The following is a 45,361-nucleotide window of genomic DNA, read 5'->3' as shown; positions in this document are numbered from 1 at the left end:
CAGGTAGTTTTCGGCCATCACGCGGTCGCCGGAGCTCTGCGCGTCGCGGGCAAGCGCGCCGTATTTTTCGGCGATGTGCTGGGCCGTGCCACGGATCTTCACGTCGGGACCGGAGCTGTCATAGGTGCGGGTCAGCGGATTGACGCCCTTGCGGTTGAAGTTTCCACCGCCGCCGCCACCGCCGCCGCCGTTATTTCCACGCCCTCGACGCTTGTTCTGCTGTCCTGGCCTCATCTATCGCTCACCTGAATGTCTGTTTTGCTGATTTTGAACACGACGCGATAAAGCTCGGTCAGTTTGTACCGAGGGTCCGCGTGCTGCGGGCATACTGCGCCATTGCTTTTGCTGCCGCCGATGAAGTTAAATTAACTGATCACGCATCGGGTTTGCTTTCGCCCCGCGAAACCCTCCAAAGAGGGCCGAAATCGAAGTCGAGACAGTCTCGAACAATCCTAAAAGGTCATCCCCGCTGCCCGATGCGTGCCCGCAAACTATTACGCTTCCTTACGAAAACCAAGCCTTTTCTTTGCACTCACGAAATAACTTGTGCGGATGCAGCAATTTCGGCGATCCGCGCTGCGGCCTCTTGTCGTCAAACCCCTGGCGCCAGGATCAAAACCCTGTCCCTGCCGCCGAGGTCCTTCGCCGCCTCGATCAAGCCGAAGCCTTCGCGTGCAAACAGCGCCGTCACCGCCTCGTTCTGGTCATGCCCGATTTCAAGCCCGACAAACCCGTCTTCCGCAAGATGAGAAAGTGCGCCTGCCGCAATTGCGCGATAGGCGTCGAGTCCGTCGGCCCCGCCATCGAGCGCCGCCATCGGATCGTAATTCCGAACTTCCGGATCCAGCGTCCCGATCACCTCCCGCACGATATAGGGCGGGTTTGACACGATGATGTCGAAGGAACCGGAAACTGCCCCGAACCAGTCGCTCCTCACAAAGCCGGTGCGGTCGGCTATCCCGTTGATATGGGCATTCTCTTCCGCGGTTGAAAGGGCTTCGGCGGAAATATCCGTCAGAACCACCTCCGCCACCGGGCAGGCCTTGGCCAGCGAAAGCCCGATCGCGCCGGTCCCCGTGCCGAGGTCGAGGATGCGCACGCGCCCCCTTTGCTCCACCAGGGCCCGCATGTGATGCAGCACCCGGTCGACCAGAACCTCGGTATCCGGACGCGGATCGAGCGTTGCCGCCGAGATTTTGAGATCGAGCCCGTGGAAGGCGCGATGCCCGAGAATGCGATAGACCGGTTCGTGCGCGAGCCGTCGGGAAATCCCCTCGCGCACGCGCTCCGCGTCGTCCGGCGCCACCGCCCTGTCATCGGCCAGCACCATTTCCGTCGTTGAAAGCTCGAGCAGCCCGCTGACCAGGATCCGTGCTTCCAGCGCCGGATCGTCGAGATCGGCCTCTTGGAACTCCCGCCGCGCCAGCCGCAGCAGATCGCCGACGGTCTCCCCGCTCATGCCTGCTCGCCGAGCAGTGCCAGTTGCCCCGCCTGGTAGTCGGCGATCAGCGCGTCGACCAGTTCGTCGATCTCGCCCTCCATCACCTTGTCCAGCTTGTAGAGCGTCAGGTTGATGCGGTGGTCGGTCACCCGGCCCTGCGGAAAATTATAGGTGCGGATGCGCTCGGACCGGTCGCCGGACCCCACCTGGCTCTTGCGGTCGGCCGAGCGTTCGTTGTCGGCCTTCTGCCGCTCGAGGTCGTAGAGCCGCGAGCGCAAAACCTGCATCGCCTTGGCGCGATTCTGGTGTTGCGATTTCTCGGCGCTGACGACGATGATCCCGGTCGGCAGGTGGGTGATGCGCACAGCCGAGTCGGTGGTGTTGACGTGCTGCCCGCCGGCACCCGAGGCGCGCATGGTATCGATGCGGATGTCCTCGGGCTTGATGTCGATATCGATCTCCTCCGCCTCCGGCAGCACCGCCACCGTCGCCGCGGAGGTGTGGATGCGCCCCTGCGTCTCCGTGTCGGGCACGCGCTGCACCCGGTGCACGCCGGACTCGAACTTCAGCTTCGAGAACACCCCTCGCCCGCTGACAGTCGCGATGATTTCCTTGTAGCCGCCGGCCTCGCCCTCGCTGGCCGAGAGAACTTCGACCTTCCAGCCGCGGCCGCTCGCATAGCGGTCATACATGCGAAACAGGTCGCCAGCGAACAGTGCCGCCTCGTTGCCGCCGGTGCCGGCGCGGATTTCCAGGATCGCACTCTTTTCGTCGGCCGCATCCTTCGGCAGGAGCAGCACCTGCATGTCCTTTTCGAGCGCCTCGATCTTCGCCTCGACCTCGGGCAGTTCCATATCGGCAAGGTCGCGCATCTCGCGGTCCGTCGCCTTGTCGGCGAGCAGCGCCCTGAGATCCGCCTGCTCGGCCAGCGCCTTTTCGTAGTCGCGGATCGTCTTCACCACCGGCTGCAGCTCGGAATACTCCGAGGCCAGTTTGACATAGACGTCCGCCGCCGGACCGGCCGACATGCGAGCCTCGATCTCGCCGAAACGACGTTCGAGCTCGCGCATCTTTTCGACAGGAAGCTTCGCCACCCTATACTCCGCAATACTGTAATTAAACCGGGATCTCGTGATCGTTCGCGAACTGAACCAGCAGATCGCGCGGGCTCACGAGTCCCGCATCGTCGTCGAGCGCCGCGTTGAGACCGGCGGCGAGCCTGTCGACGTCGAGCGCCAGAAGCATCGCCTTGATCGGTCCGATCGCCGTCGGCGACATGGAAATCGACCGGAAGCCGATGCCCATCAACGCCATGGCCGAGAGCGGCCTGCCGGCAATCTCGCCGCAGAGCGTCACCGGGGTATTATTCCGCTCGCCCGCCCGCACGATATCGCGCAGGATGCGCAGGAACGGCTTGCCGAGCACGTCGAACCGGTCCGCCACCCGCGCATTGCCGCGATCGACCGCCATCGTGAACTGGAAAAGATCGTTGGAACCGACAGAGACGAAGTCCACCTCGTTCATCAGTGCGTCGAGCTGCCAGAGCAGCGCCGGCACTTCCAGCATCGCGCCGAACTGCAATTTCTTCGGCAACTGGTGGCCGAATTTCGAGAGGTGCTGCACTTCCTTCTGCATCAGCTCGCGCACCGCCCGGATCTCCGACACCTCGGTGACCATCGGCAGCATCATCTTCAGTTCCGCCCCGGCGGCCGCCTTGAGCAGCGCCCTCAACTGTGTCCGCAAAAGCCCGGGACGGTCGAGCGACAGGCGGATCGCCCGCCAGCCGAGTGCCGGGTTTTCTTCCTCGTGTCCGCGGAAATAGGGCAGCACCTTGTCGCCGCCTATGTCGAGCGTCCTGAAGGTCACGGGCCGGCCCTCGGCCTGCTTCAGCACGCTGCGGTAAAAGTTCTCCTGCTCGTCGGCCTTCGGCATGGTCGAGGAGATCATGAACTGGAGTTCCGTGCGGAACAGGCCGATTCCTTCAGCTCCAGATTCCGACAACTGCGGCAGATCGACCAGCAGGCCGGCATTCATCTGCAGCTTGATCCGCTTGCCGTCCTTCGTCACAGGCTCGACGTCGCGCAGCGCGCGGAACTGCTCCTGCCGGCGGGCGCGCAGGCGCACCTTTTCTTCGTAGGCCTTCACCAGATCGGCGACGGGGCGCACATGCACCTTGCCGTCATCGCCGTCGATGATCGCCGTGTCGCCGTTTTCCGCAAGCGCCACGGCACCTGCCGCCTGGCCGACGACGGCGATGCCCATGGCCTTGGCGACGATGACGATATGGCTCGTCACCGCCCCGTCCTCGAGCACCAGGCCACGCACATTGCCGCGCGGATAGTCGAGCAGTTCGGCCGCCCCCATGGCGCGCGCGAAGATGATCGCGTCTGTCGGCAGGCCTTCCGCCATGCTCTGCGATGAAAAGCCGGTCAGCTGCCGCAGCAGCCGGTTGGCCAGATCGTCGAAATCATGCATCCGCTCGCGCAGATAGGGGTCGGTCAGGCGCATCATCCGCGCCTTTGTGTCGCTCTGCACCTTCTCGACCGCCGCTTCCGCCGTCAGGCCGTTGCGGATCGCCTCTTCCATGCGCCGCACCCAGCCCTGGTCGTGGGCGAACATGCGGTAGGTCTCCAGCACTTCGCGGTGCTCGCCTTCCATGGAAATCTCGCGCCTGGACAGCATGTCGTCGATCGAGAGCCTGAGCGACCCGATTGCCTCCACCAGCTTGCGGATTTCCTTGTCGGCATCCTCGTTCAAGAGGTTGGTGACGACGATGCGCGGCTCGTGCAGCACCACATGGCCGAGCCCGATACCTTCCGAATAGCTGTCGCCCTCGATCGACACCGGCCGTGTCAGGTCGAGCTCCAGCCCCGGTCGGGTGAGTTTCTTCAGCTCGCCGGTGGCGATCATCTCGGCCAGCACCATGGCGGTCGTTTCAAGCGCCTCGACCTCGTCTTCGCGATAGTTGCGTTGCGCTTTGTTCTGGACGACGAGAACGCCCAAACTGCGGCCGGCCCGCAAGATGGGCACGCCGAGGAAGGAATGGTAGATCTCTTCTCCCGTTTCCGGCAGGTAGCGGAAGGCGGGGTGTGCCTGGGCATCGGAGAGGTTGAGCGGCTGGGCGGACGCCGCGATCGTGCCGACGAGACCCTGGCCCATTTTCAGCTGGGCAAGGTGGACGGCATCCTTGTTGAGGCCTTCGGTGGCGTAGAGTTCGAGCACCCCGTCAGAGCGCAGCACGTAGCAGGAGCAGACCTCCGCCACCATGTTGTTGGCGATCTGCCGCACGATGCGATCAAGACGCTCCTGCGGCTCCAGCGGCTCGGCCATGAGCTCGCGAAGCCGTTTCAAAAGGACGCGTGGACCCGCTGAAAGGTCTCTCATCGCCACCATGCTCCGGTATGCAAGAGTTGCGGGAGCGGGCTCGCCGCCCGCCCGGAGGCCGGTTGGCAAGCCCGCTTTATGGAATCAATTCTTATCGAGGCCGTAGCAGGAATGCAAAGTCCGAACCGCGAGCTCCGCGTACGGTCCGTCGATCAGGATCGAGATCTTGATTTCGGACGTCGTGATCGCCTTGATGTTGATACCCTTGTCGGCGAGTGCCTTGAAGGCGGTGGCGGCGACGCCCGCATGGCTGCGCATGCCGATACCGATGACCGAGACCTTCACCAGGCCCTTCTCGCTCTGCACCACGTCGAAGCCGATCTTGTCCTTGTTGTCGGACAGGACCTTGAGCGCCTTGTCGACATCACCGGAGGGAACCGTGAACGTCATGTCGGTCTTCGATCCGTCCTCGGAAATGTTCTGGACGATCATGTCGACATTGATGTGGGATTCGGCGAGCGGCCCGAAGATAGCCGCGGACACGCCCGGCCGGTCGGCCAGACGGCGCAGCGAAATCTGGGCTTCATCCTTGGCGTAGGCAATACCGGTGACGACTTCCTGTTCCACGATCTCTTCCTCGTCGCAAATCAATGTACCGGGCGGGTTCAGGAGATCGCCCATGCCCGGCGCATCGGGATCTTCGAAACTGGAGCGCACGAAGGTGCGCACCTTGTGCACCATCGCCAGCTCGACGGAGCGGACCTGCAGCACCTTGGCGCCGAGCGAGGCCATCTCGAGCATTTCCTCGAATGCGATCTTCTTCAGCCGCCGCGCCTTCGGCTCGATACGCGGATCGGTGGTGTAGACGCCGTCGACGTCGGTATAGATGTCGCAGCGATCGGCCTTGACAGCCGCCGCGATCGCCACCGCCGAGGTGTCCGAACCGCCCCGTCCGAGCGTTGCGATCCGGTTGTCCGGCCCGATGCCCTGGAAGCCGGCGACCACGGCCACTTGTCCCTCACCCATGCGGCGGATGATGTCGGAGCCGTCGATCTCCTGGATGCGTGCTGCGCCATGCGCGTTGTCGGTCTTGATCGGGATCTGCCAGCCCTGCCACGAGCGCGCGTTGATGCCGATCGACTGCAGCGCGATTGCCAGAAGACCCGACGTCACCTGCTCGCCCGACGCGACGATCGTGTCGTATTCGCGCGCATCGTAGAACGGCGAATTGGCCCCAGCCACCTTGGGCATGGTCTGGACCCAGTCCACGAGTTCGTTCGTCTTCCCCGACATGGCTGAGACGACCACGGCCACTTCATGCCCGGCATCGACTTCGCGTTTGACGTGACGGGCTACGTTGTGGATGCGTTCGAGATTGGCGACCGAGGTGCCGCCGAATTTCATCACGATGCGTGCCATGGGGCCTTACCGATAAACTGTCCGGCGCCCGTCGACGCCGCGAGGAAAACTGCAGGCCGGCGGATAGCCGGTTGGGATGAGAGCAGCGGTCTCATAGCCAAAACGACCGGCAAGTTCAATGGGTGTGGGGGAACAGCGACACAAGCGAAGGACAACAGGCCTTCCTGTCGCAATGCGGTACGCTGACGCCGACATAAAAAAGGCGCCTCACGAGGAGACGCCTTTCTTCAAGTGATTGAGATCCGTCGTTATCGGCGCTGTAGGCAGGCAAAGTCACCCGGCTCGCAAACAGGCACACGACGTTCATTTGCGTTGGAGCCGTTGCGACCGCCGTTGTTGCGCTCTGCGCCGAGCTCCCGAATGGGATTGCGATTCCGATCGCTGTTTTCACGCGTCTGCTGGCGGCGGTTCTCGCGGGTTTCCTGGCGGCGCTCCCGCTCGCGGGCGTTGTCGCGACGCTCCTCTCGGCGCTCTTCGCGCGCGTCCGGCCGGTTGTCTCGGCGCTCCTCGCGGGCGTCACGGCGATCGTCCCTGCGTTCCTCACGCCAGTCCCGACGGTCATCCCTACGGTCTTCCCGACGCTCCTCGCGCCAATCGCGGCGCTCTTCCCGGCGTTCCTGGCGCCATTCGCCGCGGTCGTCCCAGCGGTCGCGGTTGCGGTAAAAATCACGGCCGCGATAGTGGCGATCCCAATAGTTGCCGACCGAGAAGGTCACCGTGGGGATGCCGAGCGGGCGATAGTATTCCGGTGCGACATAAACTCGGCGCTGCTGGTAACCAGCCTGCAGGTAGCTGCCGGAGACCCAGCCGCGAATACCGCGAAAGCCGACATCGCACCAGTTGGCGGTGTTGAGGCAACCATAGATGTCGACGCCTGCGCCGGCTGGAATGACGGTCACGGCGGGATAGTTCGTGCTTGGCCCCGCGCGCAGATTCACATTGGCTGTCGCATAACCGTTGGCAGCCTGCGCAAGCGCCGGGAGGCTGACGGCGATCGCCAGTCCTGCTGCAAGAATTCCAAGCCTCTTCATGGCGTTATCTCCTGGTGTGTTTCCTCTGGTGCCGTTCTATCGGCCTCTGTCTGAATGCCGCTTGAACGCGCCGTTCATCGTCCTTGTTCCTTCGCCAAATTTTTTTTAACGGCGCCGCGTCCCCCAAAATCCCCGCCGTGAGACACTGCTTTCCGTCCCGCCGCGGATACACCGGAAAGCGTTGCCGGCGAGGTGGGGCCGATGCCATGGTTCGCCGCTGAAACGCGGGCGGAGGACCTTGGGCTGCCCGAACGCGATCCCCCTCCCTGAAAAGGGGCGTGCCTGCGTGGCACAGAGGACCTTCCCCGGAAGGTCGTAGAGGGAAAGGAAAAGGGCGGCAAAAATCGTCGAGACGGGGTGCCTGGCGTACCTTTGTTTTGTTTTCGTCCGGTGCGCCGGGCGCCCCGGCCGCTTCGGCGGCCACCGAGAATGCCGCAGAACACGGGTCCGTCAGGACCGCGTGGGTGCGGAGCCGTGCCCACACACAAGCGAAGAAATCCATCGGATGAGGAAGAGGAGACGGAAATGAATAATGACGCGACGCCCGAAAAGATCGTGGTAACCGAGGAAGAGCTGAGACGCATCGACGAATTTCTCTATCGAAGCGCGATGGACATGTTCTTCCTCTTCAAGCGCCAGCACGCCGACATCCCGCTCTGCCGTGTCCGCGAGTGCCGGCGACGGCGGCTGTGCTCGGGACCGATGCTGCGGTGCGACCGTCCGTTCCTCTCGGTACTGGCGCTGATGTCGGACGGCGGTTCCCGCCGCGCGGTGACCGAGCTCCCGCTGTGCCTCGCCCTCGGTTCGGATGAACTGGACGACCTTGTGCGCGACCTGGTCCCGGAATTGGTCGATGCATACAGAGATAACATCATCTTCATCGTCAGGTCCGACATCCGCCTGCGCCGCAACCGGCGCACCCGCCGCCGGCATGGGCTCGACCTCTTCGCCCGCAGGCGACCCGACGCCGCACCGCCTCACGATCCCGGCACCGATCCTTGACTTTGCGGCCCGATCGGCCGACTTGAAGGCATGTCATCTTGAGGGAGCTTTCCGATGAGCGAACAGGCTCGCACGACAATCGATCAGGCCGAGGTCGACCGTTTCTCCGCCATGGCGGCCGAGTGGTGGGATCCGACCGGCAAGTTCAAGCCGCTGCACAAGATCAATCCGGTGCGCCTCGAATACATCCGCGACATGGCGTCCGCCCATTTCGGCCGCGAGGCGCTGTCGCATCAGCCGCTATCCGGTCTGCGCGTCCTCGACATCGGCTGCGGCGGCGGCCTGCTGTCGGAGCCGATCGCCCGCATGGGCGCAGATGTGCTCGGCGCCGACGCCTCGGAGAAGAACATCGGCATCGCCTCCATCCATGCCGCCCAGACCGGCGTCAAGGTCGACTACCGCGCGATGACCGCCGAACAGCTCGCCGCCGCCGGCGAGACCTTCGACATCGTGCTCGCCATGGAGATCGTCGAACACGTGTCCGACGTCGATTTCTTCGTCACCACCTGCGCTTCCATGGTGCGCCCCGGTGGCCTTCTCCTGATGTCCACCATCAACCGCACGCTGAAGGCCGCGGCTCTGGCCATCGTCGGCGCCGAATATGTCCTGCGCTGGCTGCCACGCGGCACCCACCAGTACGAGAAGCTGGTGCGACCGGAAGAAATCGAGGCGCCGCTGGCGCGGGACGGCATGGGTATCGTCGAACGCAAGGGCGTGTTCTTCAACCCGCTGCAGAACCGCTGGAACCTCTCATCCGACATCGACGTCAACTACATGATCCTCGCCCGGAGGCCGAAAGACTGACGGACGCCAAAAGACTAACATACGAAGGATTAGACACCATGGGTACACCCGAAGCCGTTCTCGAATGCTGGATGCGTCACGGCCCGGATGCCTGGTTCTCCCGCGACGCGGCGCTTGATGCCGAAATCGCCGACAACTACGCCGACCTGCATCTCGCCGCCTCGTGCTGCGAGCTGTCTTCTTGGGAAGAAAAGCCCGAAAGCACGCTGGCGCTTCTCCTGCTGCTCGACCAGTTCCCGCGCAACCTCTTCCGCGGCAGCGGCCACTCCTACGCCACCGACGGCCTCGCCCGTGCGACAGCCCGCCGGGCGCTGGAAAAAGGCTTCGACCAGCGTGTCGAACCGATCCTGCGCCCGTTCTTCTACCTGCCCTTCGAACATTCGGAGGATATGGAAGACCAGAAGCTCAGCGTCTCCCTGTTCCAGAAGCACCGGGACGAGACCGGCGACGAGGAAACGCTCAAATGGGCCGTCATCCATCTTGAGATCATCGAACGCTTCGGCCGCTTCCCCCACCGCAACGCGGCGCTGGGCCGCGACACCACGCCGGAGGAACAGGCCTATTTGGACGAGGATGGCTTCAAGGGGTGAGGAACGAACCTCGGATGGTGTCGGGGTCAATGCCGTTTCACCACCCGTCAAACAGTGGTAGAATAGCATGAAACCAAAAGGGATAGACGATGGCCAAACAGAGAGAAGTTGTCGTCAGCCTCGAACCGGGACTTGAGGAATACGTCCGGGAACAGGCAAGGCAGGGAGACTTCGGCTCGCCCTCTGATTTCATAGCATCCGTTCTAAGAGAGCGCTTTGACGATCAGAAGGCCTACAAGGAGCTCGAGAAACAGCTTCAACGAGGTCTTGACGACCTCGACGCGGGAAGGGTGAGGTCAATCGACGACGCTTTCGATGCCGTCTATGTGGAACTCGCTCTCAAACATCGGGCCGGATGAAGGTTGATTTCACAGACGCGGCGACGGAAGACCTAGCGGAAATCGGCCGCTACATCGTTGAACATAATCCATCTCGCGCCCTGTCGTATCTCGAAGAGCTGAGGCAAGCCTGTCTTGAAATAGCCGAAATGCCGGAAGCGTTTGTAATGCTGTCTTCCGTGCGCAGTCGTCGTTTGAGAAAATGAGTATTCGGACGATATCTCATCTTCTACACAACGGAAAACCGTATCGTTACGATCGTACGGATCATGTCGGGATTACGAGACTACGAACGCATCCTTGAAAAAGGCTCAAGGACGTGAAGGATACGTCATGAGATTGCGGCGCCCGTGTCACGGCGCCATAAGCTTCGCCTGCGCCAGGAGGTCCGCCTGCCCCTCGGCATTGCCCGCCACCAGCGCCTTCAGCCTTCCCCTGTCGATAACGTAAGGCTGACCAGACGGATCGAACGGCTGCTTGAAGGTGAAGGCAAAAGGCGATGCCCCGTGATCGGCCAGATGCTCGAACCGCTCGACAGCCTCAGACCATTCCGGACGCCTGCCGGCCTCGACCCAGAAGAGCACCAGCGGCGGCCAGGCCTGTTCGACGTTCCATCGCCGCGCATGCTTCAGCGCCTCGGCGTGGATCCCGGCATAGGAAAACGCCATCAGGCTCTCGATATCCTGCCAGAGCGACAGCGATGACGGTCCTGCCTCGCGCCCGCTGCCCTCAAGAAAGCGCGGAAAGACCTGCTTGCCCCAGCTCTCCGGACCCGGCTCGCCGACATAGCCGGAACGGCCAATAAAGCCGGACGCCCGCGTCGCCGCCTCGAAGTTCAGCGGCTCGCGCTTGAAGAAACCCTCGATGGCAGGATCGCCGTAATCTGCGACATGAATGCCGAAATTGTGGATTGCGAGATGAAAGCCGGTCGACGCCATCAGTTGACGTCGTCGGGCAGCACCGGCAGCGGCGCGATCTCGATACCCTCGTCGATCAGCGACCGCACGTCGTCGGCTGACGCCTGACCGATGATGCCGCGCGCATCTGTCTCGCCGTAGTGGATCTTCCGCGCCTCCTCGGGAAAGCGCTCACCGACATCCTCGCTATTGGCGCGGATCGCGGCAACGGCTTCCTTGATCTTGGCAAAGGCATCGCGCTGCGCCGCATTGACCGTCAACGCATGCTGCGCGGCTTGCGCCTCCTTCTTCCGCGCTGTCGACACCGAAGGCGCCATCAGCGTCTTGGAGACGTGAAGCGAAGAGCAGACCGGACAGGTCAAAAAGCCCGATTCTTTCTGGCGGTCGAAATCGGCACTCTCCGAGAACCAGCCTTCGAATTCGTGACCGTTGTCGCAGATCAATCCATAGCGGATCAAACCGTTACCCCTCCCTTGGCCAGTTCGGGAACGATGTCGAGCGCGAAGTCGCGACCGTTCTTCAGGTTCGGGATCTTGGCGCGAATCGCCGCCGACATGCCAACGTCGATGTCTGCTACGACAACCGCCTCGCCGGTGCCGCCAGCAGCGGCCAACACCTTGCCCCAGGGATCGACGATCATCGAATGGCCATAGGTGACCCGACCGTCCTCATGTTGTCCCGCCTGGGCGGCGGCGATGAGGAAGGCGCCGTTCTCGATGGCACGGGCTCGCAGCAGCACCTCCCAGTGGGCCTCGCCGGTCTGCTTGGTGAAGGCCGCGGGCACAGTGAGGATCTGTGCCCCGGCCATGGCCTCGGTGCGGAAGAGATGCGGGAAGCGTACGTCGTAGCAGATCGCGAAACCGAGCTTGCCGAACGGAAGGTCGGCCACTCGCGCCTCTGCTCCAGGACGATAGGTCGCGCTCTCGCGCCAGCTCTCGCCATTGTCGAGGTCGACGTCGAACATGTGGATCTTGTCGTAGCGACAGATCATCTTGCCATCCGGTCCGAACAGGAAACCGCGGTTGGCGATCTTCCCGTCGCCGGCGGCGATCGCCGTCGAACCGATATGGACGAAGATCGAGAGGGACCTGGAGAGCTCGGCCGCCTTGCGCACGATGACGTCGTTCTCCTCGTCGCGCAGGTTGGCAAGCAGTGTCGCCCGGTCGCGCTGGAGCGCTCCGGTCATCTCGGGCGTCTGGATGTAGAGAGCGCCGCGCGCCGCCGCATCGCGCACGAGGCGCTCCATGGTCTCGGCATTGCGCCGCGGGTCGGTGCCCGAACACATCTGGATGGCGGCAACCCTGGTCGTCATCGCGTCAATCCTCAGTTCGCCAGCATCGGGTCGAGGCGCCCGGCATGCTCGAGCGCATAAAGATCGTCGCAGCCGCCGACATGTGTCTCGCCGATGAAGATCTGCGGAAAGGTCGAGCGGCCATTGGCCTTCTGGATCATCTCCTGCCGGAGCTCCGCGTTGCCCGTCGCGTCATGCTCGACATAGGCCACACCCTTCTGCTCCAGAAGAGACTTGGCCCGGGCGCAATAGCCGCAGAACTGCCGTGTGTAGATTGTCACCGGCTTCATCGTGATCTCCGTGATAACCGCTGGAAAGTCTAGGAACTTCAAGTCTATGGCTCATATAGGCCCGGAAAGCGCCCTTGCAAAGGTCAAAACCGTCACATCCGCGGCACCGGCCCGCTTCAAGACCCGCGCCGCCGCGCTGACGGTTGCGCCCGTGGTGTAGACATCATCGACCAGCACAAGCCGCCGTCCGAGCACCGTCTCGGCCATCCCGTCGGGCACGCGGAAAGCGCCGCGCACATTCGTCTCGCGCGCCGTGGCCGACAGGCCGACCTGCCGCTGGGTCCGCTTGCTCCGCACCAGCGTGGCGGCAAGGAACGGCCTGTCCGCCAGCCGCGCGACATGGCGGGCAAGTTCGGCCGACTGATTGAACCGGCGGCTGAGGAGCCGGGTCCGGTGCAACGGCACCGCGATCACGGCATCGCAGGCCGCCAGTTCGGTGGCAGCCGACCGGACCATCCACCTCGCCATCATCGGAGCGAGATCGGTGCGGTCGCGATATTTCAGCTGATGCACCAGTTGGCGCGCCGGTCCATCGTGCAGCGCTACCGAGCGCAGGCGGTTGAAAACGGGCGGTTCGGCCATTGCCTCCGGCGACACGGCACCCTCTCCTTCCTCATAGGCAAACGGCGTCCCGAGAACTTCGCAATAAGGCCGCTCGATGAACCGCATGCCGGTCCAGCAGGAAGCACAGAGGCCGCCATGCCCGGCGATCGACACACCACAATGGCAGCAGGCTGGAGGATAAAGCAGATCGCGCGCGGTACCGGCGATCAGTGCCATTCCCCCACCCCAAATGCGCCCTATGATGATCTCGCCGATGACCGTCATGGCTTGACTTTACGAGCCGCAGCGGTCCTTTGCCATCGTGGATTTGTCAGGATAGCCGCATGGAAAAGCTCTTCGATCTCGAACTCGCCGCCGCCAACCGGCGCCGCGCCTTCCGGGCGGGGGACGCAAACGCAGCCTTCCTGCTCGACATAGCTGCCCGCGAATTGGCCGAGAGGCTGTCGCTGGTCGAACGGCACTTCGACGTCGCCGTCGAGGTGAATGGCGTGACCGGCGTGGCGGCACGCGAGTGCATGGCGACCGGAAAGATCGGCCGGATGGTCAGGGTCGAGACGGATGAGTTCTACGCCGCGCCGGGAGACGACCTCATCGCCGCCCCGCTCGAAACGCTGCCGCTCGAACCACAATCGATAAACCTCGTGCTGGCGCCGATGAACCTGCATCTGACCAACGACACGCCCGGCATGCTGATCCAGATGAAGCGGGCGCTGGCAGCCGATGGCCTGCTGCTCGCAGCGATCCCGGCCGCGGGGACGCTGGCCGAACTGCGCGACGCGCTGATCTCTGCCGAGGTCGAGCTGACGGGCGGCGCAAGCCCACGCGTCATCCCCTTCGCCGACATCCGCGACATCGGCGCTCTGCTGCAGCGCGCCGGGCTGGCGCTGCCCGTCGTCGATGCACAGGACTACACAGTGCGCTATGATTCGATCTTCCCGCTGATGCGCGACCTCAAGGCCATGGGCATGGCGAACCCGCTCGTCGGCCGCTCGCGCAAACCGGCGAGCCGCGCCCTGTTTCTCCGGGCAGCGGAAATCTACGCCGAGCGCTATTCCGATCCGGACGGCCGGATCAGGGCGACGTTCTCCGTGGTCTATGTTTCAGGATGGGCCCCGCATGAAAGCCAGCAGAAACCGCTGAAGCCGGGGTCGGCAAAGATGCGGCTCGCCGACGCCCTCAATCCGGAGAAGGAGTTGCCCAAGGGCTGACGGGCGGGAGGAAGCTTACTTGGTGGTGGCGTCGCTGTAGGTCGTGCTGATCGTCGCCCAGGTGTTTTCCACGCCATCGGCCATGGAACTGTAGCCGCCGACAAGGGCGAGCGAGAGAAGAGCCGCAAGCACGCCGTATTCGACGGCGGTGGCACCCGAGGTTTCGTACAGCAGCCTAATCACGCGACGCATTGCAGTTCCCCTCGTTGATGCGTCGTCGCAAGCGCCTTCAACGGCAGCCCGCGCCGCCGTTATAGCTGTCGACGATGCAGACCGAGCCCGGCATCTCCTGCAGGATGCTCCTGCGGATCGTGTACCGCTTTGCGCCGTCGGAATTGCCGATCGATCCGGTGGTGATGTTGTCGAATTCGTCAGCGGTGTAGGCAAGGCTCTTGTTGCTGTCGCTGCCCGCAAGCATGGGCGTCAGGATGAGCGAGAGCGCGATGGCGGCTGTTCCGAACAGCAAAGCCATGTTGAGCACACCGGTCCTGTGGGATTTGGGTTCCTTCCGCTCGCCGGAGCGAACGGTGTCCCAGAAATCCTTGTCCATGTTCAAAGCCTCACGCGGGAATTACGCACCCGTGGAAAGACCTTGCCGAAAGATGATAAACTTTTTCTTAAGACTGCAGCCCGATTTTAGCCTGTCCTAAAGCAGATCCTGGAGGAACGGGATCAGCGGCTCGTCGGCCGGCGGCATCGGGTAATCGCGGAGCGCGTTGGCCCGCACCCACTTCACCGCCTGACCTTCGCGGCCGTGCGGGATGCCCTCGTAGCGTCGGCAGATATAGAGCGGCATCAGCAGGTGGAAATCGTCATAGGTATGGCTGGCGAAGGTCAGCGGCGCGAGACACGGGATCTTGGTCTGGATGCCGAGTTCTTCGTCGAGCTCGCGCACCAGCGTCTCCTCCGGCGTCTCGCCCGGCTCGACCTTGCCGCCGGGAAACTCCCAAAGACCGGCAAGCGCCTTGCCCTCCGGGCGCTGCGACAGCAGGATGCGGCCGTCGCTGTCAACGAGCGCGCAGGCCGCGACGAGCAGGATCTTGCGTTCGCTCATCCCGCTCTCCCCGGCCGCCAGTAGTGATAACGATAGGCTTCGGTGAAGCCGAACTTGGCATAGAGCGCCAGCGCAGCCGTGTTCTCCGCCTCGACCTGCAGCCAGGCGGTGCGGGCGCCGCGCAGCCGCGCCCAGCGCAGCGCCGTCGATAATATCTCGGTTCCCAGGCCCTGCCTGCGGGCGGACGAAGCGACGCAGAGCGCAAGAATACCGGCGAGGTCGTTGTCCTGCACGCAAAGCGCTGTCGCGACCGGCCCGGTCCCGGCGTCGCCGACCATGAACAGGCCACTTGGCGGCTTGATCGCGGTCAGCACCTCCGCGAGTCCAGGCTTGGCAGACGGGCTTTCGCCCGACAGCGAGAGATAGGCGTCAACGAAGCGGCCGATGTCATGACTTGGCAGATGGTCCATGGTATCGGGCAATTCGCTGGCGGCGAGATCGGCGGTCATGACGACGACGGTCTCGAACCGTTCCCAGCCCTCATGCACGATGTGATCGAGCACCGCCACCGGCGTCAGCGGCGTCTCACGCAGCAGGAGCGGACGGCCATGGGAGGCGAAGCGACGGGCGGCCTTGCCGAGACGCTGGGCGATATCGCGGCTGTCGGAGGGATCGAGCGGCACGACGCAATTAAGGCGCTTGGAGCCATAGCCGCCGTTGAGACGGATCTGCCAGCTGCCGTCATACTGGACGGCCGCCGCCGGCCAGGCCCGGAAGCCGACGGCTTCGAGCCGTCGCACCAGCGGCAGGTTCGCGCCGCGTCCGCTATCGGATGCCGGCACCATCAGCTGCGATAATCCCCGTTGATCGCCACGTATTCCTTGGTGAGGTCGCAGGTCCAGACCGTCGCCTTGCCATTGCCGAGACCGATCTCGACCTTGAGCGGAATGTCTTCCTGCTTCATCACGGCGGTTGCCGCAGCTTCCGAATAGTCCGGATCGCGCTCGCCATCGACGGCGACGCGGACGTCGCCGAACCAGATCGCCAGACGGTCGCGGTCGGCCATTTCGCCGGACTTGCCGACCGCCATGACGACGCGGCCCCAGTTGGCATCCTCGCCGGCAACGGCGGTCTTGACCAGCGGCGAATTGGCGATCGAAAGCCCGATCCGCTTGGCTGCGGCGTCGCTCTCGGCGCCCGTGACGGTGATCTCCAGCATCTTGCGGGCGCCTTCGCCATCGCGGACGACCTGCAGCGCTAAATCCTTGAGCAGGTCGGCAAGGGCAACCCGGAACGAGGCAAGCGCCGCGTCGTCGGCCGTCTCGATGCGAGACTGTCCGTCGGCCGAGGCAGCGCCGGTGGCAAACAGCATGAGCGTGTCGGAGGTGGATGTGTCGCTATCGACCGTGATCGAGTTGAATGTCGCCTCGACCGAACCGGACAGCAGCGCCTGCAGCGCGGCCGGCGCGATGTCGGCATCGGTGACCACAAAGGAGAGCATCGTGGCCATGTCGGGGGCGATCATGCCGGCACCCTTGGCGATGCCGTTGATCGTCACCTTGACGCCGCCGATCTCGGCCGAGCGCGTCGCGACCTTCGGATAGGTGTCCGTGGTCATGATCGCCTTGGCGGCTTCGAGCCAGAAATCGCCCGTGGCCGAATTTGCCATGTCCGCCAGCACGCCGGAAAACTTGGTGGCATCGAGCGGCTCGCCGATCACGCCGGTTGAGGCCAGATAGATCTCATTCTCGCCGCAGCCGAGCGCCTGCGCCGCCGACTTCGCCGTCAGCGCCGTCGACTCGCGGCCCTTCTTGCCAGTGAAGGCATTGGCATTGCCGGAATTGACGACGACGCCCCGCGCGACGCCATGCGGAAGATTGGCGCGGCAGAAGTCGACCGGTGCCGACGGGCACTTCGACTTCGTGAACACGCCGGCGACCGAGGCCGGGCGGTCGAACACCATCATCAGCACGTCGGTGCGGTTCTTGTACTTGATGCCGGCGGAGGCCGTTGACATCGATACGCCGCGAACGGCCGGCATGTCGGGATAGGACTTGGGAGCGAGGGGAGATACGGTCGCGGACATGGCTCTGGAACCTGAATGAGAAAGGACCCGCGAAACGCGGGTCCGGCAGAGTTTAGGAATGAAGCCGAAATCAGGGCTTCTTGTTGACGTCCTCGTAGCCCTTGCGCAGAGCCTCGTCGACGATCTCGATCTTGGCCTCGGCCTTGGCCTTCTCGATCAGCTCGAGATACTTGTCGCGCATCACAAGCTGACGCACCTGCTGGCCGACCTCTTCGAGGCTCGGCGGAGCGGCGGTGCGCTTGTCCTCGAGCTTGATGACGTGGAAGCCGAACTGCGACTGCACCGGCGTCTTGGTGTAGGCGCCCTTCTCGAGCGCGAAGGCTGCTTCCTCGAATTCAGGAACCATGCGGCCCCTGGTGAAATAGCCGAGGTCGCCGCCTTCCGACTTGTTCGGGTCGGTCGACTTCTCCTTGGCGATCTCGATGAAATCCTTGCCGGCGTCGAGATCGGCGATAATCGCCTTGGCCTCTTCCTCTGTCTTTACAAGGATGTGACGGGCGCGAACCTCTTCCTGCTGCGGCAGGGCGGCAACTTCCTTCTCGTAGCGCGCCTTCACGTCGGCGTCGGTGACGGCGTCGATGACGTGCTTCTTGAAGTAAGCGTTGTGCAGCTCGCGCTCGGCGATGAACTGCATGCGGCGCTGGAAATCGGCATCATCGCGCATGCCTTCCTTGTCGGCATTGCCGGCAAGCAGCTTGACATCGATGGCACCGGAAAGCGCAGCGACCTTCTTCTGTTCTTCAGGAAGCTGGGCAAGCTGCGGGTCGAGATTGGCAACGGCGAGGTCGAGCTCGGACTGGCGGATTTCCATGTCGCCCACCTTTGCGACGACCGCATCCGCGGCGTCTTCGGCAATGGCGATAACAGGAGCGCCGACGACGGCGAGGCAGGCGGTCAGGGCAAGGATATGTTGGCGCAACATTCAAACTACCTTTCGGATGAAACCATGATTTCGAACCGATCTCGTCCGGTTCAATAGTGTCAAAAGCACGACGGGACGCCACTTTCACGCCGAGTTGTGCCGTTGACATCATTCGACCCCCCTCTTATCTGTCACGCAACCTCGCGTCCAGAGAGTTTCAGGCCGCGGTATGCCCATTTGCCGGGGGCCGGACCCATCGGACCCGACCGGAACAGACTGTACGGAAGTCAGAAAGGACCACTTGATGGTCAGCCTTGGTGGTATCGCCCGCAAAATCTTCGGCTCGTCCAACGACCGCCGTATCCGGTCGTACGGCTCCCGCGTCGCGGCGATCAATGCGCTGGAACCCGAAATGAAGGCCCTCGACGACGCGGCGCTCGCCGCCAAGACCGTCGAGTTCCGCAAGCAGCTCGCCGACGGCGCCAAGCTCGACGACCTGCTTGTACCGGCTTTTGCTGTCGCCCGCGAGGGTGCCCGCCGCGCGCTCGGCCTCCGGCCTTTCGACGTGCAGCTGATGGGCGGCATGATACTGCACGAGAACTCGATCGCCGAAATGAAGACCGGCGAAGGCAAGACGCTTGTGGCGACGCTCGCCGTCTACCTCAACGCTCTCGCCGGCAAGGGCGTCCATGTGGTGACGGTCAATGACTACCTCGCCACCCGCGACTCCACCACCATGGGCAAGCTCTACGGCTTCCTCGGGCTGACCACGGGTGTCATCGTCCACGGCCTGACCGACGAGCAGCGCCGCGACGCCTATGCCTGCGACATCACCTACGCGACGAACAACGAACTCGGCTTCGACTATCTGCGCGACAACATGAAATACGAGCGCGGCCAGATGGTTCAGCGCGGCCACAACTATGCGATCGTCGACGAAGTCGACTCGATCCTGGTCGACGAGGCACGCACGCCGCTGATCATTTCCGGTCCGCTGGACGATCGCTCGGACCTCTATAACACGATCGATGCCTTCATCCCGATGCTGACGGAGGAAGATTACGAGATCGACGAAAAGCAGCGTTCGGCAAACTTCTCCGAAGTCGGCACCGAAAAGCTCGAAAACCTGCTGCGCCAGGCCGGGCTGCTGAAGGGCGAGAGCCTCTACGACGTCGAGAACGTCGCGATCGTGCACCACATCAACAACGCGCTGAAGGCCCACAAGCTGTTCTCGCGCGACAAGGACTACATCGTCCGCAACGGCGAGATCGTCATCATCGACGAATTCACCGGCCGCATGATGCCGGGCCGCCGCTATTCCGAAGGCCAGCACCAGGCTCTCGAAGCCAAGGAAAAGGTGCAGATCCAGCCGGAAAACCAGACGCTCGCCTCGATCACCTTCCAGAACTATTTCCGCATGTACGACAAGCTGGCGGGCATGACCGGCACGGCGGCGACGGAAGCGGAGGAATTTGCCAACATCTACGGCCTCGACGTGGTCGAAGTACCGACCAACCTGCCGATCAAGCGCGTCGACGAGGACGACGAGGTCTACCGGACCGCCGAGGAGAAGTTCAAGGCGATCATCGAGGAGATCAAGGACGCCCACAGCCGAGGCCAGCCGGTTCTGGTCGGCACGACCTCGATCGAGAAGTCCGAACTGCTCGCCGCCATGCTGAAGCAGACCGGTTTCGACAAGTTCCAGGTGCTGAACGCCCGCTATCACGAACAGGAAGCCTATATCGTGTCGCAGGCCGGCGTGCCGGGTGCCGTCACGATCGCCACCAATATGGCCGGCCGTGGTACCGACATCCAGCTCGGCGGCAATATCGACATGCGCCTTGAGCGCGAACTGGAAGGCATGGAGCCTGGACCAGAGCGCGATGCCAAGGTCGAGGCGATCCGCGAAGAGATCAAGAAGCTGAAGGAACAGGCGCTCGCCGCCGGCGGTCTCTACGTGATCGCCACCGAACGCCACGAAAGCCGGCGCATCGACAACCAGTTGCGTGGTCGTTCCGGCCGCCAGGGCGACCCGGGCCGCTCGAAGTTCTACCTGTCGCTCCAGGACGACCTGATGCGCATCTTCGGCTCCGACCGCATGGATGGCATGCTGCAGAAGCTTGGCCTGAAAGAAGGCGAGTCGATCATCCATCCGTGGATCAACAAGGCACTAGAGCGCGCCCAGAAGAAGGTCGAGGCCCGCAACTTCGACATCCGCAAGAACCTGCTCAAGTATGACGACGTCATCAACGACCAGCGCAAGGTGATCTTCGAGCAGCGCGTCGAACTGATGGACATGCAGGATGTCGATACCGTCGTCACCGACATGCGCCATGAGGTCATCGAGAAGATGGTGAGCCTCCACATCCCCGAGCGCGCCTATGCCGAGCAGTGGGATGTCGATGCGCTGAAGAACGCCGTCGCCACGACACTGAACCTCGACCTGCCGATCAAGGAATGGGCCGCGGAAGACGGAATCGACGAGGCGGAGCTGACGACCCGCATCCGCGATGCCGCCGACAAGTACGTGGCCGAAAAGGCAGAGCGCTTCGGCCCCGAGATCATGACCTATGTGGAGCGCTCGGTCGTTCTCCAGACCATCGACAATCTCTGGCGCGAGCACATCGTCAATCTCGATCACCTGCGCTCGGTCGTCGGTTTCCGGGGCTATGCCCAGCGCGATCCCCTGCAGGAATACAAGGCGGAGGCCTTCGAGCTCTTCCAGGCCCTGCTGGCCAACCTGCGCGAGGCCGTGACCACGCAGATGATGCGGGTGGAGATCGTTCGCGAACAGCCGGCTCCCACCCCGCCGCCGATGGAGGGCCACCACATTGATGCCACCACCGGCGAGGACGATTTCGGCGAGGGCGCACCGGAACAGCAGCCTGCCGTCGAGCGCGACGGCGCCAATCCCGAAAGCTGGGGCCGCGTCGGCCGCAACGAGCCCTGCCCCTGTGGCTCGGGCAAGAAATACAAGCATTGCCACGGCGCCTTCGAACAAGAATAGGCCGACGCACAAGATGCAAAGAAAGAAGCGGGCGTCGAAAGGCGCCCGCTTCTTTCGTTCATGCTGCTGACCTTCGAGGTGGCTTCGCCTTTCCCATTCTCCAACACAGCGCAAGCGTCGCGAAGGCTTATCGGGCTAGCTGCTGGGGTTGAGGTAAAATGTGGGTGGCCCCGGCGCTTTCGTCGGGCTGCGAGAGGCGTCGGAGCTGGAACATGGCGAAGCCGAATGTCGATCAGATCCTGTTCAAGGCGAACGCCCATGCGAGGAAGGGCGAGACGGGACCCGCACGGCAGCTCTACGAGGCCGTGCTCAGGATGGCACCAGCCAACAAACTCGCGAGACAGGGCCTCGAACGCCTGGGCGCAGCACCCGCACCCTCGATCGAGGTGACGCTGACGGCGGAACTGGCCAAGCTCTACAAGCTCGGTGAGTTCGGCGTCCTTCGGCCGAGATTGACCAAGGCGCTCCAGGCATTTCCAAACAACAGGATGCTATGGATATTGACTGCCAACGTCGAACGGGCCGAAGGCCGTTTCGACAGGGCGATTGACGCCTTCCGGCGGGTGACTGAAATCGATCCGGGTTATCCGGACGGTCACAATGATCTCGGCATCTATCTCAAGGCCGAAGGCCTTCTTGACGAGGCTGAGGTATCGATCCGGCGCGCCATCGCCCTGCGGCCGGATTACCCGGAAGCCCACAACAATCTTGGCAACGTGCTGAGGGCGCTCGGGCGGCTGGACGAGGCGCTCGAATGCTACAAACAGGCGCTTGGCCTGCGACCGGATTACATCGAAGCACACAACAACATGGGCAACCTGTTGCAGGATCAGGGCCGGGCCGGCGCCGAGGAAAGCTATCGTCGAGCCCTCGAACTCAACCCGGACTTCGGCGAAGCCCACTACAATTACGGCTCGGCGCTTGAAGACCAGGGCCGGCTCGACCAGGCGATGGAAAGCTATCGCCGGGCGCTGGAACTGAAGCCCGACTTCGACTTCGTGAAGGGCCAGCTTCTCCATCTGCGGCAGATGACCTGCGACTGGAGCGTCTGGCCGGAGATCGACGCCGCCCTGCCGACCCTCGGCATCGTCGGCGACCGCGTTCCGCCCTTCGTGACCCTGGCGATGGAGGACAACCCGGAGCGGCAGTTGCAACGCTCGATCCACTGGCGCGAGAAGAGCTATTCGGTAACGCCGACAGTGTCCGCCCTTCCCGCCGCGAAAAGCGGCAAGATCCGTATCGGCTATTTCAGCGCCGACTTTCACGACCACGCCACCCTCTACTTGATGGCGGGTCTGCTCAGGCTGCACGACCGCACCCGGTTCGAGATCTACACCTACGGCTATGGGCGAACCCAGCACGGCATCTGGCGCGACCAGATGATCGCCGAGGTCGATGCCTACACTGAGCTGCGCGGTGTGTCGGACGAGCAGGCGGCCGACCTCGTGCGCCATCATCGGCTCGACATCGCCATTGACCTCAAGGGCTATACCAAGCACACCCGCAGCGAACTCTTCGCAAGGCGCCTGGCGCCGCTGCAGATCAACTACCTCGGCTATCCCGGCAGCATGGGCGCCGATTTCATCGATTATCTCGTTGCCGACCATATCGTGGTTCCGCCGGAGGAACGCCGGCATTACTCGGAAAATGTGATCTTCCTGCCCGGCTCCTACCAGCCGAACGACGACCATCGCAGGATCGCCGACAGCCCGACAACCCGCTCGATGTTCGGTCTGCCGGACGATGCGTTCGTCTTCTGTAGCTTCAACAACAGCTACAAGATCGGCCCGCGCGAGTTCGACATCTGGATGCGCGTGCTGAAGGCCGTCGACGGCAGCGTACTTTGGCTCCTGCGCGCCAATCGCTGGGTCGAGGCGAACCTGCGGCGCGAGGCGGCCGCGCGAGGCGTCGATCCAGCTCGGCTCGTCTTTGCCGCCAACACGCCGCATGCCGAACACCTGTCTCGCCACAAGCACGCGGACCTGTTCCTCGACAGCTTTGCCGTCAACGCGCACACGACGGCGAGCGACGCGCTTTGGGCCGGACTGCCGGTGGTGACGCGCAAGGGGCGCCAGTTTGCCGCCCGGGTTGCTGCGAGCCTGCTGCACGCTCTCGATCTCGGCGATCTCGTGACCGACAGCGACGAAGCCTACGAGGCGCTGGTCCTTGATCTCGCCCACGATCCGGAACGTCTGGAAGATGTCGGGAGACGGCTTGGCAAAGGTCGCACCCGCGCGGGCTCGCTCTTCGATACCGCGACCTACACACGGCATTTCGAGTCGGCACTCGCTGAGGCCCATCGCCGTCGCCTCGAAGGGCTACCGCCCGCAGATTTTACCATCGGAGCCGACGCCTGACAGCGACACTCGCCCAATCCCGGCGAGGGAAAAGAACCGTTTCTTAACCCTGATCTGACAACACTCGCCTTTGTTTCCCAGGTTCGAGTGAGCAGTGCGTGTCGATCATGGCGGTTGTCCAGACAGCGGAAAAGATGCTGCCGGCAGGCTTGCGCCAGCTGCTCGCGCCGGTGATGCTGCGGTTGGCCGCAACCTTCCTCGCGACCGATGAAACCGCCCGCGCCCAGCGCATGGCCCTGATCGCCTTCGTCATCCGCGTCGTCAGCGCCGGCATCGCCTTCTTCTCGCAGATCATCCAGGCTCGCCTGATGGGCGAGTTCGAATACGGCATCTTCGTCTTCGTCTGGGTGCTGGTGGTCCTGTTCGGCAACCTCTCCTGCCTCGGCTTCCACACAGCCGTGATCCGCTTCCTGCCGCAATATGACGACGAGACCGAGCGCAGCGAGATCCGCGGTCTGACCGTCACGGCACGCCTGTTCGCGATGTTCTCCGCCACCATGCTGGCGCTTGTCGGCTTCGCAGCGATGCATCTTCTCGGCGACCGGATCGAAGCCTACTACATGGTGCCGCTGTTCCTCGGCCTCATCGCCCTGCCGATGATTGCGCTCGGCGACGTGCTGGACGGCACGGCGCGTGCCAACAGCTGGCCTGTCGCGGCGCTGAGCCCCACCTACATCATCCGACCGACGCTGATCCTCGCCTTCATGCTGATCGCCGTGCTGTTCGGCGCGCCGCGCACCGCAACGACGGCAATGCAGGCAGCTCTTGCCGCGACCTATGTGACGACGCTCGTGCAGTTCATCTCGATCAACCTGCGCCTGCGCCGCCGCTTCGAGCGCGGGCCGCTGAAGATCGACTTTCTCGCCTGGTTCCGGGTGGCTTTGCCGATCTTCCTGATCGAGGGCTTCGGCTTCCTGCTTACCAATTCCGACGTCGTCGTCGTCGGCCTCTACCTTGAGCCGGACCAGGTCGCCATCTACTTCGCCGCGGCGAAGACCATGGCGCTCGTCCAGTTCGTCTATTTCGCGGTGAAAGCGGCCGCCGCACCCCGCTTTTCGGCGATGATGGCCGACGGTGACATGATGGCGCTCGCCACATTCGCCGGCACCACCAGCCGCTGGAGCTTCTGGCCGTCGCTGGGGATGGGTCTTGTCGTCCTGGCACTCGGCACTTTTCTGCTGTCGCTGTTCGGCCCGGCCTTCGGCGCCGGCTACTATCTGATGGCGATCCTGTTCGCCGGCAGCCTCGCCAAGGCTCTCGTCGGCCCAGGCGAGGTGCTGCTGACCATGGCCGGGAGGCAGATGCTCTGCGTCGCGCTCTATGTCGCGGCACTCACCGTCAACATTGGCCTCAATGTAACACTCATTCCCCTCTACGGTCTGGCCGGCGCCGCGATCGCCACCGCCGCCGCCACCATGACCGAAGCGCTGCTGCTGCATATCGCGGTCAGACGTTCCCTGGGCATCGTGCTCTTCGCCTTTGCCGATCCGACCTCGCTGATGAAGAAAAGGGCGCAATGACCATGCCCAACCCACCGATCTACGACGAAAGCGTCAACAGCAACGCCAACCGCATGGTCGGCGCACTGGCGAGCGTGCCGCGCGAGCGGCCCGTCGCCGACATCGAGCTCGAGATCGGGCGGCCCGGCCGCCGGCTGTTCCTCTATCCGGCCCGGATGGGCTACGATCTGCAGGAGGAACTCCAGTTCCTGACGAACCGGGCGATGGAACCGAACATCTTCTTCGCCGCCGGATTCCTGGCGCCGGCCATGCCTCGACTTGAGGACCGGCAGGTGCGGCTGGCCCTGATCCGCGACGACCGGAACAATCGCAGCCGCATGCGCATGCTGATGCCGTTCTCCGTCGAGAAGCCCGGCTTTTCCGTCGGTCCGTCGATCATCCGCGCCTGGTCGAACCCGTTCGGTCCGCTCGGCACGCCGCTGATCGACGCCGAGGAGGCGGCCGAAACGATCGAGAACATGCTGGAAGCCTATGCGCTGCCGGCATCGAAGCTGCCGGGCGTGCTCGTGCTGCCGGATCTCAGGCTGAACGGGATCGTCGCCCAGATGATCAGGGCCCTGGCGATCAGCCGTGACCTGCCGCTGACGCTGACCAATACCTATCAGCGCCCGATGCTGAATAGCGACGAGGACGGCGAAACCTATCTCGCCGGCTCGCTTTCGAAACACCATCTGCGCGAGATGCGCCGCCAGTGGCGCCTGCTCGCCAAAGACGGCGGGCTCTCCTACAACGTCGCCCGCCAGCCGGAGGACATCCGGGTGCGTATGGAGGAATTCCTGGCGCTCGAGGCAAGCGGCTGGAAGGGCAAGAAGCGCTCTGCCATGGTCATGGACCGCTACCGAGCCGCCTTTGCGCGTGAGGCGATCACCAATCTCGCCGACATCGACGCCGTGCGTATCCATACGCTCGACCTGAATGGCCAGGCGATCGCCTCCATGGTGGTGTTCATCATGGGCGGCGAGGCTTATACTTGGAAGACCGCCTATGACGAAAGCTATGCGCGCTTCTCGCCAGGCAAGCTTTTGATGGTCGAGTTGACGAAATGGCATCTCGACGATGCCAATATCGAACGAACGGATTCCTGCGCCGTGCCGGACCATCCGATCATGAGCCGCTTCTGGCGTGAGCGGGAGGAAATGGGCACTTTGGTGATCGGCCTGGCCCGCAACAGCGACCGGGACGTGCGACAGGCGGCCAACCAGCTGCACCTCTACCGCAATACCCGAAACATGGCCCGCATCCTGCGCGACAAGATCCTCGCACGCCGCAACGACGACTGACTATTCCGCCGCAGCCGCGAGCTCCCCGTCGCGCAACAGCCGGCGGATCACCTTGCCGCTCGTCGTCATCGGCAGGGCGTCGACGAAAGTCACTTCGCGCGGATATTCGTGCATGGAAAGCCGCTGCTTGACCCAGTCGGAAATCGCGCCGGCGAGCGCATCGCCCGGCTCATGGCCCGGCGACAAAACGACGAAGGCCTTGACGATTTCGGTCCGAACTGGATCGGGCTTTCCGATGACGGCGGCGAGTTTCACCGCCGGATGGCTGAGAAGACAGTCCTCGACCTCTGCCGGACCGATGCGGTAACCGGCAGAGGTGATCACGTCGTCATCGCGGCCAAAGAATTCGACGAAGCCATCGGCGTCCTGCCGGCCGAGATCGCCGGTCTTCATCCAGTCCCCGACGAATTTTCGTTCCGTCGCGGCCTCGTCCTGCCAATAGCCGAGGAACATCACCGGATCCGGTCGGGCGATGGCCACCTGGCCGGTAACGTCCGCAGGCACGACACGCCCTTCGTCATCGATAATGGCGACACGATGACCCGGCACGGCGCGGCCGATCTTGCCGCCCTTGCTGACGCCGAGATGGGCGGCGGATGACAGCACGAAATTGCATTCGGTCTGGCCGTAGAACTCGTTGGGCACAAGCCCGAGCGCCGACCTTACCCACTCGTAGGTCTCGCGGCCAAGCGATTCTCCGGCAGACCCGATGCTGCGCAGGGAAAGATCGTAGTGGCGGCGGGGATTATCGATGGACCGCAAAAGCCTCAACGCCGTCGGCGGGATGAAAGCGTTGCGCACGCCCATCTCGGCCATGATGCGGAAGGCCATGTGCGGATCGAACTTCTGCGCCGGCGAGGAGACCACCGGAACGCCAAGCAGCAGGGAGGGCAGAAGCGCGTTGAGCAGGCCGCCGGCCCAGGCCCAGTCGGACGGCGTCCACATCCGGTCGCCATCGCGCGGGATGAAGTCGTGCGCCATCTGGAAGCCGGGAATATGGCCGGGCAGGACCCGGTGTCCATGCAGCGCGCCCTTCGGCGGACCCGTCGTACCTGAGGTGAAGATCATCAGCGCAGGATCGTCGGGACCGCTGTCGATAACCTCGAACACCGAGGGCTGTGGCTCCATCAGATCTCGGAAAGACAGGGCACCGGGAGCCTCACCGTCGACCGAGATCACATGCCGCAGCCCCTCGGGACGCGGGCTAACTTGGGCGAGGCGTGACAGGCCAAAGGCATTTGTGACGAGAACCGAAGCGCCCGCAGCACGCAGCCGGTAGTCCAGCGCCTCCGCGCCGAACAGAAGCGCCAGCGGCAGGGCGATGGCGCCGAGCTTGTAGATGGCGACATGAGCGATCACGGTCTCGAAGCACTGAGGCAGCAGGAGCGCAACCCGATCGCCGGGTTTCACGCCAAGGGCAACAAGCGCATTGGCAAACTGCGACGATCGGGCGGAAAGCTGCCCATAGGTCATCGACAGATGCTTTCCGTCGGCACTGAAGTGCTGAAGGCAGACCCGGTTGGGCTCGTTGCGGGCCCAGGCGTCGGAGACGGCCTCGCCAATGTTGAATTTTGACGGAATCTGCCACGAAAAATCGCGATAAAGCGCCTCGTAGCTGTCCCGAACGGGCAAGAACATGCCGAAATTCCCGAAAAACTCGATAGTTTCCTAGCTATCACTCCTTTCGCACCTGCACAATGGAGCGGTATTCGGTGGGTTGCCATGCTCCGCTGGACAGCGTTTCGACGTCCGTGTAGCGTCCCGCCACCGAAACCGAGACCCGGCGGTCGTGGCGATCACGACCGATAACCGGATAAGACCGAGTGACAAGAATGAACGACAACACCTCCGATTCCGGCGGAAAACGCCCGAAGACCGGCATGCTGCGCTCTGGCCAGGCTGTCAGCCTGGTGGGCGTCGACAAGACGCTGCTGCCGAAGACCCGCAGCAAGGCCAAGGGTAACGAGGACGGAGGCACGATTGCCAATGTGAAGATCGTCTCCCCGGTCGGCGCCCGCGGCGTCGCAGCACGGCAGCAGATCCAGCAGAAGGTACTGCGATCGGCGAGTGCCAGGATTGGTGGTGCCATAGAACAGGGCACGCTGTCGGCCAAGGGTGCGAAACAGTTGCTCGTCGCGCGCATGACCAAGGCGCTGGGCTCGACTGACGCGGCCGAAACCTGGTATCGCAGCCATCGCCTGGAAGCGCTCGGCGGCCGCACTCCGGCCCAGATGGTCCGCGCCGGCGAGGTGAAGGCGTTGATGGAGCATCTTCAGGCGAGCGGGGCGCAGAAGGCCTGAGGCTTTCCGAGATTTGAAGTCTTCCAAAGGAGAATGCAGCAGGGCCTCAGCACGGACACTGCGGTGCCGCCGGGATGAATTGGTGCCCCATGCCGGAATCGAACCAGCACTCCTTTCGGAACTCGATTTTGAGTCGAGCGCGTCTACCAGTTCCGCCAATGGGGCAATCCATGCGTTCCAGTCGGGTAGAACAGCGCCGGACTATACGAATGGGTATGTGCGGGTCAACTGGTATCGGACATAAAGAGACGATCTTGCGGTGATTTTCGAAAAGCTTTCGCACTGCGGCATGGATGGCATTTACTCCGGTCGAGGGCTCCAATAAAACGGCTGCCAACGTCAACGGGGTCTTCCGATGCTGCGCCGCCTGTACGACTGGACCATGTCGCTTGCCCGAACCCGCCATGCCGAAAAGGCGCTGTTCGGCGTTTCCTTCATCGAAAGCTCCTTCTTTCCCATACCGCCGGACGTGATCCTCATCCCGATGGTGATCGCCAAGCCGATGAACTGGCTCCGGATCGCGCTGATCTGCACGGTCGCGTCCGTGCTGGGCGCGTTCCTCGGCTACGCGATCGGCATGTTCCTGTATGAGACCGTCGGCCAGCCGATCCTCGCCTTCTACGGCAAGGAAGATGCCTTTACCGAGATCGCCGACTGGTACAACACCTGGGGTGGCTGGGGCGTGCTGTTTGCCGCCGTCACACCATTTCCCTACAAGGTGCTGACGATCTTCTCCGGTGCGACGGGACTGAACATCTTCATATTCACTCTTGTCAGCATCGTCGGCCGAGCCGCCCGTTTCCTCCTCGTCTCCTGGCTGCTGAAGCTTTACGGCGAACCGATCCGGCTGTTCATCGAGAAATATCTCGGCCTTCTTTTCACCCTCTTCATGGTGCTGCTGATCGGCGGCTTCTACCTCGTCAAGTTCATCTTCTGAAAGGCACGCGCCCATGGCCGCGATCACCAAAACCACAATGGCAGCCGTCGCGGCGACGATCGGCATGGCAATCGTCATCGGCTCAGCGCTCGGCTTCGAGCATATCGGCGGCTATATTCCCTGCGCGCTCTGCCTGATGCAGCGCAATCCCTATTATATCGGCATCCCGCTCGGCATTCTCGCGATCGTGTCGTCGATGCTGCGGCTGCCGGTCTGGATCACGAAGACGCTTCTCGTCGCCATCGGCCTGCTGATGGTCGTCGGCGCCGGTATGGGCGTCTATCATTCAGGCGTGGAATGGCAGTTCTGGGAAGGCCCGGCGAGCTGCAGCATTACCGCGGCCGGCGCCGGCGCCACCGGCGGCGACATCCTGGCGCAGCTGAACGAGGTCAAGGGCCCGTCGTGCACCGAGGCGACGCTCCGGGTGCTCGGTCTTTCCTTCGCAGGGTGGAACGTCCTGACGAGTATCGCACTAGCCGCGATCGCCTTCTGGGGCGCGACCCGCAAGACGGCATAAGTATCAGGGCTGCAGTTCGCTGTCCCAGTAGAGATAGTCGATCCAGCTTTCGTGCAGATAGTTCGGCGGGAACAGCCTACCGTTGTTGTGCAGGTCCTGCACCGTCGGTCGATAGGGCTTCTGTGCCGGGAACATCTGCGCCTGCCGCGGCAGCTTGCTTCCCTTGCGCAGATTGCACGGAGAACAGGCGGCAACCACGTTTTCCCAGGTCGTCTCGCCGCCATGGGCGCGCGGAATGACGTGGTCGAAGGTGAGATCCTCTGTCGAGCCGCAATACTGGCACTGGAATTTGTCGCGCAGGAAGACGTTGAAGCGCGTGAAGGCCGGATTGCGGGTCGGTTGCACATAGGTTTTCAGGCTGACGACGCTCGGCACCCTCATCGAGAATGTCGGCGAGCAGACCGAGTGCTCGTATTCAGCGATGATGTTCACCCGATCGAGAAACACGGCCTTGATCGCATCCTGCCAGGACCACAGCGACAGAGGGTAATAGCTGAGCGGCCTGTAATCGGCATTCAGCACGAGCGCCGGCAGGGAATTAGGAGAAACAGCAATCGTCAAGGGCATTCTCCTGATCGATTCGGCATCCACACTTTCTATATTAGGTCCGTTGTTACAGGATTGTGAAGTCCAATAAATCCAGTTGCTTCGAGTCCGCTGTCGTCATGCGGCAGGCGCGGCCTCGCGCCCGAGCCTCGTTGCATAAAAAGCCCAGAAAAGCCGGGCGGCGACCGAGCGCCAGGGGCTCCACGGCGCGGAGATTTGCCGCACCCTCGTGATGTCCGGGCGTTCAGGCAATTCGAACGCCCAGCCGACGGCAGCCCTCAGCGCAACGTCTCCAGCCGGAAACACGTCGGGATGTCCGCCGGAGAACATCAGGTACACCTCCGCTGTCCAAGGTCCAATTCCGGGAAGCCGCGTAAGCTCCGCCATCGCCTCATCCAAGGGAGCCAGGGTGACGGCATCGAGATCGATCGCGCCTGACACCACCGCCTCGGCAAGACCCTTCAAGGTGCGCGCCTTGGCACCGGACAGGCCGAACCCGGCGATCGGTTCTTCGGTCAGCATCAGGTAGCGCTCGGCCGAGAGCCCTTCGCCAGCGGCCAGCAGGATGCGGCCCCAGATTGCCTCGGCGCTGGCGCGCGACACCATTTGCGAGACGACGATGTGGGCGAGACCCGCAAACCCCGGCTCGGCCAGACGCAACGGCAAGGGACCAGCCCGCTCCGCGATTGTCACGAGCCGCGGGTCGATGTGAAACAATGCGGCAAGACCGGCTTCGATGTCCTCGATCGATCGGATGGGGTTCATGCGCTGTTTCGGAATGCCTCTTGGAGCAGGTTATCTTTTCGTGCCAGAAGGAAGCATGCACGCCGCCGACCCTTCGAGTCCACCCGTTTTCCGTTTTGCGCCAAGCCCCAACGGGCAGCTCCACCTCGGCCACGCGCTCTCTGCGATCCTAAATCACGACATGGCAAAGGCTGTCGGCGGACGGTTTTTGCTGCGGATAGAGGATATCGACGTCACCCGTTGCACACCGGAGTTCGAGCAGGCCGTCTACGATGATCTCACCTGGCTCGGGCTTGACTGGGAGAGCCCGGTTCGGCGGCAGTCCGAGCACATAGCGCACTATCAGTCGGCCCTAGACGGACTCATTGAAATGGGCCTCGCCTACCCCGCCTTCATGACACGCGGCGAGGTGAAGGCGGCGGTGGCGAAAGCCGAGGCGGACGGGACAGCATGGCCGCGCGACCCGGACGGGGCGCCGCTTTATCCGACAGACGATCGCCACGTTTCAGAGACCGAACGACAGACCAGGATAACGTCTGGCGCGCGCCACGCCTGGCGACTGGACATGGCGAAGGCAATCTCGATAGCCAGCGATGGATTGAGCTGGAACGAGGAGGGTGATGGCGAAAAGGGCGTGATCACAGCCGATGTATCTGCGTGGGGCGACGTGGTGCTATGGCGCTCGGACGCGCCGTCGAGCTATCACCTTTCAGTGGTGCTGGACGATGCGCTGCAGAGGGTTACGCATGTGGTGCGGGGTCTGGACCTCTTCCAGTCGACCGCCGTGCACCGTTTGCTGCAACGGCTGCTCGACCTGCCGGAGCCGCGCTATCATCACCATCGGCTGATACTCGGCGCGGACGGGCGCAAACTCTCGAAGAGCGAGGGATCGACTGGTCTCGCGACGCTTCGAGAAGAGGGAGCCTCGCCCTCAGATATCCGCCGCCTGGTCGGGATTGGCGCCGGGTGACACATCGACCCGCATGGCGGCAAACTTCATCAGCGCGGCATTGAACTCCGCGCCGATCAGGAAGATCACGCCGACCATATAGAGAAAAACGATCACGATCATGATCGAGGCGAGGCCGGCATAGGTGGCGGCGTAGTTGGCGAACGTGCCGAGATAATAGGTGAAGATCAGCGCGCCGATCATCCACAAAAGCAGCGTCAGCACCACGCCGGGTAGCACGTCGATCAACCGCCGACGCCCGGCCGGCAGGCCGAGATGAGAGAGCAGCAGACCGACGACCAGCAACGCCACGGTGCCGATGATGCGCCAGTTGGCGATCGTCGCCAGCCATTCCTGCATCCACGGAAACCAGGTCTCGGCAAAGGCATCGGCAACGGGAACGACGACGAGCAAAGCGCTGACAAGGGCGAAGACGATAACGGCGCTGAGCACGAAACCCAGACTGATCAGGCGCGTGATGTACCACGGCCGGGTTTCAGTGACGCGATAGGCGCGGTTCAGTCCGGCCCGGAGCGCCTCCACGCCGTTCGACGCGAAATAGGCGGCCGCCAGAACCGAGATCGTCAGCAGCCCCCCGCGCGGGATCGTCAGGACGTTCACCAGTTCATCCGACAAGGGCTTCGCAATCACTTCGGGCCAAGTGTCGAAGATCAGATGGATGGCGGTTTCGGAAAACTGGTCGGCGCCCAGGAAACCGGCGAGCGCGGTTCCGAAGATCAGGAAGGGAAAGACGGCCAGCAGCGCCGAAAGCGCGACATGGCTTGCCATCGCCCAGCCGTCGTCCTCGCTGAAGTGGTACACCGCATCGAACGACACCCTGTAGAGCCTGCGCAGGTATGTCGTCATGAAGTCTCCCTTGTGGCCAAGCGATTGTATCCCGCGGGGGAATATGGGAAACCCGGTCCGATTTGTACAGGATCGAGACCATGACCGACACCCGCAGCATCATCGTGACCGGCTGCTCCTCCGGCATCGGAGCCTATTGCGCGCGGGCGCTGAAGGCCGAGGGCTGGAGGGTTTTCGCCTCCGTCAGAAAACGTGAGGATCTGGCCGCGCTGGAGGCGGACGGGCTGGAGGCGCTGGTCATGGACTATACCGACGGGTCCAGCATCGCGACGCTCGTCGATACCGTAGCCGAGCGCACAGGCAGGCGAATCGACGCCCTGTTCAACAACGGCGCCTATGGCCAGCCCGGTGCAGTCGAGGATCTGTCGACGGACGTCCTGCGCCGCCAGTTCGAGACGAATTTCTTCGGCTGGCACGAGCTGACCCGTCGCGTGATCCCGATGATGCGTCGGCAAGGCCATGGCCGCATCGTGCAGTGCTCCTCGATCCTCGGTCTCGTGGCCTATCGCTATCGCGGCGCCTATACCGCGTCGAAGTTCGCACTCGAGGGTCTCAGCGTGACGTTGCGGATGGAACTGGAGGGCAGCGGCATCCATGTGAGCCTGATCGAGCCGGGGCCGATCGAAAGCCGCTTTACCGCCAATGCGCTGGCGCAGATCCGAGAGAACATCGATCTTGTGAACTCGGCCCATGCGCGCGAATACAAGCGGCAGCTTGCGCGTCTCGACGGCAGCGGACCGATCAATCGTCACAAGCTGGGTCCCGAGGCGGTCCATGAAGTCCTCAGACATGCCTTGACCGCGACACGCCCGCGCCCACATTATCTCGTGACAACTCCAGCCAAGCAGGGCGCCATGCTGAAAAGACTGCTGCCCGCCGGCCTTTTCTACAGGCTGATGCGGTCGCTGGACTGACCTCAAGCAAAAGGGCAATCCGCAATCATGTCCACATTCACATCGGTCCTGGCTTTCATCGTCATGGGACTGGTCGTCGTCGTTCTCGTGCGCGGCCTGTTCAACATGATGAAGGGTGGCGACGGCAACCTTTCCAACAAGCTGATGCAGATGCGTATTCTGCTGCAGGCGATCGCCGTGGCGCTGATCATGCTGACGCTGTGGCTGACGGGCGGCGGACGATAGGATCGGGACCATGGTCAAGCTCAACAAGATCTATACCCGCACCGGTGACGACGGAACGACGGCGCTGGTCACCGGTCCCCGCCGTCTCAAGCATGATCTGCGGGTGGACGCCTATGGTACCATCGACGAGACCAATTCCGCGATCGGCGTGGCCCGTCTGCACACGAACGCCTTGCCGGACCTCGATGCCATGCTGCTGCGGGTCCAGAACGATCTCTTCGACCTTGGCGCCGATCTCGCCGCGCCCGATACCGGCGAGCCGCTTTCCTATGAGCCTCTACGTATCATCGAGGCCCAGGTGGACCGGTTGGAGAAGGAAATCGACCAGCTGAACAGCGAACTCGATCCGCTGAAATCCTTCATCCTGCCCGGCGGTTCGCCCGCCGCCGCCTATCTCCATCTCGCCCGTACCACCTCACGGCGGGCCGAGCGGGTGATGGTGGAGCTGTCGCGGATCGACGGGGAAAACGTGCACGAACCGTGCCTGAAATATGTAAACCGACTGTCGGACTTCCTGTTCGTCGCGGCGCGATACGCCAACGACAAAGGCAAGGCTGACATTTTGTGGGTACCTGGAAAAAACCGCTGACGAGAAAGGTCCGGCGTCTTGTTCATACCGCTGCACGACAGGAACGCCCTCAAACACATTCGGCGACAATACGTCACCCTCGGCCTGATCATCCTCAATGTCGTCGGTTATGTCCTGACGGTGCTGTCAATGCCGGAAGAGATAGCGACCGCCGCAATCTTCAGCTTCGGCTTCATTCCGGCTGTCGTATTTGACTATGCCGCTCTCGATCCTTCGCTGGCACTTGTGCCGCCCGACGCCACGGTGCTCACCTATTCTTTCCTGCATGCCGACCTCATGCATCTCTGCACCAACATGCTGTTCCTCTGGGTGTTCGGCGACAATGTCGAGGACGCCCTGGGGCACCTCCGCTTCCTGATCTTCTATCTGCTCTGCGCCGCGGCGGGAGCCTATTTTCACGGCCTTGTCGGACCGCAGTCGCAGGTGCCGTTGATCGGTGCGTCGGGCGCCGTCTCCGGCGTGATCGCAGCCTACCTTCTGCTCCACCCGAAGGTGCGGGTATGGGTACTGGTACTCTTCCGTTTTCCCCTTCCTCTTCCAGCGGCCATTCCGCTGGTCTTCTGGATCGGCCAGCAGTTCGTGATGCTGGCAACCGACTTCGGCTCCAATGTCTCGTGGGGCGCACATGTCGGCGGCATATTCGCCGGCGGTCTTCTGGTTCTGGTCATGCGCCGCCGCGGCGTGCCCTTGTTCGACCGCACGATCGTCACGCCCCGTTCGGTCAAACATGAGGAGGCGTCGCCGACCGCGCCATCAATGATTGGCCGCTCCGAGCCGGCGCGCCAGGCCGTTCGCTGGGGTCGATCGGCATAGCGAGAAATTTTACGTGTACGTGAACGTAATATAATCGTTTAAACGACATTATGCCGCCGGGCGGGCCGTTGTGTTTGCGAAAAAAATGCGTATCCATGTCGCCGACTGACTATCGGAGGACCGTCCGAAAGCGCATTTTCAGGGCGGGCAATGAAGGAAGGAACTCATGAAGGTACTTGTCACCGTTAAGCGGGTCGTCGACTACAATGTGAAGATCCGCGTGAAGCCGGACGGTTCGGGCGTCGAACTCGCCAACGTCAAGATGTCGATGAACCCCTTTGACGAAATCTCCGTCGAGGAAGCGCTGCGGCTGAAGGAAGCGGGCAAGGCCGAGGAAGTCGTCGTCGTCTCGATCGGCCCGGCCAAGGCAGAGGAAACGCTGCGTACCGCTCTCGCAATGGGTGCCGACCGCGCGATCCTGGTCGAGACCGAGGATGCAGTCGAGCCGCTCGCCGTCGCCAAGATCCTGAAGGGTGTAGTCGAGGCCGAACAACCGGGTCTCGTGATCACCGGCAAGCAGGCGATCGACGACGATTCGAACCAGACCGGCCAGATGCTCGCCGCCCTGCTCGGTTGGGGCCAGGCAACCTTCGCCTCCAAGCTAGAGATCAAGGACGGCTCCGCCGACGTGACCCGTGAGGTCGATGGCGGCCTGCAGACCGTCAACGTCAAGCTCCCGGCCCTCGTCACGACGGACCTGCGTCTCAACGAGCCGCGCTACGCCTCGCTGCCGAACATCATGAAGGCAAAGAAGAAGCCGCTCGACAAGAAGAGCCCGGCCGATTTCGGCGTCGACACGGCTGCCCGCCTGAAGGTGATCAAGACCGAGGAGCCCGGTGGCCGCAAGGCTGGCGTCAAGGTCAAGACCGTCGCCGAACTGGTCGACAAGCTCAAGACCGAAGCCGGCGTGCTCTAATCGGAACGGATAGGGAGATAAAGACATGGCCATTCTTCTTCTGGCAGAACACGACAACACCACCGTATCCGACCAGACCGCCAAGGCGCTGACGGCCGCGACGCAGATCGGCGGCGATGTTCACATCCTCGTCGCCGGCTCCGGCGCCAAGGCAGCAGCGGAATCCGCTGCCAAGCTGTCAGGCGTTGCCAAGGTTCTGCTCGCCGACGACGCCTCGCTCGCCAACAACCTTGCCGAGCCGCTGGCCGCGACGATCGTCGCGCTCGCCGGCAGTTACGACGTGATCATCGCTCCGGCGACATCGGTCGGCAAGAACGTCATGCCACGCGTTGCAGCGCTGCTCGACGTCATGCAGGTCTCGGAAATCATCGAGGTCGTATCCGCAGACACCTTCAAGCGTCCGATCTATGCCGGCAACGCCATCCAGACCGTGCAGTCGACCGATGCCAAGAAAGTGATCACGGTCCGCACCGCCTCGTTCGCCGCTGCCGGCGAAGGTGGTTCGGCGTCCGTCGAGACCATCTCGGCCGGTGCCAACCCGGGCGTGTCGAGCCACGTCGCCGACGCGCTGTCGTCTTCGGATCGTCCGGAACTGACCTCCGCCAAGATCATCATCTCCGGCGGCCGCGCGCTCGGCTCCTCCGAGAAGTTCAAGGAAGTCATCCTGCCTGTTGCCGACAAGCTCGGTGCTGCCGTCGGCGCCTCGCGCGCGGCGGTCGATGCGGGCTACGCCCCCAACGACTGGCAGGTCGGCCAGACCGGCAAGGTGGTTGCCCCGCAGCTCTACATCGCCTGCGGCATCTCCGGCGCGATCCAGCACCTCGCTGGCATGAAGGACTCCAAGGTGATCGTCGCGATCAACAAGGACGAGGAGGCGCCGATCTTCCAGGTCGCCGACTACGGTCTCGTCGGTGATCTCTTCGAAATCCTGCCGGAACTCGAGAAGTCGCTTTAAACCTCGCTCTTTCGCACCTGCGAAAAGACTGGAAAAACGACCAAAGCGAGTCTATCAATCTTGCCGGGCCCTCAAGAATGGGGGTCCGGCATTTCTTTGCCAAAAACAGACTGCGTGGGGAGAGCGCGATGGACACGACGATCAGCAACGTAGGAATCATTGGCGCTGGTCAGATGGGATGCGGCATCGCTCAGGTTTGCGCGCTCGCCGGCTACAAGGTGACCCTCTACGACCTCTCCAAGGATAGAACTGAAGCAGGTCTCGCCACGATCAACGGAAACCTTGCCCGGCAGGTGAGCAACGGCAAGCTCTCCGAGGAGGACCGCAAGGCGGCAGTCGCGAAAATCTCCGGCAGCGCCGACATCAACGACCTCGCGCCGATGGATCTGGTGATCGAGGCGGCGACAGAGGACGAGAGCGTCAAGCGCAAGATCTTTGCGCAGGTTTGCCCGGTCCTGAAGCCGGAAGCGCTGCTTGCCACCAATACATCGTCGCTGTCGATCACCCGCCTTGCCGCATCAACCGACCGTCCCGAGCGTTTCATGGGCATCCACTTCATGAACCCGGTACCGGTGATGAAGCTGGTCGAACTCGTACGTGGCATCGCCACCGAGGAACTGACCTTCGCGACCGCCAAGACTTTCGTCGCCTCGCTCGACAAGACCATCACGGTCGCGGAAGATTTCCCCGCCTTTATCGTCAACCGCATCCTGCTGCCGATGATCAACGAGGCGATCTACACGCTCTATGAGGGCGTTGGCTCGGTCGAGGCGATCGACACCGCCATGAAGCTCGGTGCCAACCATCCGATGGGCCCGCTGCAGCTCGCCGATTTCATCGGTCTCGATACCTGTCTCTCGATCATGCAGGTGTTGCATGACGGCCTGTCCGACTCGAAGTATCGCCCCTGTCCGCTGCTGGTAAAGTATGTCGAGGCCGGCTGGCTTGGCCGCAAGTCCGGCCGTGGCTTCTACGACTATCGCGGCGAAGTGCCCGTCCCCACCCGCTGAGCGGACCCCCGCGCATTCCGGACAAACCTCTTACCGCGCAAAGATTTTTGCTGCGTTCATGGATCATTGGTCTGTCATTCCTCGGAAGCGCACGGATGACGCTCTAGTTTGCAGGCTCGATACTGGCCCCCGCATTCCGGAGCATCCGCATGAAACGCCTCCTCCTCGTCACCGCAGCACTTGCCGCCTTCACCGTTCCGCTGCAGGCCGTTGCCGCCGACAAGCTTCTGAACGCCTCCTACGACATCGCCCGCGAGCTGTTCGAGGCGGAGAACGAGGCATTCATCAAGGTCAATCCGGGCATCACCATCGACCAGTCGCATGGCGGCACCTCCAAGCAGGCCCGCGCGATCGTCGAGGGCCTCGAGGCTGACGTCGTGACCTTCAACCAGGTCACCGACATCGAATTCCTGGTGAAGAACGGCTTCGTTTCCGAAGACTGGCAGAGCGAATTCCCGAACAATGCCTCGCCCTTCTATTCCTTCCCGTCCTTCCTCGTGCGCGCCGGCAACCCGAAGGGCATCAAGGACTGGGACGATCTCGCCCGTGATGACGTGAAGGTGATCTTCCCGAACCCGAAGACATCAGGCAATGCCCGCTATACCTATCTCGCGGCTACAGCCTACGCGAAGGAGAAGTTCGCCGGCGACGAGGCCAAGGTGACGGAATTCGTCGACAAGATCTTCGATAACGTTCCCGTTTTCGACACGGGCGGTCGCGCCGCGACGACGACCTTTGTCGAGCGCGAGATCGGTGACGTCATCATCACCTTTGAAGCCGAGACCAAGTCGATCGCCAAGCAATACGGCGAGGATAATTACGAGCAGGTGGTCCCCTCCGTCAGCCTTCTGGCCGAATTCCCGGTCGCCATTGTCGACAAGGTCGCCGAGAAGAAGGGCAGTCAGGACCTGGCGAAGACCTATCTCGACTTCCTCTACACGCCGGAAGGCCAGACCGTCGCCGCCGAATTCGGACATCGCGTTCATGACGAGGCGGTCGCCGCCAAGTACAAGGACGAGTTCCCGGACGTGCGTCTCGTGACGGTCGAGGACGTGTTCGGCGGCTGGAGCAAGGTCTCCCAGGAGCATTTTGCCGAAGGTGGGATTCTCGACGGTATCTACGGTAGCCGCTAAGGGCAGCTGTAACCAGGCTGACGGACCGGCGGACGTTCCGCCGGTTTTCTCATGAAAGGATGACGACGTTGACACGGCGCGTATTGCCAGGCTTCCGGCTGTCCCTCGGGATCACGCTGGTTTATGCCGCGATCATCATCATGCTGCCGCTCGCCGCGCTGATCTTCAAGGCGGCCAGCCTCGGACCGGTCGACTACTGGCGCATCGTCTCCTCCGAGCGGGCCGTCGCGAGCTACATGGTGACGGTCGGCTCCGCCCTGGTGGCGACGCTCTTCAATCTCGTTTTCGGGCTCGCGCTCGCATGGGTTCTGGTGCGTTACCGTTTCCCCGGCCGCCGCATCATTGACGCGCTTGTCGACCTGCCCTTCGCGCTGCCAACAGCAGTGGCCGGGATCTCTCTGACGACGCTGTTCGCAACCAACGGATGGTTCGGCTCGGTCCTGTCGCAGATCGGCGTGAAGGTTGCCTATACCCCGCTCGGCATCATGGTCGCCATGGCGTTCACCAGCCTGCCCTTTATCGTTCGCACCGTGCAGCCGGTACTCGAAGAGCTTGATCCCGCACTCGAGGAAGCGGGCCAGACGCTGAGCGCCGGCGACTGGTCAATCTTCCGCCGGGTCATTCTGCCGCTGCTGGCGCCCGCGCTCTTGGCCGGCACCTCGCTCGCATTCGCCCGCAGCCTCGGAGAATTCGGCGCGATCATCTTCATCGCTGGCAACCAGCCGTTCGAGACCGAGATCACCGCGCTGCTCGCCTTCATCCGGCTTGAGGAATACGACTATCCGGCCGCCGCCGCGATCGCCTCGGTCATGCTGATCGCCGCCTTCGTGATGCTGGCCGTGACCAATATCCTGCAGGCACGCGCCCTGCGCTACACGGTGAAAGGCTGACGCCATGAGCCAATCGAGCCACCGCCGTCCTCCCCGCGTCGGAGATGCGCCCATCTTCAAGTACGCGCTGCTTGCCATCGTACTTTTGCTCGTCGCCTTTGTCGTCATTGCGCCGATGGTGGTGATCGGCGCCGAGGCTTTCTCGCGCGGCATTCCTTACTTCCTGGAGAGCATCAGCGAACCGGACACACGTCATGCCGTGATGCTGACTGTGATCACGGCGGCAATTGCCGTGCCCGTGAACACCCTCTTCGGGGTCGCTGCCGCCTGGGCGATCACCAAGCATGACTTTCCCGGCAAGCGGCTTCTGACCATCGTCATCGAGATCCCCTTCTCGGTATCGCCGGTTGTCGCCGGCGTCTGCTACCTCTTCGTCTATGGCCTTCAAGGCCTGTTCGGACCGACGCTGGATTCCATTGAGTTGAAGATCATGTTTGCGCTGCCGGGCATCGTGCTCGCCAGCATGTTCGTCACCGCACCGTTCGTGGCCCGCGAACTGATTCCGCTGATGCAGGCCCAGGGCCGTGATCTGGAAGAGGCTGCCACCTCGCTGGGCGCGAGCGGCTTGCGTACCTTCATGTCGGTTACGCTGCCCAATATCAAATGGGCTCTGCTGTATGGCGTGGTGCTGTGCAACGCCCGTGTGATGGGCGAGTTCGGCGCCGTGTCGATCGTCTCCGGCAACATTCGCGGCCAGACCAATACGCTGCCGCTGCATATCGAACTGCTCTACCAGGATTACAATGCCGTCGGCGCCTTCGCCGCCGCTTCGATCCTTGCTTTGCTCGCCCTCGTCACGCTCGTCGCCAAGGTCCTGCTCGAACGCCAGGGCGCAGGCCGCCGCAGCCGGCCGACAACACTGGCCGGCACACCGACTACTTCGGAGGTCCATTCGTGAAAATCAAGCTCGACTCGGTCGTCAAGACCTTCGATACGTTCCGCGCCGTGCATGGCGTGTCGCTCGACATCGAGAGCGGCGAACTGGTGGCGCTCCTCGGCCCGTCCGGCTCCGGCAAGACGACCATCCTGCGCATGGTCGCGGGTCTCGAATTCGCCGATGGCGGACATATCTATTTTGGAGACGAGGATGCGACGAACATTCCGGTCCGCGATCGCGGCGTGGGTTTCGTCTTCCAGCACTATGCGCTCTTCCCGCACATGACGGTCGCCGAGAACATCGCTTTCGGCATGAAGGTTTCCAAGCGCAAGCGCTCACCGGCCGAAATCGACAGGCGGGTCGACGAACTCCTGGCCCTGGTGCAGTTGTCCGGACTGGGCGAACGCTTTCCGGCGCAGATATCGGGAGGCCAGCGCCAGCGCGTCGCGCTCGCCCGCGCGCTGGCCGTCGATCCGAAGGTGCTGCTGCTCGACGAACCCTTCGGCGCGCTCGACGCCAATGTCCGCCGCGATCTGCGCCGCTGGCTGCGCACGATCCACGACGAACTCGGCATCACTACGCTGTTCGTCACCCACGACCAGGAGGAAGCGCTCGATCTCGCCGACCGTGTCGTGATCCTCGACAAGGGTAAGATCGTTCAACAGGGTACGCCGGAAACGGTCTGCCGCTCGCCCGACAATGCCTTCGTGATGCGCTTTTTGGGCGATGCCAACAGCCTGAAGGCTCAGGTTCGCTCAGGCAAGGCCGAGGTCGAGGGCTTCTCCTATGAGGCTCCCGGACTTTCCGACGGTCCGGCGGAAGTCCTGTTCCGCCCGACCGATGTGCGCTGGACAGACGAGAGAGGCAGCGGCATCTCCGCCCGCATCCTCCGCGTTCTTGACCGCCCCGGCTCGCGCCGCGTCATCGCGACGACGGAAGGCGGTCAAATGGTGGAGTTCGACGCGTCGGCGCAGTTTCCCCACCGTCGCGAGGAGCGCGGATTCCTCGTGGTCGATCAGCCACGCATCTACGCCCCCGGCTGAGAGAGCATCAGGTAGTCGGCGGCGACACTGCGGCCGTCACCAGCGCCTTGGCGTCGTCGCTATCCCAGGCGGCCGGGCCGTTCATCGAACCGAGCAGACAACCCTTTTCATCGACGAGAACAGTCACCGGCAGGCCGAAAGCCAGGCCTTCCTTCTTCATGGAGTTGAAGACGCCCATACTGGAGTCCCGGTAGAGGCCGAGGCTGTCGACACCAATTTCCTCCAGGAAAGCTTTCGGCTTGTCCCCGGCATTGGGCGTATCGATGTTGATCGCCAGAACCTGGAAATCCTCCCCGCCCATCGCCTTCTGCAGATTATTCAGCGCCGGCATTTCCTCCCGGCATGGCACGCACCAGGTCGCCCAGAGATTGATGAGGACCGGTTTTCCGGCAAAGGCGGCAAGGGAGGTATCAGCACCTGATGCGTCCTTGAAGGCCAGGTTGGCGATCTTTCGCGGCTCGTCGACAGGCACCAGTGCGGCGACCTCGCCTCGGATGGCGGGCGACAGTGCTTGCGCCCGTTCGACGGAGCCCGCGCACGCGGCGGCATCAGCGGACGCGACGGCATTGCCAGACCCCGCCTGCTTCACGTATACCGCAACCCCGCCGGCCAGGATGCCGGCAACCGCCGCAATCGCAACCAATCTGGCCGAAGGAAGTCCGAAGGGTCTCTTTTGGGTCATTCAAGTCTCCAGGGGCATTACATGGCTGACGGAACCAAGGACGGAAAATCCTCCAACCAGATGTGGGGCGGCCGCTTCGCGTCGGGACCGTCGGCGATCATGGAGGAGATAAATGCCTCCATCGGTTTCGACAAGAAGCTCTATGCCCAGGATATCCGCGGCTCGATGGCGCATGCGACGATGCTGGCGCATCAAGGCATCATTTCGGCCGAGGACAAAGACAAGATCCTTCACGGCCTGAACACGATCCTGTCAGAGATCGAGGGCGGTACGTTTCAGTTCTCGCGCAAGCTCGAAGATATCCACATGAACGTCGAGGCGCGTCTGGCCGACCTGATCGGCCCGGCCGCCGGCCGCCTGCACACGGCGCGCTCGCGCAACGACCAGGTTGCGCTTGATTTCCGCCTCTGGGTCAAGGAAGAACTGCAGAAGACGGAAGCAGCCTTGTCCGGCCTGATCGACGCCTTCCTCGACCGGGCGGACGAGCATGCGGACAGCGTCATGCCCGGCTTCACCCATTTGCAGACGGCACAGCCGGTGACCTTCGGCCACCACTGCATGGCCTATGTGGAGATGTTCGGCCGCGACCGCCAGCGCGTGCGCCATGCAATCGAGCATTTGGACGAGAGCCCGATCGGCGCAGCCGCACTCGCCGGCACCGGCTTCCCGATCGACCGGCACATGACGGCCAAGGCGCTTGGCTTCCGCGAGCCGACCCGCAATTCGATCGATACCGTCTCCGACCGCGACTTCGCGCTGGAATTCCTGTCGATCGCCTCGATCTGCGCCACGCACCTGTCGCGGCTGGCCGAGGAGATCGTCATCTGGTCGACCCCGCAGTTCGGTTTCATCCGGCTGTCGGACGCGTTTTCGACCGGCTCATCGATCATGCCGCAGAAGAAGAATCCTGATGCCGCCGAGCTGGTGCGCGCCAAGACGGGCCGCATCAACGGTTCGCTGATCGCGCTTCTGACGGTGATGAAGGGCCTGCCGCTCGCCTATTCCAAGGACATGCAGGAAGACAAGGAACAGGTCTTCGACGCGGCCGAAAGCCTCGAGCTGGCGATTGCCGCGATGACCGGCATGGTCACCGACATGACGATCCGCACAGACAAGATGAAGGCAGCAGCCGGTTCCGGTTATTCGACCGCCACTGACCTTGCTGACTGGCTGGTACGCGAGGCAGGACTGCCCTTCCGCGACGCTCACCATGCCACCGGCCATGCCGTGGCGCTGGCCGAGAAGAAGGGTTGCGACCTTGCCGAACTGTCGCTCGAAGAACTGCAGCAAATCAATCCCGCGATCACGGCAAGCATCTTCGACGTCCTGACGGTCGAGGCGTCGGTCGCCAGCCGCAACAGCTTTGGCGGCACCGCGCCGAGCGAGGTGAGGAAACAGATCGCCTGGTGGCGTGCGCGCAATTGATCACTTCGACGGCCTGTTCCATCACGCGAATTGGGGTGCACAAGGCACCGGTTTTCCGCTACAGGCTAGACATCGAATTCCTTTGGGCTGGATCATGACGCAGACCTTCCGACGCATGTTCGTGGTGACACTCGTTCTCGCTGCCGCTCCAATGGTGCTGGCGGGATGCGGGCGTAAGGGCGACCTCGATCCGCCGAGCATGCCGGTCGAACAGCAGAACAAGCTGTCGACACCGAACAAGCAACCGGTACCCGACGACCCGTTCGTTCTCGATCCGCTTCTCTGACAGGCCAGACCCGTGAACCATTTCGAATATCGCGACGGCATCCTCTACGCGGAGGGCGTTGCCGTGCCCGAGATCGCCAAGGCGGTCGGAACGCCCTTCTACGTCTACTCGACGGCAACGCTCGAGCGACACTACAAGGTTTTCTCCAAGGCCTTCGACGGCGTCGATGCGATGGTCTGCTACGCGATGAAGGCCAATTCCAACCAGGCGGTACTGAAAACGCTTGCGCGCCTCGGGGCTGGCGTCGACGTGGTCTCCGAAGGCGAGCTTCGCCGCGCGCTGGCGGCCGGCATCCCCGCGAACCGGATCATGTTCTCCGGTGTCGGCAAGACGGTGCGGGAGATGGATCTGGCGCTTGAGGCCGGCATCTACTGCTTCAACGTCGAATCAGAACCCGAACTCGAAGTGCTGAGTGCCC

50 protein-coding genes and 1 tRNA gene (2 of these 51 cut by a window edge) are annotated in these 45,361 nt (G+C 63.0%); 28 read left to right on the top strand and 23 right to left on the bottom strand.

Translation table 11 applies throughout. The features are described 5' to 3' along the window. The 6 genes from J5J10_RS01260 to J5J10_RS01235 form a co-directional block, all read right to left on the bottom strand. Positions 1-234 carry the 5' end (the start) of a DUF4167 domain-containing protein gene (locus J5J10_RS01260; protein WP_211928491.1) on the bottom strand. 456 nt of this gene lie to the left of the window's left edge, so 234 of the gene's 690 nt are visible here — the first part of the coding sequence; the start codon lies at positions 232-234; its stop codon lies off the left edge, out of view. A 358-nt stretch (positions 235-592) separates the two neighbouring features. After that, positions 593-1,459, bottom strand: a complete 867-nt coding sequence (prmC, locus tag J5J10_RS01255) for a peptide chain release factor N(5)-glutamine methyltransferase (RefSeq protein ID WP_211928490.1) — start codon at positions 1,457-1,459, stop codon at positions 593-595. Beyond that, positions 1,456-2,535, bottom strand: a complete 1,080-nt coding sequence (gene prfA, locus J5J10_RS01250) for a peptide chain release factor 1 (RefSeq protein WP_211928489.1) — start codon at positions 2,533-2,535, stop codon at positions 1,456-1,458. Before prfA ends, prmC begins: the two co-directional genes overlap by 4 nt. Positions 2,536-2,557: 22 nt before the next feature. After that, the gene (ptsP, locus tag J5J10_RS01245; RefSeq protein WP_211928488.1) at positions 2,558-4,825 is read right to left on the bottom strand and encodes a phosphoenolpyruvate--protein phosphotransferase; all 2,268 of its coding nucleotides are present in this window, start codon (positions 4,823-4,825) and stop codon (positions 2,558-2,560) included. A gap of 84 nt (positions 4,826-4,909) precedes the next feature. Continuing rightward, positions 4,910-6,184, bottom strand: a complete 1,275-nt coding sequence (locus J5J10_RS01240; protein ID WP_211928487.1) for an aspartate kinase — start codon at positions 6,182-6,184, stop codon at positions 4,910-4,912. Positions 6,185-6,432: 248 nt separating this feature from the next. Further along, entirely contained in the window at positions 6,433-7,215 is a 783-nt protein-coding gene (locus J5J10_RS01235) for an SH3 domain-containing protein (RefSeq protein WP_211928486.1), read from the bottom strand. A 525-nt stretch (positions 7,216-7,740) separates the two neighbouring features. On the opposite strand from J5J10_RS01235, the gene J5J10_RS01230 reads away from it, so the two are divergent. From J5J10_RS01230 to J5J10_RS22330, 5 genes are all read left to right on the top strand, one after another. Beyond that, on the top strand, positions 7,741-8,217 hold the full coding sequence (locus tag J5J10_RS01230; protein WP_211928485.1) for a hypothetical protein: 477 nt from the start codon (positions 7,741-7,743) through the stop codon (positions 8,215-8,217). A 54-nt stretch (positions 8,218-8,271) separates the two neighbouring features. Beyond that, a complete protein-coding gene (gene ubiG / locus J5J10_RS01225) occupies positions 8,272-9,021 on the top strand; it encodes a bifunctional 2-polyprenyl-6-hydroxyphenol methylase/3-demethylubiquinol 3-O-methyltransferase UbiG (RefSeq protein WP_211928484.1) in 750 nt (249 codons plus the stop codon). A gap of 38 nt (positions 9,022-9,059) precedes the next feature. Beyond that, positions 9,060-9,611 carry a DUF924 family protein gene (locus J5J10_RS01220; protein ID WP_208554271.1) on the top strand — a complete coding sequence of 184 codons (552 nt, stop codon included), beginning with the start codon at positions 9,060-9,062 and terminating at the stop codon, positions 9,609-9,611. An 89-nt stretch (positions 9,612-9,700) separates the two neighbouring features. Continuing rightward, entirely contained in the window at positions 9,701-9,970 is a 270-nt protein-coding gene (locus tag J5J10_RS01215; protein WP_208554272.1) for a type II toxin-antitoxin system ParD family antitoxin, read from the top strand. Continuing rightward, on the top strand, positions 9,967-10,155 hold the full coding sequence (locus J5J10_RS22330; protein ID WP_249116644.1) for a type II toxin-antitoxin system RelE/ParE family toxin: 189 nt from the start codon (positions 9,967-9,969) through the stop codon (positions 10,153-10,155). Before J5J10_RS01215 ends, J5J10_RS22330 begins: the two co-directional genes overlap by 4 nt. A 147-nt stretch (positions 10,156-10,302) precedes the next feature. Here the strand turns inward: J5J10_RS22330 and J5J10_RS01205 are convergent, their stop codons facing one another. The 5 genes from J5J10_RS01205 to J5J10_RS01185 are packed head-to-tail and all read right to left on the bottom strand — an operon-like array spanning position 10,303 to position 13,227. Next, a complete protein-coding gene (locus J5J10_RS01205) occupies positions 10,303-10,887 on the bottom strand; it encodes a DUF3291 domain-containing protein (protein WP_211928483.1) in 585 nt (194 codons plus the stop codon). Further along, complete coding sequence (locus J5J10_RS01200) at positions 10,887-11,324, bottom strand: DUF1178 family protein (protein ID WP_211928482.1); 438 nt, start codon at positions 11,322-11,324, stop codon at positions 10,887-10,889. The genes J5J10_RS01205 and J5J10_RS01200 overlap by 1 nt, the downstream gene beginning before the upstream one ends. Beyond that, positions 11,321-12,178 carry a carbon-nitrogen hydrolase family protein gene (locus J5J10_RS01195; RefSeq protein ID WP_211928481.1) on the bottom strand — a complete coding sequence of 286 codons (858 nt, stop codon included), beginning with the start codon at positions 12,176-12,178 and terminating at the stop codon, positions 11,321-11,323. Before J5J10_RS01195 ends, J5J10_RS01200 begins: the two co-directional genes overlap by 4 nt. 11 nt (positions 12,179-12,189) lie before the next feature. Next, complete coding sequence (gene grxC, locus J5J10_RS01190; RefSeq protein WP_208554277.1) at positions 12,190-12,447, bottom strand: glutaredoxin 3; 258 nt, start codon at positions 12,445-12,447, stop codon at positions 12,190-12,192. A 51-nt stretch (positions 12,448-12,498) separates the two neighbouring features. After that, a complete protein-coding gene (locus J5J10_RS01185) occupies positions 12,499-13,227 on the bottom strand; it encodes a ComF family protein (protein ID WP_249116790.1) in 729 nt (242 codons plus the stop codon). 107 nt (positions 13,228-13,334) lie between these two features. Between J5J10_RS01185 and J5J10_RS01180 the strand changes: the two genes are divergently transcribed. After that, positions 13,335-14,219, top strand: a complete 885-nt coding sequence (locus J5J10_RS01180) for an SAM-dependent methyltransferase (RefSeq protein WP_211928479.1) — start codon at positions 13,335-13,337, stop codon at positions 14,217-14,219. Positions 14,220-14,234: 15 nt separating this feature from the next. On the opposite strand, the gene J5J10_RS01175 is transcribed toward J5J10_RS01180, so the two are convergent. From J5J10_RS01175 to J5J10_RS01150, 6 genes are all read right to left on the bottom strand, one after another. After that, positions 14,235-14,411 (bottom strand): Flp family type IVb pilin, encoded by a 177-nt coding sequence (locus tag J5J10_RS01175; RefSeq protein ID WP_211928478.1) that lies wholly within the window; start codon positions 14,409-14,411, stop codon positions 14,235-14,237. Between the two features lie 37 nt (positions 14,412-14,448). Continuing rightward, positions 14,449-14,769, bottom strand: a complete 321-nt coding sequence (locus J5J10_RS01170) for a hypothetical protein (protein WP_211928477.1) — start codon at positions 14,767-14,769, stop codon at positions 14,449-14,451. Between the two features lie 96 nt (positions 14,770-14,865). Next, complete coding sequence (gene mutT, locus J5J10_RS01165) at positions 14,866-15,273, bottom strand: 8-oxo-dGTP diphosphatase MutT (protein WP_211928476.1); 408 nt, start codon at positions 15,271-15,273, stop codon at positions 14,866-14,868. Further along, the gene (locus tag J5J10_RS01160) at positions 15,270-16,058 is read right to left on the bottom strand and encodes a GNAT family N-acetyltransferase (protein ID WP_211928475.1); all 789 of its coding nucleotides are present in this window, start codon (positions 16,056-16,058) and stop codon (positions 15,270-15,272) included. The genes mutT and J5J10_RS01160 overlap by 4 nt, the downstream gene beginning before the upstream one ends. Further along, on the bottom strand, positions 16,058-17,299 hold the full coding sequence (gene argJ / locus J5J10_RS01155) for a bifunctional glutamate N-acetyltransferase/amino-acid acetyltransferase ArgJ (protein WP_211928474.1): 1,242 nt from the start codon (positions 17,297-17,299) through the stop codon (positions 16,058-16,060). Before argJ ends, J5J10_RS01160 begins: the two co-directional genes overlap by 1 nt. A 70-nt stretch (positions 17,300-17,369) precedes the next feature. Beyond that, the gene (locus J5J10_RS01150) at positions 17,370-18,221 is read right to left on the bottom strand and encodes a peptidylprolyl isomerase (RefSeq protein WP_211928473.1); all 852 of its coding nucleotides are present in this window, start codon (positions 18,219-18,221) and stop codon (positions 17,370-17,372) included. 244 nt (positions 18,222-18,465) lie between these two features. Between J5J10_RS01150 and secA the strand changes: the two genes are divergently transcribed. The 4 genes from secA (at position 18,466) to J5J10_RS01130 (ending at position 26,325) form a co-directional block, all read left to right on the top strand. Then, positions 18,466-21,168 carry a preprotein translocase subunit SecA gene (gene secA / locus J5J10_RS01145; protein WP_211928472.1) on the top strand — a complete coding sequence of 901 codons (2,703 nt, stop codon included), beginning with the start codon at positions 18,466-18,468 and terminating at the stop codon, positions 21,166-21,168. Between the two features lie 212 nt (positions 21,169-21,380). Further along, a complete protein-coding gene (locus J5J10_RS01140; RefSeq protein ID WP_211928471.1) occupies positions 21,381-23,525 on the top strand; it encodes a tetratricopeptide repeat protein in 2,145 nt (714 codons plus the stop codon). A gap of 107 nt (positions 23,526-23,632) precedes the next feature. After that, entirely contained in the window at positions 23,633-25,045 is a 1,413-nt protein-coding gene (locus tag J5J10_RS01135) for a lipopolysaccharide biosynthesis protein (protein ID WP_211931101.1), read from the top strand. 2 nt (positions 25,046-25,047) lie between these two features. Beyond that, positions 25,048-26,325: a GNAT family N-acetyltransferase gene (locus J5J10_RS01130; RefSeq protein WP_208554473.1), complete on the top strand. Its 1,278-nt coding sequence runs from the start codon at positions 25,048-25,050 to the stop codon at positions 26,323-26,325. Here J5J10_RS01130 and J5J10_RS01125 read toward each other — a convergent pair whose 3' ends face one another. Beyond that, positions 26,326-27,963 (bottom strand): AMP-binding protein, encoded by a 1,638-nt coding sequence (locus J5J10_RS01125; protein ID WP_211928470.1) that lies wholly within the window; start codon positions 27,961-27,963, stop codon positions 26,326-26,328. A 194-nt stretch (positions 27,964-28,157) separates the two neighbouring features. Here J5J10_RS01125 and J5J10_RS01120 point away from each other — a divergent pair, with 194 nt between their 5' ends. Further along, positions 28,158-28,625 carry a hypothetical protein gene (locus J5J10_RS01120; RefSeq protein WP_211928469.1) on the top strand — a complete coding sequence of 156 codons (468 nt, stop codon included), beginning with the start codon at positions 28,158-28,160 and terminating at the stop codon, positions 28,623-28,625. An 80-nt stretch (positions 28,626-28,705) separates the two neighbouring features. On the opposite strand, the gene J5J10_RS01115 is transcribed toward J5J10_RS01120, so the two are convergent. Next, positions 28,706-28,790: transfer RNA gene (locus tag J5J10_RS01115), tRNA-Leu, on the bottom strand. A 190-nt stretch (positions 28,791-28,980) separates the two neighbouring features. On the opposite strand from J5J10_RS01115, the gene J5J10_RS01110 reads away from it, so the two are divergent. Together J5J10_RS01110 and J5J10_RS01105 are read left to right on the top strand one after the other, a co-directional pair. Beyond that, positions 28,981-29,562: a YqaA family protein gene (locus tag J5J10_RS01110; RefSeq protein WP_211928468.1), complete on the top strand. Its 582-nt coding sequence runs from the start codon at positions 28,981-28,983 to the stop codon at positions 29,560-29,562. A 13-nt stretch (positions 29,563-29,575) separates the two neighbouring features. Continuing rightward, the gene (locus tag J5J10_RS01105; RefSeq protein ID WP_211928467.1) at positions 29,576-30,079 is read left to right on the top strand and encodes a disulfide bond formation protein B; all 504 of its coding nucleotides are present in this window, start codon (positions 29,576-29,578) and stop codon (positions 30,077-30,079) included. A gap of 3 nt (positions 30,080-30,082) precedes the next feature. On the opposite strand, the gene J5J10_RS01100 is transcribed toward J5J10_RS01105, so the two are convergent. Next, on the bottom strand, positions 30,083-30,640 hold the full coding sequence (locus J5J10_RS01100; RefSeq protein ID WP_208554293.1) for an HNH endonuclease: 558 nt from the start codon (positions 30,638-30,640) through the stop codon (positions 30,083-30,085). Positions 30,641-30,742: 102 nt separating this feature from the next. Further along, positions 30,743-31,390, bottom strand: a complete 648-nt coding sequence (locus J5J10_RS01095) for a DNA-3-methyladenine glycosylase (protein WP_211928466.1) — start codon at positions 31,388-31,390, stop codon at positions 30,743-30,745. A 55-nt stretch (positions 31,391-31,445) separates the two neighbouring features. On the opposite strand from J5J10_RS01095, the gene gluQRS reads away from it, so the two are divergent. Then, complete coding sequence (gene gluQRS / locus J5J10_RS01090; RefSeq protein ID WP_211928465.1) at positions 31,446-32,339, top strand: tRNA glutamyl-Q(34) synthetase GluQRS; 894 nt, start codon at positions 31,446-31,448, stop codon at positions 32,337-32,339. Here the strand turns inward: gluQRS and J5J10_RS01085 are convergent. After that, on the bottom strand, positions 32,301-33,185 hold the full coding sequence (locus J5J10_RS01085) for a YihY/virulence factor BrkB family protein (RefSeq protein ID WP_208554296.1): 885 nt from the start codon (positions 33,183-33,185) through the stop codon (positions 32,301-32,303). The two genes, gluQRS and J5J10_RS01085, sit on opposite strands and share 39 nt — an antisense overlap. 80 nt (positions 33,186-33,265) lie before the next feature. Between J5J10_RS01085 and J5J10_RS01080 the strand changes: the two genes are divergently transcribed. The 11 genes from J5J10_RS01080 (at position 33,266) to J5J10_RS01030 (ending at position 42,550) form a co-directional block, all read left to right on the top strand. Then, the gene (locus J5J10_RS01080) at positions 33,266-34,099 is read left to right on the top strand and encodes an SDR family oxidoreductase (RefSeq protein ID WP_211928464.1); all 834 of its coding nucleotides are present in this window, start codon (positions 33,266-33,268) and stop codon (positions 34,097-34,099) included. Between the two features lie 27 nt (positions 34,100-34,126). Further along, positions 34,127-34,324 carry a twin transmembrane helix small protein gene (locus tag J5J10_RS01075; RefSeq protein WP_208554298.1) on the top strand — a complete coding sequence of 66 codons (198 nt, stop codon included), beginning with the start codon at positions 34,127-34,129 and terminating at the stop codon, positions 34,322-34,324. A gap of 10 nt (positions 34,325-34,334) precedes the next feature. Continuing rightward, on the top strand, positions 34,335-34,913 hold the full coding sequence (locus tag J5J10_RS01070) for a cob(I)yrinic acid a,c-diamide adenosyltransferase (RefSeq protein ID WP_211928463.1): 579 nt from the start codon (positions 34,335-34,337) through the stop codon (positions 34,911-34,913). 18 nt (positions 34,914-34,931) lie between these two features. Then, positions 34,932-35,726 (top strand): rhomboid family intramembrane serine protease, encoded by a 795-nt coding sequence (locus J5J10_RS01065; RefSeq protein WP_211928462.1) that lies wholly within the window; start codon positions 34,932-34,934, stop codon positions 35,724-35,726. Between the two features lie 166 nt (positions 35,727-35,892). After that, positions 35,893-36,642 carry an electron transfer flavoprotein subunit beta/FixA family protein gene (locus J5J10_RS01060; protein WP_211928461.1) on the top strand — a complete coding sequence of 250 codons (750 nt, stop codon included), beginning with the start codon at positions 35,893-35,895 and terminating at the stop codon, positions 36,640-36,642. A gap of 25 nt (positions 36,643-36,667) precedes the next feature. Further along, the gene (locus tag J5J10_RS01055; protein WP_211928460.1) at positions 36,668-37,597 is read left to right on the top strand and encodes an electron transfer flavoprotein subunit alpha/FixB family protein; all 930 of its coding nucleotides are present in this window, start codon (positions 36,668-36,670) and stop codon (positions 37,595-37,597) included. A 128-nt stretch (positions 37,598-37,725) separates the two neighbouring features. Then, positions 37,726-38,607, top strand: a complete 882-nt coding sequence (locus J5J10_RS01050; protein WP_211928459.1) for a 3-hydroxybutyryl-CoA dehydrogenase — start codon at positions 37,726-37,728, stop codon at positions 38,605-38,607. 149 nt (positions 38,608-38,756) lie between these two features. Next, entirely contained in the window at positions 38,757-39,740 is a 984-nt protein-coding gene (cysP, locus tag J5J10_RS01045) for a thiosulfate ABC transporter substrate-binding protein CysP (protein WP_211928458.1), read from the top strand. A 68-nt stretch (positions 39,741-39,808) separates the two neighbouring features. Then, positions 39,809-40,630: a sulfate ABC transporter permease subunit CysT gene (gene cysT / locus J5J10_RS01040; protein ID WP_249116643.1), complete on the top strand. Its 822-nt coding sequence runs from the start codon at positions 39,809-39,811 to the stop codon at positions 40,628-40,630. 4 nt (positions 40,631-40,634) lie between these two features. Then, positions 40,635-41,528 carry a sulfate ABC transporter permease subunit CysW gene (gene cysW, locus J5J10_RS01035; protein ID WP_211928457.1) on the top strand — a complete coding sequence of 298 codons (894 nt, stop codon included), beginning with the start codon at positions 40,635-40,637 and terminating at the stop codon, positions 41,526-41,528. After that, positions 41,525-42,550, top strand: coding sequence for a sulfate/molybdate ABC transporter ATP-binding protein (locus tag J5J10_RS01030; protein ID WP_211928456.1), 1,026 nt, complete (start codon positions 41,525-41,527; stop codon positions 42,548-42,550). Before cysW ends, J5J10_RS01030 begins: the two co-directional genes overlap by 4 nt. A 7-nt stretch (positions 42,551-42,557) precedes the next feature. Here J5J10_RS01030 and J5J10_RS01025 read toward each other — a convergent pair whose 3' ends face one another. Further along, positions 42,558-43,232 (bottom strand): TlpA disulfide reductase family protein, encoded by a 675-nt coding sequence (locus J5J10_RS01025; RefSeq protein ID WP_211928455.1) that lies wholly within the window; start codon positions 43,230-43,232, stop codon positions 42,558-42,560. Positions 43,233-43,253: 21 nt separating this feature from the next. Here J5J10_RS01025 and argH point away from each other — a divergent pair, with 21 nt between their 5' ends. The 3 genes from argH to lysA form a co-directional block, all read left to right on the top strand. Beyond that, positions 43,254-44,657: an argininosuccinate lyase gene (gene argH, locus J5J10_RS01020; protein WP_211928454.1), complete on the top strand. Its 1,404-nt coding sequence runs from the start codon at positions 43,254-43,256 to the stop codon at positions 44,655-44,657. A gap of 94 nt (positions 44,658-44,751) precedes the next feature. Then, positions 44,752-44,943 (top strand): lipoprotein, encoded by a 192-nt coding sequence (locus tag J5J10_RS01015; RefSeq protein WP_211928453.1) that lies wholly within the window; start codon positions 44,752-44,754, stop codon positions 44,941-44,943. 12 nt (positions 44,944-44,955) lie between these two features. Further along, positions 44,956-45,361: the beginning of a diaminopimelate decarboxylase gene (lysA, locus tag J5J10_RS01010; RefSeq protein WP_211928452.1), read on the top strand. 863 nt of this gene lie beyond the right edge of the window; 406 of the gene's 1,269 nt are visible here — the first part of the coding sequence; it begins with the start codon at positions 44,956-44,958; the stop codon falls past the right edge of the window.

Origin of the sequence: Ciceribacter sp. L1K23, assembly GCF_018122705.1 — a bacterium.
Classification (GTDB): Bacteria; Pseudomonadota; Alphaproteobacteria; order Rhizobiales; family Rhizobiaceae; genus Allorhizobium.
The sequence above is the reverse complement of the archived record's forward strand: the minus strand, read 5'-3'. Positions and strand labels throughout refer to the sequence as shown.

Excerpts from the sequence above, each read along its gene's own strand:
- J5J10_RS01110 (WP_211928468.1), top strand. The coding sequence starts at position 28,981 with ATGCTGCGCCGCCTGTACGACTGGACCATGTCGCTTGCCCGAACCCGC.
- J5J10_RS01150 (WP_211928473.1), bottom strand. The coding sequence starts at position 18,221 with ATGTTGCGCCAACATATCCTTGCCCTGACCGCCTGCCTCGCCGTCGTC.
- J5J10_RS01135 (WP_211931101.1), top strand. The coding sequence starts at position 23,633 with ATGGCGGTTGTCCAGACAGCGGAAAAGATGCTGCCGGCAGGCTTGCGC.
- J5J10_RS01095 (WP_211928466.1), bottom strand. The coding sequence starts at position 31,390 with ATGAACCCCATCCGATCGATCGAGGACATCGAAGCCGGTCTTGCCGCA.
- J5J10_RS01015 (WP_211928453.1), top strand. The coding sequence starts at position 44,752 with ATGACGCAGACCTTCCGACGCATGTTCGTGGTGACACTCGTTCTCGCT.
- gluQRS (WP_211928465.1), top strand. The coding sequence starts at position 31,446 with ATGCACGCCGCCGACCCTTCGAGTCCACCCGTTTTCCGTTTTGCGCCA.
- J5J10_RS01055 (WP_211928460.1), top strand. The coding sequence starts at position 36,668 with ATGGCCATTCTTCTTCTGGCAGAACACGACAACACCACCGTATCCGAC.
- J5J10_RS22330 (WP_249116644.1), top strand. The coding sequence starts at position 9,967 with ATGAAGGTTGATTTCACAGACGCGGCGACGGAAGACCTAGCGGAAATC.
- J5J10_RS01220 (WP_208554271.1), top strand. The coding sequence starts at position 9,060 with ATGGGTACACCCGAAGCCGTTCTCGAATGCTGGATGCGTCACGGCCCG.
- J5J10_RS01140 (WP_211928471.1), top strand. The coding sequence starts at position 21,381 with ATGGCGAAGCCGAATGTCGATCAGATCCTGTTCAAGGCGAACGCCCAT.
- prmC (WP_211928490.1), bottom strand. The coding sequence starts at position 1,459 with ATGAGCGGGGAGACCGTCGGCGATCTGCTGCGGCTGGCGCGGCGGGAG.
- cysW (WP_211928457.1), top strand. The coding sequence starts at position 40,635 with ATGAGCCAATCGAGCCACCGCCGTCCTCCCCGCGTCGGAGATGCGCCC.
- J5J10_RS01180 (WP_211928479.1), top strand. The coding sequence starts at position 13,335 with ATGGAAAAGCTCTTCGATCTCGAACTCGCCGCCGCCAACCGGCGCCGC.
- J5J10_RS01075 (WP_208554298.1), top strand. The coding sequence starts at position 34,127 with ATGTCCACATTCACATCGGTCCTGGCTTTCATCGTCATGGGACTGGTC.
- J5J10_RS01105 (WP_211928467.1), top strand. The coding sequence starts at position 29,576 with ATGGCCGCGATCACCAAAACCACAATGGCAGCCGTCGCGGCGACGATC.
- grxC (WP_208554277.1), bottom strand. The coding sequence starts at position 12,447 with ATGAAGCCGGTGACAATCTACACACGGCAGTTCTGCGGCTATTGCGCC.
- J5J10_RS01025 (WP_211928455.1), bottom strand. The coding sequence starts at position 43,232 with ATGACCCAAAAGAGACCCTTCGGACTTCCTTCGGCCAGATTGGTTGCG.
- J5J10_RS01205 (WP_211928483.1), bottom strand. The coding sequence starts at position 10,887 with ATGGCGTCGACCGGCTTTCATCTCGCAATCCACAATTTCGGCATTCAT.
- J5J10_RS01175 (WP_211928478.1), bottom strand. The coding sequence starts at position 14,411 with ATGCGTCGCGTGATTAGGCTGCTGTACGAAACCTCGGGTGCCACCGCC.
- secA (WP_211928472.1), top strand. The coding sequence starts at position 18,466 with ATGGTCAGCCTTGGTGGTATCGCCCGCAAAATCTTCGGCTCGTCCAAC.
- J5J10_RS01070 (WP_211928463.1), top strand. The coding sequence starts at position 34,335 with ATGGTCAAGCTCAACAAGATCTATACCCGCACCGGTGACGACGGAACG.
- J5J10_RS01085 (WP_208554296.1), bottom strand. The coding sequence starts at position 33,185 with ATGACGACATACCTGCGCAGGCTCTACAGGGTGTCGTTCGATGCGGTG.
- J5J10_RS01185 (WP_249116790.1), bottom strand. The coding sequence starts at position 13,227 with ATGGCACTGATCGCCGGTACCGCGCGCGATCTGCTTTATCCTCCAGCC.
- J5J10_RS01050 (WP_211928459.1), top strand. The coding sequence starts at position 37,726 with ATGGACACGACGATCAGCAACGTAGGAATCATTGGCGCTGGTCAGATG.
- cysP (WP_211928458.1), top strand. The coding sequence starts at position 38,757 with ATGAAACGCCTCCTCCTCGTCACCGCAGCACTTGCCGCCTTCACCGTT.
- J5J10_RS01080 (WP_211928464.1), top strand. The coding sequence starts at position 33,266 with ATGACCGACACCCGCAGCATCATCGTGACCGGCTGCTCCTCCGGCATC.
- J5J10_RS01230 (WP_211928485.1), top strand. The coding sequence starts at position 7,741 with ATGAATAATGACGCGACGCCCGAAAAGATCGTGGTAACCGAGGAAGAG.
- J5J10_RS01170 (WP_211928477.1), bottom strand. The coding sequence starts at position 14,769 with ATGGACAAGGATTTCTGGGACACCGTTCGCTCCGGCGAGCGGAAGGAA.
- J5J10_RS01240 (WP_211928487.1), bottom strand. The coding sequence starts at position 6,184 with ATGGCACGCATCGTGATGAAATTCGGCGGCACCTCGGTCGCCAATCTC.
- J5J10_RS01060 (WP_211928461.1), top strand. The coding sequence starts at position 35,893 with ATGAAGGTACTTGTCACCGTTAAGCGGGTCGTCGACTACAATGTGAAG.
- J5J10_RS01160 (WP_211928475.1), bottom strand. The coding sequence starts at position 16,058 with ATGGTGCCGGCATCCGATAGCGGACGCGGCGCGAACCTGCCGCTGGTG.
- J5J10_RS01195 (WP_211928481.1), bottom strand. The coding sequence starts at position 12,178 with ATGACGACCAGGGTTGCCGCCATCCAGATGTGTTCGGGCACCGACCCG.
- mutT (WP_211928476.1), bottom strand. The coding sequence starts at position 15,273 with ATGAGCGAACGCAAGATCCTGCTCGTCGCGGCCTGCGCGCTCGTTGAC.
- J5J10_RS01235 (WP_211928486.1), bottom strand. The coding sequence starts at position 7,215 with ATGAAGAGGCTTGGAATTCTTGCAGCAGGACTGGCGATCGCCGTCAGC.
- ptsP (WP_211928488.1), bottom strand. The coding sequence starts at position 4,825 with ATGAGAGACCTTTCAGCGGGTCCACGCGTCCTTTTGAAACGGCTTCGC.
- J5J10_RS01120 (WP_211928469.1), top strand. The coding sequence starts at position 28,158 with ATGAACGACAACACCTCCGATTCCGGCGGAAAACGCCCGAAGACCGGC.
- J5J10_RS01130 (WP_208554473.1), top strand. The coding sequence starts at position 25,048 with ATGCCCAACCCACCGATCTACGACGAAAGCGTCAACAGCAACGCCAAC.
- argH (WP_211928454.1), top strand. The coding sequence starts at position 43,254 with ATGGCTGACGGAACCAAGGACGGAAAATCCTCCAACCAGATGTGGGGC.
- J5J10_RS01125 (WP_211928470.1), bottom strand. The coding sequence starts at position 27,963 with ATGTTCTTGCCCGTTCGGGACAGCTACGAGGCGCTTTATCGCGATTTT.
- J5J10_RS01215 (WP_208554272.1), top strand. The coding sequence starts at position 9,701 with ATGGCCAAACAGAGAGAAGTTGTCGTCAGCCTCGAACCGGGACTTGAG.
- argJ (WP_211928474.1), bottom strand. The coding sequence starts at position 17,299 with ATGTCCGCGACCGTATCTCCCCTCGCTCCCAAGTCCTATCCCGACATG.
- ubiG (WP_211928484.1), top strand. The coding sequence starts at position 8,272 with ATGAGCGAACAGGCTCGCACGACAATCGATCAGGCCGAGGTCGACCGT.